This is a genomic window from Shewanella sp. 10N.286.51.B2, assembly GCF_041469265.1.
Taxonomy (GTDB): domain Bacteria; phylum Pseudomonadota; class Gammaproteobacteria; order Enterobacterales; family Shewanellaceae; genus Shewanella.
In genome coordinates this window covers 1-57671 of sequence record NZ_JBFRKH010000034.1, presented here as the reverse complement: position 1 = coordinate 57671, position 57671 = coordinate 1, and the positions used below count along the sequence as shown (strand labels likewise).

Sequence of the window (57671 nt, the reverse complement as noted above, 5' to 3'; positions counted from 1 at the left end):
TCGTTATTGGCTGATATCGGCCTAGGTAATGCCATGAGCATTGTGGTTGCCCAGCGCTTAATGGGTCACAAGCTCACCACTAAGAATGAAGATAGCGAAACCGAAGAGCACTTGATGCCAATTCGCGGCGCTGAAGGCATGTTGGTGACCTTCGCAAATTGCTGTCGTCCAATTCCAGGTGATGCTGTCATCGCCCATGTAAGCCCAGGCAAAGGCCTTGTGGTACACATGGAAAATTGCTCAAATATCCGTGGTTATCAAAGCGAGCCAGACAAATATATCCCAGTACATTGGGATAACGTTGAAGGTGAAAGCTATCAAGCCAATCTGCGAGTTGAAATTGTCAATCATCAAGGCGCACTGGCAAAAATCACCAGTATTATTGCTGCCGCCGGCTCAAATATTCATAACTTGAGCACTGAAGAGCGTGATGGCAGAGTCTATCTCATTAACCTGCGGATCTCAGTCGACGACCGTGTTCATTTGGCCAATGTTATGCGCCGCATTAGGGTATTACCTGAAGTCCTGCGCACCTCACGTAACCGCTAATAAATCAATCACGACTTCTGCACTGCAGAAGTCTTGCGCACCTGCCACAAACGTTAGTAATATTGATCCCCTAAATCCCTAAGTTAGATAACAGCTTAGGGATGACATCATTCATTTACTTGATCGCAGAGGGCGTCATGGCAGAAAAAATCATCATCGCAACCGATAAAGCTCCAACAGCAATTGGCACCTATTCTCAAGCTGTAAAAGTAGGTAGCACTGTTTACCTTTCAGGCCAAATCCCACTCGTACCAAGCACCATGGAAATGGTTAGCGATGATTTCTCTGAGCAGGTTGTACAGGTTTTCGAAAACTTAACCGCAGTATGTGATGCCGCTGGCGGCACTATGGCTGATATCGTTAAACTGAATATCTTTTTAACCGACTTATCTCACTTCGCTACCGTTAATGAAATCATGGCGCGCTACTTTACTCAACCTTATCCAGCACGTGCTGCAATCGGGGTAAAACAGCTGCCAAAAGGCTCATTAGTGGAAATGGATGGAATAATGGAGATCTAGCTCACAAACCGAGTTTTATCCTGAAGGGTGCCATTGGCACCCTTTTTTATTAGAGCTATTACTCAAGAGGTATTTAACTTTCAGTGAAACATGCTAGTTTATAAGTAGAAATTATCTCGTTAAGTTGTTCTCGCGTTTGCGAATAGGCTGATAAATAGCCATACTGAGATGATTGCATTAGCAAACTACAAATAAATGCATCCTACATTAAAAACAAAAAGAACATGGAATTGTCGATGGAAAATCTAATAAAAACGCCAGTAGAAATGTTATCTCATTGGGCTGAAACCCAAGGGGATGCCGTATATTTACGACAACCAATTAACGGCCAGTTTGTTGACTTCACATGGGGAGAAGTTCAGCAAAAGGTACAACAAATTGCAGGCGCATTACGCCACTTAGGTCTAGTACCGGGTGACAAAGTTGCTCTGCTTTCTAAAAACTGTGCCGAGTGGTTTATTACCGATCTTGCCCTTATGCACGGCGGCTACATCAGTGTGCCAATCTATCCCACTGCTAACGCTGAAATGATCCGCTATGTATTAGAACACAGTGGCGCTAAAGCTATCTTCACCGGAAAACTTGATTTTTGGGCCGATCAAGAAGCCGGTGTCGGCGGTGAAATCCTCCGTTTAGCTTTACCTTATGACACCATGCCAGCGCAATATCATTGGGAAAAACTGCTTGAGTTAGGGCAACCATTAGTGGATGCGCCTACGCCTAGTAGCGATCAAATGATGACGCTCATTTACACCTCGGGCTCTACTGGTAAACCAAAAGGCGCAATGCAAACCTTCGGCAGTTACGGCTGGACTTGTGAAGCGGTTGTGCGCGATTTAAAAACCAATACCACAGACAGATTATTATCCTACTTGCCTTTAGCGCACATTACTGAGCGGGTAGCGATTCAAGGATCGTCTTTTTACTCCGGCTCGTCGGTGGCGTTTGTCGAAAGTTTAGATTCTTTTGTGGCTGATGTGCAGCGATGCCGCCCGACGGTCTTTTTCTCGGTGCCGCGTTTATGGACCCTGTTTCAGCTCAATATTGTCAATAAAATTGGCCAAAGCAAGCTGGATTTATTGCTTAAAATCCCACTGGTTAGCGGCTTAGTTAAACGTAAAATCCAAAAAGGTTTAGGCTTAGAGCATTGCCGTTTATTAGGTTCAGGATCAGCCCCCATCCCACCATCTCAATTAGAGTGGTACAACAAAATCGGCATGAATATTTCAGAAGCCTGGGGCATGACCGAAAACTGTGCTTACTCAATTATTAACTTCCCATTTAATGCCTCAAAAATTGGTAGCGTGGGTCGCCCTGTTGAAGGCTGCCAAGTTCGCCGCACCGATGAAGGTGAGTTAATGGTTAAGAGCCCAGGTTTGATGACAGGTTATTACAAGCAAGAAGAAGCCACAGCAGCATGCTTTGATGCTGATGGATTTTTCCATACGGGTGACTTATGTGAAATCGATGAAGATGGCTACATTTCTATCACTGGCCGCGTTAAAGATAACTTTAAAACCTCTAAAGGTAAGTATGTGGCGCCGGTGCCTATTGAGCGTAAAATAGCCCAAGATCCGCACATTGAGCTACTTTGTGTCATTGGCTCAGGCTTACCGCACCCGATCACCTTAGTGCAATTATCTGAAGGCTCAGCCTTGCAAGCCCGCGAAGAAGTGCGCGCGTCACTGAAAGCGACCCTAGATGGAGTTAACCCGCACCTTGAGTCCCATGAAGTTGTGGATGCCATTGTCGTAGTGACAGAGCCTTGGACCATTGAAAATGATGCCCTAACCCCTACACTTAAAATTAAGCGTCATGTGTTAGAAAAGCAGTTCAGTGCCAAAGTTGACGGTATTCGCGGCGCTAAAGTGTGCTGGGAAGACGAGATTTAGCACCACAGTAATTCGCTTCAATATATTGGCCGCCTAAGCTTTAACAAGCCGGCGGCTTTTTTATCAATGACATTTGTCACCTCAAACTGGTGACGTTTGTGTCTGCCCTGTGCAAGCCCTTTGTTAGATACTAACTCCGTAGCAACACACCTTAAATGCAATAAACGGAGTTAATCATGACATCACTAATCTTAAAATCTCTTATCTCAAAATCAACCGTCATGGCGGTAACACTGACGTTAGTCAGTAGTGCTAGCAATGCCGATATCGGCGCTATCGATATGGCAGCCAACACAATGGATCTACAACAGCTAAAGGTTCTCAGCGAACAATCTGTGGATTATGAACACGCCTATGCACAATATCGCATCGCCATTACAGCCAATATTAGCGGTCTGCGCGGAGTGGCTAAAAAAGCCCTCAATGATGCACAGTCGACACTTGAAACTGTATTGAGCCGTGAAGACGATGCTGAGTCAATGGCGCTACTGGCTTCTGTTTACGGTATGCAAATCGCCAATGACTCAAGCAAAGGACAATCTCTGGGAATGAAGGTAAGTGCTTTACTGGCTCAAGCAGAACAACTCAGCCCTGAAAATCCCCGTATTGCGTTAGTCAGAGCAATGAGCGCCTTTTATACTCCCGCTCAATATGGCGGCGGTATGGATAAGGCTGAGCAATATGCCACTGATGCGATTCGTTTTTATGAACAGCCATGTGTTGATATCTGCTGGGGGCATACTGAAGCGTACACCTGGCGCGGAATCGCTAAGCAAGAATTAGGTCGTCAAAAAGAAGCAATTAATGATTGGCAACACGCTGTAGAAATTGATCCTAATTACGCTTGGGCAAATTTTTTACTTAAACAACAAGCGCGTTAATCCGATGCTGCTGAAGCTAGCTACTGCAGACATACACATTATGACTCGGTTGCAGTATGCTAACTTCGCAAGGAGGCTTCATGTCTAATATCAATACAAAACACTCGGTCAATAGTAGCAACACTCGCGTTCACCCAGAAAAAGCCTATCGACAAAAAACAGCTTGGGTATATCTGCTCAATCTGATTTTTTACTTTATTCCACTTTGGTTTATGCGGGATGATTGGGCTCGGGTCGGTGTCAGCTTGTTACTCATATTTCCCTTCTTATATGGGTACTTTTGGGCTTACAAAAGCTCAGCCGCTCAAGGGAAATATCCTATTGCTTTAATGCTCATCACTGCGAGCATTGCCACCATATTTACCAGCGGCTCCATTTCATTTTTCAGTTTTGCCGGTTTTTTTATTGGTTTTTTCTATTCACTGCGCACCGCCATTATTAGCTTTATTCTTATCAGTACTTGGCTGTGGCTACTCAATTACATCGTGGGCTATGAAGCTTATTATTTTCCGCTATACGGTATGTTAATCACCTTTGTGGGGGGGCTATTTGGCGTGGTTGAGCATAACAATGAACGCATCAGGCGCCAACAAAGACAATCAAATGATGAAATCGCTAACTTAGCAACGGCACTGGAGCGTGAACGTATTGCGCGCGATTTACATGACATCATGGGGCACAATTTATCTTCCATTGCACTGAAAGCACAACTCGCCGAAAAACTGGTTGAAGCAGGCGAGCTTGCTGTTGCAAAACAGCATTTACAGGAACTTGCTGATATCGCCAGAAACAGCTTAACTGAAATTCGCCAAACGGTTTCTAATTACAAACATAAAGGCTTACAAGATACGGTCAATCAACTATGCAGTTTATTAAGACAAAAAGAAATTGAAGTACATCTCGAGGGTAAATTACCACCATTAACACCTTTGCAAGAAACTCAACTAGGGCTAATGTTGACAGAATTAGTTAATAATATGCTCAAACATAGCCAAGCCAGTCAATGTGTATGGTGCTTTAACACCTTAGATAAGCAGCTTATTGTTAGCCTAAGTGACAATGCTAACACCAAAGTTATTAAAGAAGGTAATGGCTTAAAAGGCATTAGAGAGCGAGTGAACTTATTGGGCGGCAAGTTTAGTTATCATATTAACGATGGCTACCGTTTTAGCATCAGTTTGCCCCTTGAAGCAGAGCAAGTCAGTGAACCTAAAGTTGACAACGACACGGAACAGCCTTAATGAAGATTTTATTAGCAGAAGATCAAGCCATGGTGCGCGGGGCATTATCTGCCCTACTTACCCTTGCCAAAGATGAACTCGGTGAAGTCGATATCACAGAAGCAGAAGATGGTAACCAAGCCATGGCAATGCTTAAAGAGCAGCATTTTGATTTGCTGCTCAGTGATATTGAAATGCCCGGTCACAGCGGCGTTGAGCTGGCTCAGTGGCTCGCAGCATATCAAGCCGAGGCTGCAACAATGCAACCTAAAACTAAAATCATCATCTTAACCACTTTTGGCCGCGTAGGTTACATCAAAAGAGCACTCAGTTGTGGCGTCGAGGGATTTTTGCTAAAAGATGCGCCATCAGAAAGTCTAGTCAACGCTATTAAACAGGTGATGGCAGGTAAAAAAATTATCGATCCAGAGCTGGCGATCAGCGCCATTGGTGATATTGACCCACTCAATGATAAAGAAAGAAAAGCGCTACGATTAGCCAGTGATGGCTTATCAACCAGTGATATCGCCGCCCAGTTATTTATCGCCGAAGGTACTGTGCGGAATTACCTTTCTGAAGCGATCTCCAAGCTCAATGCCACCAATCGCATAGATGCGGCGCGAATAGCTAAACAAAAAGGCTGGTTATAGAGGCAGTTAAGCCTGATATCTGGATTAATATTGCCTTGTATTAAAACTCTGCTAAGATAAGCCATAACATCTGTATATATTTACAGTACTATCATTGCTAACAAGCATCAGGGCGATAAAGTTGACTGTATAACTCTTTGGATAACTGTCAAAGTTAACCGCCAAAGTGAATGACTCTTTTTACTGAGCAAGTTTACAATATCAACAAAGTCTAAGTGGTGAAGTCTGTGGTCAACTTAATAGATAAAGGCATTGTAGATTTGCAATCATTGGATCAGGTTCCGATAACCGACTTAAAAGGCGTCGCTAAAAAAGCCGCTGAAAAGCTGGCAAAGCTTGGTATTAAAACAGTGCAAGATGTACTGTTTCATTTGCCGCTGCGCTACGAAGACCGTACTCAAATCTATCCCATCAATGCCTTATACCCTGCAATGTATGCCACCGTTGAAGCCGAAATACTCTCGACTCAAATAGTGCCAGGACGCAGACGTATGCTGACCTGCAATATTGCTGACGAGAGTGGTTACCTCACACTGCGTTTTTTTAACTTCTCTGTTGCCCAGCGTAACGCCATGCAAAACGGCGCAATCATTCGTGCCTATGGTGAAATCAAGCGCGGTAATCGCCATATTGAGATAATCCACCCAGAATACAAAATCATTAAAGCTGGCGAAAACCCAGCCCTGAGTGATTCACTGACCCCTATTTATCCTTCGACTGAAGGATTAAAACAAGCCAGTTGGATTAAGCTCACCGAGCAGGCACTAACTATGCTCAATCAAGGTGGCTTAACAGAGTTACTACCACCAGCCCTGCAACCCAACAATATGAGCATTGGTCAGGCATTATCCTTAATCCATCGACCGCCCAATAACATCGCCCAAGCCGATTTAGAGCAAGGCATGCACCCCGCTCAGCAGCGCTTAGTCCAAGAAGAGTTACTGGCCCATAACTTAAGTATGCTGCAATTACGTCAGCGCAATAACCTTGATAAAGCGGTGACTTTACCCGCCACCGGCCAGCTATTAAATCCATTTTTAAAAGCCTTACCTTTTAAGCCAACAGGGGCCCAGCAACGAGTCGTAGCTGATATCGGTATTGATATTGAAAAGCCCACACCTATGATGCGCTTAGTGCAAGGGGATGTGGGCTCGGGTAAAACCTTAGTGGCCGCCTTAGCAGCCCTGCAAGCCATTGAAAATGGTTATCAGGTGGCGATGATGGCACCGACGGAATTATTAGCAGAGCAACACGCAGTCAACTTTGCCGCCTGGTTTGAACCATTAGGGCTAAAAGTGGGCTGGTTAGCAGGCAAGTTAAAAGGCAAAGCCAGAACACAATCATTGGCTGATATCGCCGATGGCAGCGCCAACATGGTAATTGGCACCCATGCTATTTTCCAAGAGCAGGTCAGTTTTAATAAGCTCGCGTTAATCATTATTGATGAACAACACCGTTTTGGGGTCCATCAACGCTTAGGATTACGCGAAAAAGGCGTCAGCCAAGGCTTTCATCCGCATCAATTAATAATGACAGCTACGCCAATTCCGCGCACGTTAGCGATGACGGCTTATGCTGATTTAGAAACCTCTATCATTGATGAGTTACCGCCAGGAAGAACCCCTGTTACCACGGTTGCCATTAGCGATAATCGCCGCGAACAAATCATCGAGCGGGTAAAACAAGCCGCGCTAAATGATAATCGGCAGATTTATTGGGTTTGTACTCTCATTGAAGAATCTGAAGTTCTTGAGTGCCAAGCCGCTGAAGATACCGCTGCAGAATTAAGCCAATTACTACCCGAATTAAAGGTTGGCTTAGTGCACGGACGTATGAAAAGTGCAGAAAAACAGCAAATAATGGCCCAATTTAAGGCGGGTGAACTACATTTATTAGTGGCAACAACGGTTATTGAAGTGGGAGTCGATGTGCCTAATGCCAGTTTAATGATTATTGAAAACCCTGAGCGGTTAGGCTTGGCGCAATTGCATCAGTTACGTGGCCGAGTAGGCCGAGGCTCTATTGCCAGCCACTGCGTGTTATTGTACAAAGCACCGTTATCACAAACTGCCACCAAACGTTTAGGAGTACTAAGGGCCAGTAACGATGGCTTTGTTATTGCCCAAAAAGACTTAGAAATAAGAGGCCCAGGTGAAGTACTCGGTACCCGCCAAACCGGCTTGGCAGAAATGAAAATCGCTGATTTAGTCAGGGATCAATATCTGATTGAAAACACACAAAAATTAGCGGCCCATGTTATGCAACAAGTGCCACAAAATGTAGACAGCATTGTTCAACGTTGGTTAGGGGATCGCCAGCAATACGTACAAGCATAAATTATTGTTAACCTTGGCTATTATTACTAGACAAGTGTTGAGATTATTGCAGAATGAAAATAAGGTTTAAGCCTTATATGCCACCAAATGAAAATGTAACAAATTCAATGATATTGGTTCCCTTTCGACGTTTAAAGCTAAGGAATAGACATGCAAGTCAATCAAAATGATAGAGCCACACCGCACTCAAGTCGCGCCAGTGGTAGTAACGCGGGTGTGATTGGTATCACCATTGCGGTTTTACTGGCTGGTGCAGGCTATTTCTACTTCTCGGCCGATAAAGCGCCTGAAGTCGAAGCGCCAATACCTGTGCAACTACCAGAGCCTGTGCCTGAACAACCTATTGAGCAAGAGCCTATTGAAGAAGTGATAGTGGAAGTTATTGAACCCACTATTATTGAAGCTCCAGAGCCTGAAGTAGTAGAGCCCTTACCTACACTGATTGAAAGTGATGACTTTGTCGCCCAGAAAACGGTTGAGATGGCTGATGGGATGAAAATCGAGCCACTACTTGTTAAAAAAGACATTGCCCGCCAGTTTGTGGTATTTGTCGATAATATGGCCCAAGGTGAAGTGATCCGTAAAGCCAGCCCACTGAAAGGCCCTAAAGATAAATTCACCGTCAGTGAAATCACTAACAAAACCTATTTAAACCCTGACAGTTACCATCGTTATGACCTGTACGCCAACATGGTGTCAGATATGAATGACGAGCAGTTAATCAACACTTATAAAGAACTCATGCCAATATTTGACGAAGCTTTTGCAGAGCTAGGTTATAGCGATATGTCATTTGACGAGCGCATGCAGCAAGCCTTTGAGATGATCTTATCAGCGCCGATTATTGAAGACCCGATTGAATTAAGCTCTATCAGCGTTAACTATCAATTTGTCGATCCAAAGCTTGAAGCGCTACCCAACGTGCAAAAGTTTATGGTGCGTATGGGACCTGAAAATAGCCGTAAAATTAAAACGGCAATTAGAAAACTTCAGCAGCAAATGGCCAACTGATAGAACCGTTATCATTGGGGTTATGATTTGCAATGGCAGGTTCCAATATGCGCAATCTAAATCAATGGCATAAAAAATAGCGACATGAGTGTCGCTATTTTTTTAGATAAAGTATTCAATGCTAATTCAGCTTCACGGCACTGTCTACCCGAATTGATTAGTTAACCCATTAACAATTCAGCATTAACTGCAATAAATTAAATTAGTTAGACTTAATCGCGACTACAACAGATAGTGACATATTAATACTTAAATCATCTTCTGATCTAACACCACAGTATCTTGAGCAAAGCTTAAATCAAGTTAACTTAGCAATGCTAAAATACAGCCCAGTAAAGCTGGCACAAAGCTTATCTTTACAATGCAGCTGTACCTCAAGTTTCACTTTTACCTTACCGCCATCAGCAAGGCTTGCTAATGAAACATCTGGCCAAATAACACTAGCAGTGGGGGCTTCAGTAATGGGCGCGCTATAGCGGATGTGTGCATCTGCTAATACGATATCACCACTAAAACCTTGCAACTTTTGCTGTAACCACATCATCCCCCAGCCCGTTAGGGTAGCCAGGGTATAAATACTGCCAGCAAACATGGTTTGATGCAGGTTAATATTGGGCTCGAGCGGCGCGGTAACTGTGAGTGTTTGCTGCTGAAAACTCAGCGGCTGCACTTGCATAAACTCACTCAAAGGAATGGTTTGATACCAAGTGTTTTGCAGTTCAATAAGTTGCTCTTTAGCCGCCATAATGTGCTCCTTTAAACCTGTAAATTAAAGGTCACAGGACCATCATTAACTAACTCTACCTTCATGTTTGCGCCGAAAGAGCCTGTAGCAGTTGTCACCCCTTGTTCACGACAAAAAGCCACGAAAGCTTCATATAGCTCATTGGCTTGATCTGGAGTCGCAGCGCTGGAGAAGCTTGGACGCAGCCCTCGGCCAGTATCAGCGGCTAAGGTAAACTGTGACACTACCAGTAACTCACCACCAGCTTGTTGCAGATTTAAATTCATCTTGCCGTTTTCATCACTAAACACACGATAGCCGATGACTTTTTTGGCCAGCTTTTGCATTTTCTCAATGTCATCGTCACGTTCCACCCCAAGCAGCACTAATAAACCTTTATTGATACTACCGGTGACTTCTTGCCCCAGCTCAGAGTCGATGGTGACACTGGCACGTGTCACCCTTTGGATTAAGCCAATCAATGTTACTTCCTAATACTTACGTGAAGAATTGTGCGATTACTTGCGGATTTACCTACACCAACAATAACCTTAGCCAGCGATATCTTGTTTCATCACTGGGATCGGTTTAATTAAATGCTCAGATCCTTTGGGTAATGATTTACCCACTTGATTAAGGCCTTCATCAGTCCACAACATAAAGCGGCGTAATTCTTCCAGTTCAATGGAATCAACAAATGTCGCAGCGCCTTGTACTTGGATCACCGCCCCATTGTCGCGAATGACGAACTTAGCAAAATTAAGCTTTTGGTTTAGTGAGCCAATTAACAACAATAGCTCTTTACTGCCATGTAATTGCGGATGCACCGCAAACAATCGATTGGTAAGAATACGATCGACCCCTTGCTCACTCATGCTAGGCTGCAGCACAAACTGAGTTTCCCCAAATTGCACCGCCACACTATTAGGGCTGAGTTTAGTGGCTAAGTAACTGGCGTTTAGCAACGTTTTATATAATTCTTCAGCGGCTTGCTCATCGCTCATATTAGCCATGTTGATCATCTTAGGAGCAGCAGAAACTACAGTATCTTCTGTGGTATTTTCGGTGGCGGCGCAAGCAGATAACCCTATTACGCACGCTGCAAGTATCAATTTTTTCATTTTCGTTCCTTGTTAAGTTATCTTTGCTAGCGATAAAGTATCGCAAGTTAACACTCATGTCAGGCTCAAGTGCTAAGCCCAGTCGGTGTATTTATAATGCTTGTGTTACTTCTCATTATCTTCTGAAGTAGAAAAAATCCCGGTATCGAGGTACTCAGGCATCGCGGCCGTTATTTCTGCGCCTAATAAAACAATTATCCACGACACATAAATCCACACAAACAAAATCGGGATGGTGGCTAGCGCGCCATAAATGGCTTCATAACTGGGAAACTGCGTCACATAAAAGGCAAAACCTTTTTTACCCGCTTCAAATAGCATCGCCGCTACCACAGCACCTAATAAGGCATGTAAAAAATGCACTTTTTTATTGGGCACCACCATATACAACAGTAAAATCGAGGCCACAGAAAACAACATCGGCAAACGCTCAACCAGCCAAGTCATTAAGCCTGATATTTCGCTATTATCAAATACCGTTAATGACACCACATAAGAGGTTGCCACTAAGCTGGCACCAATCAATACTGGCCCTAATGTCAGTACCATCCAATACATAGAAAAAGACACCATATAAGAGCGGCTTTCAGTGGTACGCCAAATATTATTAAGGGCTTTATCGATAGCAGAAATTAGCAACAAGGCCACCACCACTAACGCAATCACCCCGACAAAGGTGCCCTTTGAGGCATTTTCAACAAATTCATTGATATAAACCTGTACGGTATCGCCAGCGGCAGGCAAAAAGTTGTCGTAAATAAAGCTCTCAATTTTACCGCGAATACCTTTAAATACTGGAAACGCCGACAACATCGACATGGTCACCGCCACCATTGGCACTAGTGATAATAGTGTCACATAGGCTAAGTGACCGGCTTTGACATTGATTTGATCTTCTACCAAGCGCTGCTTAAGGTGAAGTATAAATTGCCAAATGCTAATAAAAACTCGTTGGATATAGGCTACATCTATCTTATTTGTCACAATATTCTCTTGATTATTTTATTTTCAATTCTGCGTTTTAATTCGTACAATGTTATAACACGATAGTTACACTCCAAGGGAGCGATTTAATGTCTCAACAAGGTTCTGCTGGTAATGTGATTGCCGCCATCGCCAGTTTCTTTTTCCCAGGTTTAGGTCAACTGGTTCAAGGTCGTATTATAGCTGCAATTCTATTTTTCTGTCTTACAGCAGTATGTTACTTCTTCTGGGTATTAATCATCCCAGCCATTATTGGTGCCATACTTCACCTTTGGAGCATTATTGATGCTGCCACATTTACCGCCGACTAATTCGATAATACGATAAGAGAGTAAACAATGAAGAAATGGATATCCTTGGCATTACTGAGTAGCAGCTTACTACTTAGCGGTTGTCAAAGCGCTTATTATGGCGCCATGGAAAAGGTCGGCTACCACAAGCGTGACATCATGGTTGATCGCGTCCAGGAAGCAAAAGAGTCCCAAGAAGAAGCCCAAGAGCAATTTAGTTCTGCGTTAGAAGAAATGCAGGCGTTACTTGCCTTTGATGGTGGCGATCTTGAAGATGCTTATAACAAAGCTAAAGATGAATATGATTCAGCGCAGTCAGCCGCTGATGAAGTGGGCGATCGCATCGATAAAGTTGAAGATGTAGCTGAAGCTCTATTTGAAGAGTGGCAAGCTGAAATTCAAGAAATCAGCAAAGCGAGCCTACGCCGTAATAGCACCTCTAAATTGAATGAAACCCAGCGCTCTTACGATTCATTGGTCAAAGGCATGCGCCGCGCCGAAGCAAAAATGCCTCCGATCCTGACGGCTATGAAAGACAATATGTTGTATTTAAAGCATAACCTTAATGCGCAGGCCATTGGCGCCATTAAAGGTGAGTTTGAAAGCCTGCAATCAGATATTACTAGCTTGATCAGCGAAATGAACAAATCGATTGCTGAATCGAATAAGTTTATTGAAGCCATGGAAAAGGGTTAACATCTTAAAAATAAAGTGAGCAGCTTTTAAGTCCTGACTTAAAAGCTGCTTTTCTCTTTAGTTGCCAATTTATCCAGTTCAGAACAAGTCTTAACGCCATCTCGGCAAGCAATCAATGTCACCTCAATATGTGTAAGCATCTGCTTTTGATCAAGTATAAAACCCTGCGAGGCAGCCAAGTGTGATAATACTTGATAAGCCTCAGTCTCTACTGAGCCAAACTGGAATGTATCGCCATTACTGAGTGATGCAATTGCAGTCATTGATAACTGATTATTGTTACTATCTTTTAGCTTTCGAGCTGAAAAATGTAACCTTTGCTCATCATCAAAGCCGCTAACGAGTGACGTTAACGTCGATTTATCGGCAAATTCAAATGTTATTTCAGGGGATAAATTAGCAATGGGGGTATTATATTCAACCCCTTGGATATAGGCTTCAAACCACATCTTTTTGAACTGGTAATAAGTTATCTTACGCTTCCAATCTGCATTAATTTGCACTATTCGGTCTTTATCATTAACTAATGACCATGCTGTTGCGGCAATGTCTGGAGCAACCTTTATTTGTAGCGGCTCAAAAAAGTCCTGCTGATATAAATACTCTGCATAAGTAATAAACTGTTCGCGCTCGAGATTTTGTGGCGCTAAGGGAATAATGGTAGAGCGGTCTTCAAACTGGCAAATGCCTTGGGTGGCAGAGCGATTATAGTCACTACACACTTCAACCATTAATTTAATTACTTCAAATTTACGTAGCTCAAATTGGCTAAAGTTAACCACATTCATAAACGCGTGCTGGCGATTGGCTAACGCTGATAATGCTGCAGCTTGATATTTTTTATCTGAATTACAGTCATTACATTGAAGGTTTATGCTGCCAACTTTATTATTCGCAAAGACATTAGCAGTGACCAACATCAGCATTATTAACAGTACTAATTGGCTTAAAAATCCATTTCTCAAACTATTCCATCCCTATATAAAATTATACGTAACAAGCTAATAATAATCTAAAAGTAGCAATCGCGCCTGATGGCGCTGCAGTGAAATCAATACCCTAGCGATTAATACAGGTCAATGTAGTCATTTTTAGGCACAGCGAAAATCAGCGTATGATTATAATAAGCAATCAGATTGCCGCATGGGTTCTAATTTTGTTCAACGTTAAGGGGGAGTATCCCCAATTAAAGCTCCGACTTACATCCCCCTTAAACTCAGTTCAGTTAATTCAATTTATATAATGCCTACCATTAATCCGTTGAATAATTTGAGTGGCCGTTAAATCATGTACCACATTGATGACAGTCGATGCTGCATCGGTAATGGCGCCTAATACCACCAAAATAGGGATCACTTCGACGGGTAAGCCTAAGGTTGTCACAATAAAGATTTCCCCTAAAAATGCCCCGCCAGGCACGCCGCCAATGACAAATGCTGACAGCACCGAAATCAAAATGGTTAACATAAACACATCCGCGCTAAAGTCGAGCCCAAGTAATGAATAGATAAATACGATTTTAAGCGCGGTTATCATCGCTGCGCCGCCTTTATTTAAATTCACCAATAGCGGCAAGCTGATTTCAGCTATTTGCTCATTTAAACCCATTTTACTTGCTGTGCGAATATTAACTGGCAAGGTGGCCAAAGAGGAACTAGTACCTAGGGCGGTTACTGCAGGAGCTAACATATGCTGCCAAAAATTATTTACTCCTTTCCCTCCACCTCCAATCCATGCATATAGCGTTGAGCCTAAAGTTAAATACAAAAAGGTTGCCACTAAAAATAGCGCAATAGCTCGGGCAAATGTGCCCATTAACTCAGCATCTTGACTGGCCATAGTTGCGGCAAAATAAGCCCCTAAGCCAATTGGTGCTAAGTACATTAAGATGGCTATGATTTTCATGATCACGGTATTAAAGCTATCCAATAATGCCGAAACTTTGAGGCCGTCTTCACCTGATTGACCAATCGCTATTCCGGTGATCAGCGACATAATGATCAGCGCTAAAATATTCGATTTAGACATTAAGCCCACAAAATCATTGGTGGTTAATAAGCTCACAAAATCCATACTGCCAGTGGTTTCAACGGTATCGGCTAAATCAAGTGTCACTCCTTGGGCAGGGTCAAATGCTAGCGCCAACAAGGTAATGCCTACAGCGGGGATCATCGCCATGACAATGGACACGCCCATGATGGTGGCAAGTATGGAGCCAAGCTTTTTTAAATCGGTCATTTTGGCAATGGATGACATCACGCTAACGGCCACCAAAGGCACAATAATCATAAACAACAAGTTGAGAAATATTTGCCCTATGGGTTTAAGTTTAATGGCAAACTCAGGGGCAACTAAGCCCAACATGCCGCCCAGCATCAGGGCTGTGAGTAAAATAATCGATGAGCGATACGCGCGAAGGGCATTCCACATGGTGAGGTTCCAATAATTAAGATCTAGTGAGCATATGCTGATTTTTAATCATAGCCGAAAAGCCGTTACTATGAAGGCCGGGCTTACTGCAGCGCATTGATGACGAGTAACTTATCTGCTGTAAACTTGACTCTGAACTAATGCGCCCAAGCAAAGCCCGCGACTGCGGGCTTTGGCTAAATTGCGATAAACAGCTATCTTCCTCTGCTTCGCCCTTCTCTGGTCATTCCTGACTGACGCGCTTGTCGAGAACGATTCAGACTTTGATGATCTATGCTACTCGAGCGAGTTCGATTAATTGAGTGACTAATATTACTCGACTGATTACGGCTCGGTTGGCTGTGGCTAGTTTGATTTCGACTCGGTTGAATCGAGGTTGATGGCCGCGTACTTGTAACAGGACGAGTATTATTGGCGGGACGGGTATTACTCGCCGGACGAGTAGTGCTAGATGGCCGTGTCGAAGGAAAACTACTACTATTGCCCTTTGACGGTTTATTTACATTGCTAGGTTTAGACCCTTGAGCTTTTGATGGCACATTATTCCACTTACCATCGCTACGATTTTCCCACTTGCCTTTATTATCACGGGCAACATTACCGTGCTTATCGGCAAACACATCATTAGTGCGCTTTTTATTTACCTTCGCTTTATTAAAATGCTTATTGGCTACACTTGGGCTGGCTAAGCGTTTACGATTCGCCTCGCGATGGTAAAGGTTATTGGGTCTAGCGCGATTATTAGCTAATTTGTTCGAACGCATATGATTATGCATTTTAGTGCGATTACCGACACTGATACTGTTACCAATATTGATACGACCGGTATTGATCACCACTGGTCGTCTATAGCCACCGCCATAATAGCCACCACAGCATGGGCGACGATAACCATAACCGCCTCCCCATACCACACCAGCATTGAAAAAGCCGTTGCTCCAGCTCACGCCAACATTCCAACCTGTCCACGGATTATAACCAACATGTAATCCCCAGGTCGGTGGGCGAGGATAATAATAACGGCCTCGATACGGTGGGTAATACCAGCCGGTACCGTAAATTGGCACCCCATAATAAGGGTATGACCACATATAACCCGGCGTATAACCTACGTAAACCACTTCAGGGGTTGAATCATAAACCTGCACGTAAGTGGTGTTATAAACCGGCGAACTTGCGGGTATCTTGGCAATTTCTTCATCAGGAATATTATCAGCAACAATCCACGGGCCTTTGGCAGTTTTTGAGGTAAACCACACCCCATTATCAACAGCGTAATAAGCTTGATTTATCAACAATACTTGTGTGGCGGTATTAACAGCATAGGAGACTGATGTTCCTGTTACCGCTTCAAATTTAGGCTCGCCATCGTATTCAACCTCCAGTGTGGCTTCATCACGCTTAATCGCTGCAGTTTGCGGGATTTGCGCATCTAGCACTGCTTGATTGGCTTCATCAGTGCCTGCAACTGAGACACGTAAGCCACCAATATCAGATTCGGGAGGGATATCGTTAAAGCTTTCAGGCAGTTTGTCAGCCCTAACAAACTGCCAAGGTCCGGCCTGCTTTTTAGATTTAAACCAACGCCCAGATAAAAGCACATACATATCGCCAGAGGAGGTCTCTCTTACCCATGGGGTTTCGGTATTGGTGACATAAAGTAACTTACCATCAATCAGGCTTTGCCAATTGGGTGAGCCATCAGTGGCCACTAACTCAGTCGGTTCATTAGTGGTAATAATCTGCGGCGCATTGACGGTGCTTTTAGCGGCTTCATCCTCGGTATTCACCATGCTGACCAAATCTTCAGGAGGATACAATGTGACTTGCCATGGCCCCATAGGATCATCTGCCACATACCAAAAGGTACCACTGCTTAAATACAGCTTGTTCGTTTGCGTATTACGGGCAACGGCAAAAGGGGTATTTAACACTCGCTCATAGGGACTATTTTCAATTTCACTAAATTGTGGCTCACCATCATAGGACAGCAACACGCTCAAGTTATTACTGAAGACGATTTCTGGCGCATCGTTGTTAATATTATCTAAGCTGCGTTTTACCTGCTCAGCATTTTCAAGGCTGGCTGATAAGCGCTCCATGGAAATTTCGAAGCTAGTTGTCGCTAGCGCTTCTGAGACTGTATCGGTGAACGTTTGCTGGTCTTCGGCAGTGGATGATGGCCAGCGCACTTCGGTCACTTCAATATTACGCACCAAAGCAACATCGTCATCAGTATCGATTCTAGCGCTAAACCAAAAAGCGCCAAATACAGGGTCGTCTTGACCTTCCACTTCAAATGACATCGCAGCGCGGCTCATCAAGATATTACCATCTAACGATTCTGGCTGCGGCTGATAAACCACTAAGGTGCCGAGTTTCGTTTCAACATCTTGCGGCCATTCAATTGCTACTGCCGAAAAGGGTAATAGCAACAATGCTATCCATACAGTTAGCACTTGCAGCCAGAGACGTTTGATATTGGTTATCATCATGAGTCCTTATTTTGCAATCATTTACTATTAATCATGCGCGACTAATAATTAAAAGCGTGTATTTAAGTATATGTAGTAAAATCCATTTATTGCCAATTTGGTCATGATTAACAAGTTAGCATCTATTTGTTCATTTAATATACCGACAAACACATTGAATTTGTAAAATAGATTGTAGAAAAATCAAACAGCCACTTTGCTAAATATCCATCCACCCTGCCGTTTTATGAATATGCAAAGATCAAAAAAGCCCTTACTGGAAACCAGTAAGGGCTTTTTACTAACTGTTATTTACTACTATAAAAGCGGTCTATAAAGACGTCTTATAGTGAGTAGTAAAGTTCAAATTCAACTGGGTGAGTAGTACGTGCAACACGCTCTGCTTCACCTTGCTTGATAGCAATATATGAATCGATAAAGTCATTAGTGAATACTTCACCTTTAACTAAGAACTCACGGTCCGCATCTAAGCTTGCAAGTGCATCTTCTAGTGAAGTCGCAACTTGTGGGATCTCAGCCGCTTCTTCTGCTGGTAAGTCGTATAAATCTTTATCCATAGCTTCACCTGGGTGAATCTTGTTTTGGATACCGTCTAGACCTGCCATTAATAGCGCAGCAAAACCTAAATATGGGTTTGCATGTGGATCAGGGAAACGTGTTTCAATACGACGACCTTTAGGGCTTGGTACCACTGGGATACGGATAGAAGCACTACGGTTACGTGCAGAGTATGCAAGCATGACAGGCGCTTCGAAATGTGGCACAAGACGCTTGTAAGAGTTTGTGCTTGGGTTAGTAAATGCATTCAACGCTTTAGCATGCTTGATGATGCCACCAATGTAGTAAAGAGCAGTTTCACTTAAACCAGCGTACTTGTCGCCTGCGAATAAGTTAACGCCATCTTTAGCTAAAGATTGGTGAACGTGCATACCACTACCGTTATCGCCCATTACTGGCTTAGGCATAAATGTCGCTGTTTTACCGTATGCGTGTGCCATGTTATGCACAACATACTTAAGGATCTGAACTTCATCAGCTTTAGCAGTTAGCGTGTTAAAGCGTGTCGCGATTTCGTTTTGACCGGCTGTAGCAACTTCATGGTGATGCGCTTCAACAACTTGACCCATTTCTTCAAGTACTAAACACATAGCACTACGTAAGTCTTGTGATGAATCAACTGGTGCTACTGGGAAGTAACCACCTTTAACGAATGGACGGTGACCAGTGTTACCATCTTCATAGCCAGTACCTGAGTTCCATGCCGCTTCTTTTGCATCAACTTTAGCAAAACAACCTGACATGTCAGCACCAAACTTAACATCGTCAAATAAGAAGAACTCTGGCTCTGGACCAATTAATACTGTGTCAGCAATACCAGTAGACGTTAAGTATTCTTCAGCTTTTTTAGCAATAGAACGTGGGTCACGGTTGTAACCTGTCATTGTGCCTGGCTCTAAGATGTCACAACGGATTAGTGCAGTTGTTTCTTCTGTGAAAGGGTCAAGAACAAACGTGCTCGCATCTGGCATAAGTACCATGTCAGATTCGTTAATGCCTTTCCAACCCGTAATAGACGAACCATCGAACATTTTGCCGTCTTCAAAAAAATCTTCATCAACCTGATGAGATGGGATAGAAACGTGTTGTTCTTTACCTCTGGTATCGGTAAAGCGTAAATCAACAAACTTAACTTCCAATTCTTTAAGTTGCGTTAAAACAGATTCAGCTGACATTCTTAAGCCTCCGGTAGAGTAAGGGTATTCCCTTTTATAATTCAAGTTCACCACTATACTACGACATTAAAGACGCGTATGTGTCGAAATATCACATAATTGACAATCTTAAAGCTATTACCATGCCAACTGAATAAGTATATGATTTTTATATATTTGACTTAATAGCCAATTATCGAAAACACAATTTTGCATCATTTTAGTGCAAGCGCACGCACTATTATGGTTCAACTTCTATTTTGGTGCGCGGCTAAAAACACTGCGCTGATTGTTTGTCACATTTCTGAATCGTTACTATTATATGATGCTATAAATGCCAAAATTGATGGTTATTTTTTAGCTAATCACAAAGTGTACAAAAATAATCCTATCCGCAAAGCGTCTCGTGGAGTAGAATGGCACGCTTTTTTATGGTGGCTAAACTTAATGCCGCTATAAACTCCTATTTATTTGTTTGATGGTATAGAGGTTTTATCCGTGTTAGAGAATTTACGTAACATCGCCATTATTGCTCACGTCGACCATGGCAAAACGACCTTGGTAGACAAGCTTTTGGCACAGTCAGGCACCCTTGAAAGTCGAGGCGAAGCCGCAGAACGTGTAATGGATTCTAACGATCTTGAAAAAGAACGTGGTATCACCATTTTGGCTAAAAATACCGCCATCAAATGGAACGACTACCGTATTAATATCGTAGACACTCCTGGTCACGCCGATTTCGGTGGTGAAGTTGAACGTGTTCTATCTATGGTAGATTCAGTATTACTTTTAGTTGATGCAGTTGATGGCCCAATGCCACAAACTCGCTTCGTAACTAAAAAAGCGTTTGCTCAAGGCCTTAAGCCAATTGTTGTAATCAACAAGATTGACCGTCCAGGCGCTCGTCCTGATTGGGTTATTGACCAAGTATTCGATTTATTCGACAACTTAGGTGCAACTGACGAACAGTTAGATTTCCCTATCGTTTATGCTTCTGCATTAAATGGTTTCGCGACCCTTGATCCAGACGAAACTAGCGAAGACATGACACCTTTATTCCAAGCAATTGTTGAAAAGGTTTCTTTCCCTGATGCTGATGCTGAAGGTGAATGTCAAATGCAAATTTCTCAAATCGATTACAACTCATACGTAGGTGTTATCGGTATTGGTCGTGTTAAACGTGGTAGCGTTAAGCCTAACCAACAAGTAACTATTGTTGGTGCAGACGGTAAGACACGTAACGGTAAAGTTGGCCAAGTATTAGGTTACATGGGTCTTGACCGTCACGAAGTTGCTGAAGCTAACGCTGGCGACATCGTTGCAATTACCGGTCTTGGTGAGCTAAAAATTTCTGACACTATTTGTGCTCCAGGCGCTGTTGAAGCCTTGCCTGCTCTTTCTGTTGACGAACCAACGCTAACCATGACTTTCCAAGTAAACACTTCTCCGTTTGCTGGTAAAGAAGGTAAGTATGTTACTTCACGTAATATCCTTGAGCGTTTAGAGCAAGAGCTAATTCATAACGTTGCATTACGTGTTGAAGAAACTGAATCTCCAGATCGTTTCCGTGTTTCAGGCCGTGGTGAATTACACTTAGGTATCCTAATTGAAAACATGCGTCGTGAAGGTTACGAGCTAGCGGTATCACGTCCAGAAGTAATCGTTAAAGAAATTGACGGTGAAATGTGCGAGCCATTTGAAACCTTAACCGTTGATGTTGAAGAAGAACATCAAGGTGCTGTAATTGAAAAATTAGGTACACGTAAAGGTGACATGAAAGACATGCAGCTAGACGGTAAAGGTCGTGTACGTATCGACTTTATCATTCCTAGCCGTGGCTTAATCGGTTTCCAAACTGAATTCATGACAGCGACTTCTGGTACTGGTCTTATCTACCATTCATTCGACCATTACGGTCCAGTGAAAGGCGGTGACATTGGTCAACGTGCTCGTGGTGTATTGATTTCAAACGCTACTGGTAAAGCACTGACTTTCGCATTGTTCGGTTTACAAGAACGTGGTCGTCTATTCATCGGCCATGCTGCTGAAGTATATGAAGGTCAAGTTGTTGGTTTACACGCTCGTGCAAACGATTTAACAGTTAACTGTTTGAAAGGTAAGCAACTTACAAACATGCGTGCATCAGGTACTGATGAAGCACAAGTGTTAACTCCGCATATCGAAATGACCCTTGAGCAAGCGCTTGAGTTCATCGATGATGACGAATTAGTAGAAGTAACTCCTGAGAACATCCGTGTTCGTAAGCGTTACTTAACTGAAAACGAGCGTAAGCGTCATAACCGTAGCGCTAAGTAATCGTTTTGATTAGTTAACGATTTCAAATTTTGAGAACCAAAAAACCCGCTTATGGCGGGTTTTTTATTGGCTAAATATACTTAGCCGCAAAACAGCACATGACTTAATTTCACTTTTAACTCACTTAAATCGACTATATATTTTCTCTCAATAATTAATCAACAGAGAATAATATGACCGTCATTAATCACGTTAACGTAGCCAAGCAAGCCAATGTTTATTTTGAAGGTAAAGTCATCAGTCGTACCATTCATTTTAATGACGGAAGCCAGCAGACTCTCGGAGTAGTGTTGCCGGGCGAATACAGCTTTGACACTGCTGTCGCTGAAATCATGAATGTGACTTCAGGTTCATTTGAGGTGCTATTACCCAACAAGAGTGAATGGCAAACCGTTCCAGCAGGTCAACTGTTTACACTTGATGCGAAAGTCACCTTTAAAATTCGTACCCATGAAATTAGCGAATATTGCTGCGAGTACAAGTAATTAGCCTATGTTAATCAGCAGTTAATACTGATCTTTAATTCAAAAGAGGCTAATATTATAAAGTTTAAAGCTGAAGGTGAAGGAACCCCAAATGCGTTTAACCTTATTAATAACTCTTATTTTATGCAGTGTTATCTTTTCTATCAGTCATGCCACCGTGTATCGCTGGGTTGATGAACAAGGAAATGTACATTACAGCGACCAACCACGAGAAAATGCTGAACAAGTAGAATTGAGTGAAAATACCCAAAACAGTGTTGCTGCGCCCACCGTCATAGAAACAGACAGCAGCCCAAAAGAAGCTAAACCAGTAGAGTATCGGGTACGTATTGTTAATCCGACCCAAGAAGAAACCATTCGCAATAACAATGGCAACTTTACTGTGGTTGCCAGTGCTGCACCAGAATTACCCAGTGGCTTTTTAATGGCGCTGTATATCGACGACTTACTTTATGGTCAGCCGCAATCAAGCAGTATTTTTAATGTTACCGAAGTGAATCGCGGTGAACATAATCTCGTGGTTAAAGTTTTGACCCAAAACGGCAAAGTCCTTGCATCAAGTTCTCCAAGAAAGATATTTCTACACCAAGCATCTGTTTTCTCAATCGCAAAGCCTCGACCTTTGCCAAGTAAAAAGTGATATATATCAAAAAGATAAATATTATGAATTTGAGATTGTTTTAACAAGTTGCCAGTGTAGAACAAGTTGCGCATCGCACCATATTGGTGCAACATAGTAGTGCAACTCTACTTTGCAGGACACTTGATGGACATGAACAATCTGCTGAATCATTTGGTTACCGCTGTATTCGTTATCGATAACGAATTACGGCCGCGTTATGCCAATGCTGCAGCTGAACAACTTCTTGGTATTGGCAGCAATAAATTACTAGAGCAGCGTTTACCTGAGCTATATCAGTTCATGGGCGTTGAAGCCGAGCTCCTCCAAGACTCAGTTAACGCAAATCAAGGGATCACCGTCAACACTGCGGCGTTAATTACTCTTGATGGCGTACACCACATCATCGATATCACCCTGATACCGATGGAAAGTGAAGACAACATCAGCCTGCTAGAACTACGTCAAGTTGATCAACAACATCGTATTCATCAACAACTTAATTTAGATGCTCAGCAACAGGCGGCACAATTTTTAGTGCGTAACCTCGCCCATGAAATTAAAAACCCATTAGGTGGCTTAAGAGGCGCGGCGCAACTATTATCTCGGGAACTAGAAGACCCAAGCCTTAAAGAATTTACCGATCTGATTATTGAGCAAGCCGATAGACTACGAAATTTAGTTGATAAACTATTGGGCCCTCAGCGCCCGACTCAACATGAAACCCACAATATTCATCAAATAGTTCAAAAAGTGCTGCGCTTAGTCGAGCTAACCCTACCAAGCAATATCCGCTTGGAGCGAGATTATGACCCTTCAATCCCCGATATGGACATGGATGCTGATCAATTACAGCAAGCGGTGCTCAATGTGGTGCAAAATGCCGCGCAAGCATTAGATCCTAATGGCGGAGAAATACTCATCCGCACTCGCACCCAGCATCAAGTCACCATAGGCACTAAGCGTTTTAAGCTGGTACTGGCATTGTCGATTATCGATAACGGCCCAGGGATCCCTGCAGACCTATTAGATACCTTGTTTTATCCCATGGTCACCGGCCGTGAGGAGGGCTCAGGATTAGGATTATCCATCGCCCATAATATTGCACGATTACATGGAGGTCGGATTGATTGTATATCGGCACCAGGACAAACAGAATTTACGATTATTTTGCCATTACAATAATTTGCCAATGATGGCTCAAGAGGAAGTGATATGAACATAAGCGAACAAGTTTGGATCCTTGATGACGACAGCTCGATTCGCTGGGTTTTAGAAAGAGCCTTAGCGGGAGCTAAACTGACAACGGCAAGTTTTGCCGCTGCAGAGTCGTTATGGCAAGCCTTAGAAATATCTCAGCCTATTGTCATCGTATCTGATATCCGTATGCCGGGTACCGATGGCTTAACCTTGCTTGATCGCTTGCAAATGCACTATCCGCATATTCCGGTGATCATCATGACGGCTCATTCGGATCTGGATAGTGCCGTCAGTGCCTATCAAGCAGGGGCATTTGAATATTTGCCAAAGCCTTTTGATATTGATGAAGCCATTGCGCTGGTAGAGCGCGCACTGACCCATGCAACAGAGCAAGTACCGCCGCCTGTAGCTGAGCCAGAAAAGCTTAAAACACCAGAAATTATTGGTGAAGCGCCTTCAATGCAGGAGGTGTTTCGCGCTATTGGCCGTTTATCTCGCTCATCAATTAGTGTGCTTATTAACGGTCAGTCTGGTACCGGTAAAGAGTTAGTTGCTGGGGCGCTGCATAAACATAGCCCCCGTAAAGAAAACCCTTTTATTGCCCTTAACATGGCAGCAATCCCCAAAGATTTGATTGAATCTGAATTATTTGGTCATGAAAAAGGTGCCTTCACCGGTGCCGCTAATGTGCGCCAAGGGCGCTTTGAGCAAGCCAATGGCGGCACACTATTCTTAGATGAAATTGGTGATATGCCATTAGATGTGCAAACCCGTCTATTGCGGGTATTGGCTGATGGGCAATTTTATCGGGTTGGTGGTCACTTTGCCGTGCAAGTTGATGTACGTATTATTGCCGCAACCCACCAAGACTTAGAATTATTGGTGCAAAAAGGCGATTTCCGTGAAGATTTATTTCATCGTCTCAATGTTATAAGAGTACATTTACCACCGCTTTCTCAGCGCCGTGAGGATATTACTCAGTTAGCAAGCCATTTCCTTGCCACTGCCGCCAAAGAAATCGGCGTTGAGCCTAAAATCCTCACTAAAGAAACCGCTAAAAAACTTGAGCAACTGCCGTGGCCGGGTAATGTGCGTCAGCTTGAAAATACCTGCCGCTGGTTAACAGTGATGGCATCGGGGCAAGAAATCCTGCCTCAGGATTTACCGCCTGAGCTGCTAAAAGATCCCATCAGTGCCAGCGAGCGTGTTAATGGTGTTTCTGATTGGCAAATGGCGCTGACCCAATGGATTGATGAAAAGCTCTCTGCCGGTGAAAGTGATTTATTAACTGAAGTGCAACCTGCCTTTGAGCGAATTTTACTTGAAACCGCACTAAAGCATACTCAAGGCCATAAACAAGAAGCCGCTAAACGTTTAGGCTGGGGGCGTAATACCCTCACCCGCAAGCTAAAAGAGCTTGAAATGGATTAAAGTCCTGCTTATTTCAGCCTAAAAGGAGTCCTATTTCGATAATGAAATGACTCCTTTTTTATGACTATATTGATTTAGTTTTGTAGTTTAAGCACTATTAACTCAGAGTATAAGCATTATTCAGAGCTTCGAATATGGAGCGAGTAACAACCCTCAATTACCACAAACACATGAGCTGTAAAGCCGCGAAGTATATCGCTCAACATAACTGCAAGGACTGAAAATGGCCGCAAAAAGCATTATTGTCATGGGCGTATGTGCCAGCGGAAAAAGTAGCATTGCTGCGCGCTTAGCTGCTGTTATCAAGGCTAAGTTTATTGACGGTGACGATCTACATCCTAAAGCCAATATCATCAAAATGGCCAAGGGCGAAGCGCTCAATGATACCGACCGCGCCCCTTGGCTTGAGCGCATAAGGGATGCTGCATTTAGCATTGAACAAAAAAACGAAACTGCAGTGATTGTCTGTTCAGCATTAAAACAAAGCTATCGCGAGCAAATACGCGAGGGCAATAATCATGTGGTATTTCTGTATCTTGAAGGCAGTTACCAACTAATTTTAAAAAGAATTCAAGCCCGTCATGGCCATTTTATGAAAGCTGACATGCTTGATAGCCAGTTTGCCACCTTAGAAGATCCAAGCAATGAGCCTGACGTGATCACTGTCAATATTGATAATTCTATTGAAGCCATTGTCCAGCAAGCTTTAAAAGCTTTAACCGAGTTAGAATCAAGTTAATTTCGACCGCAACATTATCAAAACCGAACTCATCACTTGGCTGCAGATGTAAAAAAGCCTTAACTGCATATAACAGTTAAGGCTTTTTATTTGGCTAATATTGCCCTTGATAGCAACAGTATTATTAACTGCGGTATCAACTGCAATTGATGTCATCAGCCATTAAATCGGGTCTTGGTGAATAATCACTTCGGCATCTTCAAACTCTGCCCGTAAGCGATCTTCAGTGCCATCAGTAATTTCGTGGGCTTCAAGTAATAACAGTTGCCCATTTAATTCAATATGAAATTGAATGAAGGTGGTTTTACCGGCCTGACGCGTCCGTAAATCATGAATACCATTCACCCGCGGATCCGCGGTGGCAATGGCAACAATCTGCGCCCGAGTCTCTTCATCCAGCTCCCTGTCTAATAACGACTGAACCGAGCGATACGCTAAATCAAATGCTTGATGACCAATGTATAAGGCAATCAATACTGCAAACAAGCCATCAGCCCACCACCAGCCATATTGTGCTAATACCAATGCCAGCAATACTGCACCGTTTAAAAATAAATCTGATTTATAATGCAATGAATCCGCTTCGACTATGGTGCTGTTGGTCTTGGCTAAGGCTTTTTTCTGCAGTATCACCAAGGCAAAAGTCATGACTAAGGCAATAATGGAGACAATGACCCCAAGGCCTGCATGGGCCACTTCTACCGGATTAATTAACCGTTCGCCACCATAAAACATCAACAAAAATGCTGAGCCTAAGATGAAAGCAGATTGGGCAAGTGATGCAAGAGGTTCGGCTTTACCATGACCATATCGATGGTCGTCATCAGCGGGTAAAATGGCATAGCGAATAGCGATGAAATTCACTATGGATGCTAAGGCATCAGCAAAGGAGTCAGTAAGGGAAGCTAACATACTCGCCGACCCTGAATAGAGCCAAGCGAGTAGTTTTATCACGATCAGGATTAATGCTGTTGCCACCGCGGCTCGGCTGGCAAGTTTTACCCAAAAATCGTATTCAGATTCTGCAGTCATAATAGAGAAAACACTAGTAATTAAGCCATTTAGTTAATCTCTATTATAGCGGAGTCTTGGTTTATTTAACGAGAACCTTTACCTTTTACCTTGGTAAAGCGTGATTCAAATTTCTGTTGCTGCTCTTCTGTCAAAATTTGATAGATTTCATTTTGCATTTTGAAGAAATTCATCATTTGTTGTGTTTGCTTCGCCTGCTTAGCAGCAATGATTTGCTCAGCTTGAGACTCATTAAAGTTGGCATCAGTAATTAACGCTAACATGTCTGCTTTATGTGCACTGCGCTCTTGTGCTGAAGGACGCTCGCCTTTTTCAGCTTTGTACTTAGCCATAATCGCTTTAACGTCAGTCTTTTGCGCTTCGGTAAGATCTAAAGAACGTAGCATTTTACGTACGCCTTTATGCATGCTTTTACCGTGATGTTTGCCGCCGTGAGCACGTTCACCTTTTTGGGTTTGCTCAGTTTTAACTGAGGTATCTGCAGGCTCTGCGGCATAAAGTTGACCAGCTAATAATGCTGATGATGCTACTAGAGCTAAAACGCTGCTTTTCATCTTTAATCGTGTTTTCATAATCTCACCTTTTATCTCAAGTTATTGAACCCGCTAAGACCGACGGTTAACCATTTAATCCATCAAATGTAACCAATCAAAAACTCACCTTAGGCTCAAAATCGTTTGTGTTGTCAGCATGAAAATGAACATCGCACTGATAACGGGATCTGGGGTCACCTACATACTGTTTCGTAGGAATGAAACAAGTTTAGCGAATGCAATGTCAATGAGGGTGTTGGCTCAGTAAAAAAATGTAAAGACCATTTTTTAATCAACACACATCTTGTTATTCAATAAAATTGCCCATAATCACGACCTCGATGCAGAGAATGGGAGCAAGCTCACGTATTAAAGGTTTGATCATTTTCATAATGAACAAAGTTACACTTGTAACATCAAAGTTAGCGCTAAGTAGTTAACATTATGAGACATTAGCTTTATAGCGAGTGCGACTTATCAGAGATAATTTAAGCGCATGTGACAAAAGACTGCAGCTAAGAGTGAATGACTGATGTTATGAGTGACTAAATGCGGTAAATGATTGAATTGAGGTTATGGATGAACAAAGTTGTCAGCAATATCATTTTTATTAGTAGTTTATTATTTTCTGTCTGTGGTTTTGCACAAAGTAACGTGACACCCAGTCCTCACGAACCCAATGCCAGTATTTGGGTTAATCAAACCCAAGCCGGCCCCGAGATTAACTTACACTTTTTTTGGTCTGCGACCTGCCCACATTGTAAGGAGGCTCACCCTTTTATAGATGCCTTAGCAGAGCGCTATAGCTGGATTCATTTACAAGATTACCTTATCAGCGAGCCTGGCAGTGTCGACAAACTCATGGCCGTGGGCGAATTAACCGGGGTTGAACCCAAGTCAGTGCCTTATTTCGCCGTCTGTGGCGAAGCCATTACTGGCTACAACAGCCATGATGTCACCGGACGCTATATTCTGCAGCGCCTAGAGGCTTGTTATCAACGAAATGCAGGCAGCTTGCCAAGCAAAGACTTAATGGCTGATTTCTATACCGAAAAAACCACTGCTAGTAGCCCGCTTTTTGAAACCTGTGCTGATGATTCAGATCCAAATAACCCCAGCACTTGTGGGATGAACTTTAGTACGACTACTAGCGAACAAGCAAAGCTCGATTCAACGCCACATATCCAGCCCGTTGATATTCCGTTAATTGGTGCAGTACAACCAGAGCAAATGTCACTTCCTGTGTTGACCTTAGTCCTCGCCGGCGTCGATGCCTTTAACCCTTGTGCCTTCTTCGTATTGCTATTTTTGCTTAGCATTATGGTGAATGCCGGTAGTCGTGGCCGCATGTTATTAGTGGGCGGTATCTTTGTGTTTTTCTCGGGCTTTATTTACTTTATCTTTATGAGCGCGTGGCTAAACTTATTCCAGTTACTTGGCGGTGGTGATGGCGGCTGGATAATTACTAGCGCAGGAGTTATCGCACTGGTGGCGGCAGTAGTGAATATTAAAGATTTCTTTTTTGGTAAAGGCGATGTCAGTTTGTCTATGTCAGTTGAAAACCGCGGCAGCTTAATCAAACGCATGGGCAAATTATCTAAAGCTAGCTCTTTACCAAGCTTAATATTGGGTTCGGCATTACTGGCGATTATGGCCAATGCTTACGAGCTACTCTGCACCGCGGGTTTCCCGATGATTTACACTTCAGTGTTATCAATCTCAGGGGTAGATACCGTGCAGCGCTATTTATACCTCATCGCTTATAACCTTATCTATATCATTCCATTAGCGACGATTGTCATTGTTTTTGCTGCCACATTAGGTAAACGTAAGCTCACTGAAAAAGAAGGTGAAGTACTTAAGTTAATGTCTGGGATCATGATGCTAGGCTTAGGCAGCATGTTGGTCCTTAACCCTATGGCACTGCAAAACGTGGTGTTCTCTGTTGGGTTAATTGCCGGCTCAATTTTACTTACCTATATTGTGGTAAAAATTAAGCGCTATAAGCAAAAAGCCGTCTAATTTTTTATCTGGTAACATTATCAATGCGAGTGCTATTAAGTGGCACTCGCTATTGGCTATTTTGATTAGACTGACCAGCTTAGTTTATTGCTTGTTCCAGCCCATTTATAGCTATCACTAAACAATAACCACAGCTTAGTTGGCCAATATGTAAAAGAGTGCAATGTTGCTAAACTTGGCTATTCATTCGTTATATAGTGAATGCTTATTATTGAGCGAGGATCCCATGAGTCGAATTTTATTAGTCGATGATGACGCAGGTTTATCAGAGTTATTAGCCCAGCTTTTAGAGCTAGAAGGCTTTGAATTAACTCAAGCATTTGATGGTCAGCAAGGGCTAGACTTTGCGCAGAATCAAGATTTTGATTTAATCTTATTAGACGTCATGCTGCCAAAACTCAATGGTTTTGAAGTGCTGCGCGCCCTGCGCACCCAAAAGCAAACTCCAGTGCTGATGCTTACCGCCAGAGGCGATGAAATTGACCGAGTAGTAGGGTTAGAAATTGGCGCTGATGACTACCTGCCAAAACCGTTTAACGATCGTGAATTAGTGGCCCGTATACGCGCTATTTTACGCCGTTCTAGCCTCACTCAAGCAGATGCAGGCGCCCAAGATACCATTAGCTTTGGTGATTTAAGCTTAGATCAAGCCAGACAAGAGCTGTACTGTAATGATCAGCTTATTATTCTTACCGGCACTGAATTCTCATTGCTTCATAGCTTGATCACTCAAGCAGGCGATTTGGTCACTAAAGAGCAGCTCAGTGAAACCGTTTTGGGTAAAAAACTGATGCCATTTGACCGCAGTTTAGACATGCATTTATCCAATCTGCGCAAAAAATTACCTGAACGTCACGATGGTCGCCCTCGAGTAAAAACCATCCGTGGTAAAGGCTATATCTGGATCCCATAATGATTAAGCTATCTTCGTTAAATCGTTTATTTGTCAAATTACTGCTGGGCTTTTGGCTTGGCAGCTCTTTAATTATTGGCTTTGTGGCTGTACTGCCTTTATTGCAGCAAAACCACGACAAACAGCCAATGACAGCCAAGCAGCAACAGCTACTTAAACGCACAGCTAAACCATTTATTGAAGATCCTAAATTACTCGAAGATCACAAAGCTTTAAAACGCTTGCATCGCCATCGCAGTCCAAATGGCAAAATGATTAAGTTCTATATCACCAATGACCAAGACCTTGTGATTAATAGCAGGCAAGTCCCTAGAACCTTTAGAGAGTTCTTGCTGATTAGTGAAGAGTTTAACGCGCCAATGAGCCATCAGTTCCGTGATGAATTGATTTTTGGACCTTACACTTTTACTGCTGGGGAACAAGAATATCGCATCTACAGTCGCGTACCAGATAACCACCCTAGACCTTGGTTCTTTTTCTTTAATGACCATAAATTATTAACCACTATTATCGCCATGATCTTATCTGGCATATTATGTGGCTTTTTAGCATGGTATTTAGGCAAACCACTTCGCTCACTCAAGCATAGCTCTAACGCTCTTGCTAGCGGCGATTTAAGCGCTCGAGTCGATGACAGTATTGCCGCCAGAGGCGATGAAATGGGCGAGTTAGCACAAGCATTCAATACCATGGCGCAATCCATTGAAACCATGATGCATAACCAGCAGCGCCTAATGGGTGATATCTCCCATGAACTGCGTACCCCCTTGACGCGCTTACAACTCTCTTTAGCGCTGGCTCGCAAAAAACAACAAAGCAGCGTCGAGATTGAGCGCATTGGCTATGAAGCTGAGCAGCTAGAAGCTTTGATTGCAGAATTGCTGACCTTATCGCGAGTGACCATCAGTAATACTGAAAATAAAGTCCACTTAGAACTTGCCGAGTCTCTCAGTCAAATTCTTGATGATGCTGAATTTGAAGCCGAGCAACAACAGAAAAGATTACTCATTGATATACCAGAAAACATTAGCCTAGATCACTACCCCAAAGCGCTTTCTCGGGCGATTGAAAATGTACTGCGTAATGGCATTCGCTATGCCAATAGTGACATTTCAATCACTGCAATAAAGCAACACCAACAGGTCGTCATTACCATTAAAGACGATGGTCCTGGTATTGAAGACGTTGAGTTAGAGAAAATATTTAAGCCTTTTTATCGCCCTGATAGTTCAAGAGACAGAGAATCAGGTGGTTGGGGCTTAGGTCTGGCGATTACCCAAGCCGCCATCAAGCTCAATAAAGGCGAGATACATGCCAGCAATATTGCCCCCCATGGGCTCAAGGTGGTGATTAGCCTGCCTGAGCGGATCTGCCGTTCGAATTGAACATTGTGAATTGATTACCACCAGCAGCTGGTTTTGCGTATAATTCCCAGCTCAATCAATGAAGGTAGCTATCCATGTTCCATATTGCGCTTTATGAACCAGAAATTGCCCCTAATACCGGTAACATTATCCGTCTTTGTGCCAATAATGGCGCTAAGCTACATTTAATAGAGCCATTAGGTTTTGATTTAGAAGAGAAAAAACTTCGACGCGCCGGCTTAGATTACTCAGACTTAACCAATATCACCCGTCATAAAGATTTTGCAGCCTTCCTTGACGTCATGGCAGGTAAACGTATTATGGCCTGCACCACCAAAGGTAGTCGTCCTCATACTGAGCTGTCGTTCGCTGCTGATGATGTATTGTTATTTGGGCCCGAAACCCGTGGCTTACCTATGGATGTCATTGAGTCGATTCCCACTGAGCAGCGCTTACGTATTCCGATGACGGCTAACAGTCGCAGCTTGAACCTGTCTAACTCAGTGGCGATTATTAGCTATGAGGCTTGGCGTCAATTGGACTTTGCTGGCGCCAGCTAGGTTTTAGGTTTTAGGTTTTAACCACGGTAAGTTTCAAACATCAATCTGGCTTAAGTGGTTCAGACTAAGTGGTTCATCCCAATCACATAATGCAGCCAACAAAAAGCCTCGCAATAATGCGAGGCTTGTTTATTTAACCTGTTCCGCGCTGAGATAGCTTATTGGCCAAAGCCCACATCGGTAATATTAACCTTAGTAACCTCACCATACTCTTTGGCAATATCGGCAATCTGAGCCGCGTTACCAACAAGCACATACTGCAAATTGTCTTTTGGAAAGTAACGGTTAATGAGACGCTGGGTTTCGGCTAATGTCAGCCCATCGACCTTGGCTTGAAACTCATTAATAAATGCATCATCAAAGTTATAGATATACATATCAGCCAGTAACTCGCCCAGTTGGCCACCGGTTTCAAACTTAGGAGGGTACTGACCTTTGACATAAGCTTTGGCTGAATCTAGGGTTTGTTGATCAATGCCTTGCTCCCATAAACGGCCATAGGTTTTTAAAGCTAAATCCATGGCTTCTTTGGTGGTGCTGGTTTTAGTAAAGGTGCTGATAGAGAACACCCCTGCAGCAGAATAGGCACTAAAGCCAGAACGCGCCCCATAAGTGAGCCCGGCGTTAACCCGTAACTCATCATTAAGCCATGAGGTAAAACGGCCCCCTAAAATGGTATTGACTACCGTTAGCCCCACATAATCAGGGTTATCGCGCTTAATCCCCAAACCGCCAATAACAAAAGTGGTTTCAATGGCATCGGGTTTATCAACTAATAACACCTTACTGGCAGTTAATGGCGCTAGCCCTTGTGTTAAATCAGGCTGCACCGCAGTGTCAGTGTTTTTCCAGCCGCCAAATGCCGTTGACAGCTTGGCTTTCATGGTTGCGATATCAAAGTCACCCACCACATTAATGGCGGTATTTTTTGGCTGAAAATAACTTTGATGAAAGGCCCGTAGCTGAGTGACATTAATATCAGCTAATGACTTACTGTTGCCTGATATCGGATTGGCGTAAGGATGCTCACCAAATATCAACTTATTGTAGTAACGACCGATTACCGCCCGTGGGCTTTCTTTCGCTTGTGACAAGCCAACAATTTCGCGCTGTCTGAGTTTTTCAAATTCACTATGGTCAAAGTCAGGGCTTATGAGCACTGGCTGGATAATATCGAGCATGGTATCAAGATCTTTACTCATAAAATCCGCTTCCAGCATCATGCTTTCACGCCCTGACGCTGTAGATAAGCTTGCACCGAGAAAGTCCACCATCTGCTCAATTTCAGCTTTGCTTTTAACACCGGCGCCCAGTAATAAACTTTTCATTGTCATATACGACACCCCAGATGTGGTGTCGTTTACCGCCCCTGCGCGCACAACGGCATTAAAGTTAATTATCGGTACTTCTTGTTGCACCATCAAATTAACCAATAAGCCATTTTTAAGGGTAATGGATTGATATTGCGGCATACTGAAACTGCCAGTATCGAGGGGCTTGCTTGACTCAGTCGTGGCTTTGCAGCCCGCCAACCCCACACCACAAGCAAGCGCTATGGCTGATACCGTTAAGGCGCTGGTCTTTTTAAGCTTTATCAATGACATCATTAGTCAGCTCCCTCTGTGGCGGCTAACACACCCACGGTGCGATTGGCCTTACGTAAATAGGTTTGCGCAACACGCTGAATATCAGCAACGGTTACCTTATTGTAGGCTGCAGGCGCACTAAATAGTTTGTCATAACTGCCAAAATACAGCTCATAACGACCTAAAGTATTAGCGCGGCCATTGATGGTTTGCATGGTGCGATAAAAATCCATTAGCTTGATGTTTTTCACTTTTTCAAGCTCTTGCTCGCTAACGCCTTCAAGGGCAATACGGTTTATCTCGGCAATCATTGAGGCTTCTAATTGCAATGCATCAATCCCTGCATTGGCGACCCCAAGAAAGTAAAACAGATTAGGGTCAAATGACATCGGCAAATATGACATCACATCGGAGGCCAGTTGCTTATCCACCAAGCCTTGATAAAGCCGTGAGCTATTACCTTCACTGAAAATAGTGCTGAGTATATCTAGCGCATAATAATCGGCATGTTTCGTGGATGGCACATGATACGCCAGCAGCACATTAGGGGTAGTGACAGAGGCTTTTTCAACAAATACTCGGCGCTCACCTTTTTGCAGCGGCTCTACAGTGCGAACGGCTAATGGCGCGGGCTGGGCGGCAATGACGCCAAAATATTGCTTCGCTAGACGCTTCACCTCCGCGGTTTTAACATCACCTGCGATCACCACCACAGCATTGTTGGGCGCATAGTAAGTCTTATGGTATTGCTGTAAATCCGCTAGCGACCAGGCGGCAATATCTGACTCATGGCCAATCACAGGCCAGCTATAAGGGTGAGCTCTAAACGCTGCACCTTTTACTTCTTGTTGCAAGGTGCGCCAGTTGGAGTTTTCAAGCCCTGTGGTGCGCTCTGATTGCACCACACCACGCTCGCTTTCTACCATCTGCGAATTAATATCTAAGTTAGCGATGCGATCAGCTTCGAGATCAAAAATGGTTTCTAACGCATTGGCAGGAAACCAATTGGTGTATACCGTGGTGTCTTCAGTGGTATAAGCATTATTAGCGCCACCCGCGGCTTCCATGGTGCGGTCAAACATTTTAGGGCCATACTTTTTTGAGCCGTTAAACATCATGTGCTCGAAAAAATGCGAGATCCCAGTAATGCCCGGTGCCTCATTACGAGAACCCACTTTCCAAAACAAATACATGTTGGCATTGGGTATGCTGCTATCTTCTAGCACCATAATTTTCATGCCATTATCCAGAGTAAAGCTATTGATATCCTCGACTGTGGTGGCCATCGCCGCGGTACTCACCCAGCAACTGAGTAATACCCATAACGCGCTGATGTTGCGATTCATAATGGTTTCCTTGTAAGTCATTGCAATGAACAACAGGCCTGCTACAACCCGTTGTTAGTATTTTTATCGCTTAATTCACCGCGCCTAGCGCAGTTAATGCCAGCTGAGTCATGGTTTCAACGCCCACTTTTAAGGCTTTTTCATCAACAAAAAATGCTGGCGAATGATTACTGGCGACAGTGGCAGGATCTGTGCCTGCTGGCGTCACCCCTAAAAAGTAAAACAGCCCCGGCGTTTCAAGCGCATAGTAGGAGAAGTCCTCAGCGCCGGTGATAAGCCCTGGCTCAATGAGATTATCATCGCCCACAACCTCACGAATAACCGGACGCATTTTTGCGACTAACTCAGGGTTATTAACCGTAACTGGATAACCTGCATCAATCTCTGTGGTGGCAGTGGCGCCGAGGGTTTGAGCAGAAAGCGTCGCGATTTCAGCTAGTTTTACTTTAATGTCGGCGCGCATATCTTGATCAAAGGTTCGGATAGTACCAATCAACTCAACTTCATCAGGAATGATGTTCGAGCGTATACCGCCATTAATGGCGCCAAAACTCACCACTGCCGGTGCTTTAGTCACATCAACGCGGCGACTAATAATGGTTTGTACGCTATTAATTATTTGCGCAGAAGCCACAATCGGGTCAACCCCGCCCCAAGGACGAGAACCATGGGTTTGGCGACCCTTTACCGTAATAGTAAATGAATCTTCTGAAGCCATCGCAGGGCCTGCTCGCAAACCAATCATCCCTGTGGGCATACTTGAGGTTACGTGCATACCAAACACTTGATCAGGTTTGCGGCTAGCAAATAAGCCTTCTTTAAGCATTAACTCTGCGCCGCCTTCTTCACCCGCTGGCGCGCCTTCTTCTGCGGGCTGAAAGATAAACATCACATCGCCAGCGAGGCTGTCTTTAGACTTGACCAGATTCTCTGCCACGCCCATTAACATCGCCACATGAGTGTCATGACCACAGGCATGCATCACGCCGACTTTTTGGCCACGATAAGTATCAGTGGCTTTGGAGGCAAAAGGTAAATCAACCTCTTCTGTGACTGGCAACGCATCCATATCTGCGCGAATGCCGATTAGCGGCCCAGACTTTGCGCCTTTTAATATCGCCACTACACCAGTGTGCGCAATGCCGGTTTGTACTTCTAAGCCTAAAGACTCAAGGTGTTTGGCAATCACTTTACTGGTTCTAAACTCGCGGTTAGACAGTTCAGGGTGCTGATGTAAGTCACGGCGCCACTCCAACACCTTAGCTTCAACATCGCTTGCAAGTTGTGCTGCGTTAGGGGTTTGAGCCATTATCGAACCAGAAAAAGTGCCAGAGGCAACCGCAAGGCAAGCAGCAAGTATCGTTAAGCGCATAAATCATCCATGTTTTTATCATTTTTGTAGTATTTCAATCTACAGCGTATCCCTTGAATTGTTAAATATTTTGTTATCCAAAGCACATTTGAAATTGTGTCGATTTATGTAGAGTGGCTCAATAAACACTATGGTTGATGACATTGTGTTGATAATCTATGGCCACTATTAAATTTAAATCGAGAGTCCAAGCCCATGAAAATCACCTTTGAGCAATTAACCGCAGCCGGTGCTAGTAACTCATTGGAGATTGAACAGTGGTTAATTGAAGATCGCCAATCCTGGGGAGTATTCAGCGCCCACAGTGATATTGGCGCCATGCTCGGTGACTTATTAGCAGATGTACCTGTGGGCGTTGGCTCTGACACATCAAATACATCAAGCATTGAGGTCACCGCAGGTTCGATACATAAAACCTCAGGCCGAGTTGCTCAGGTCTCACTCGCTGAGCAACAAAGGTTATTAGCACTTGAACTCGCCAATGATGACAGTGACTTTTTAGATTATGCCGATAAAGGCACTACGGTCGCGGGATTAATTTTTGCCCATTGCCATAAGCAAACATTAACCGACAAACTGCTTGAGGAGCTTGATTTAGTTCAGCTGCAACAGCGCGGGTTTCGTGAACTTTCAACGGGCGAAACCCGTCGCGTGATGCTAGCCATTGCCCTTGCTAGCGAGCCGGATTTTTTAGTGTTAGATAATCCCTATTCAGGGCTCGACATTAGCCATCGTCAAAGCTTAACGGCTTATCTAAGTCAGCTTGATATTCAAATGATGGTGATATTTTCTCGCGAGGAAGATATGCCCACATGGATAGATCAGATTGCTATATTCAGCCACAGCAAACTTGATAGCATCATGGATAAAGCCAGCTGGGAGCAACACCCTGTTATAAGCCAAATTACCGCCCAATCTAAAGTCCAAAGCGAGCAGATGCTGGCTATCATGCAGCGCCACCGCCATCAAAGCCCATTTGATAACCCCATCTTTGAACTTAAAAATGGCAAGGTGGCTTACAGTGATAAAACCATTTTTACTGAGGTTAATTGGCGCATTGATAAAGGCCAACACTGGCAGGTAAAAGGGCCCAATGGCTGTGGTAAAAGTACCTTGTTAGGGCTTATTTTTGGCGACCACCCACAATGCTACAGCAATGATATTCATATCTTTGGTAAGCAACGTGGCACTGGAGAAAGTATTTGGGAAATAAAGCAGCATATCGGCATGGTGTCATCGGCATTACACTTGCAGTATCGCGTCGGTTGCAGCGCTAAAGATGTGATTTTATCCGGCTTTTATGACTCTATCGGCCTGTACCAAAAAGCCACCCAAGCCCAGCAAGATATCGCCCAAGATTGGCTCAGCATTTTGCATATGTCCCACTATGCCAAAGTCTCGTTTAAGCAACTGGATTACAGCCAACAGCGACTATTGTTAATTGCCAGAGCATTAGTGAAACAGCCGACATTATTGATTTTAGATGAACCCTATCAAGGGTTAGATTATCTGGGTATTCGCTTAGTCAAAAATACCCTAGAACTGATCGCCAGAGAAAACCTCAGTCAGCTGCTATATGTGTCCCATTACCATGAGGACAGTTTAGACAGTATTAATAACTATCTGGAATTTGTTGCCGATGCAAAAACCGGTGGCTATAAAGCGCTAATCAGCTAGTTAATAGTGCTGCATTGCCAAAGCGCTTACTTTTCTTCGATTTTACGCTCTTTAGCTGCAGCTTCTTTAGCCTCACGCAAATATTTATCCGCCCGAGATTCTCGCTGTTGAAACTGCGCTTGAGATTTCTCTAACTGCTGTTGTTGCCACTCACCAGGCTCTTGGCGTTCAATAATTTCTTGCTCACGACTGCTGGTGTCGCTGGCTGCTTGGCGGGCTTTTTCAAGCTGACTTTGCTCCGTCTTTTTCGAGTCGATTCGACCTTGCTCAGCTTGTTGCGACAAGGTCAGTCGCGGCTTATCAGATGCCTGAGCAGCCACGGCAATAACGCCTAGCAAACTTGAAAGCAGTAATAGCTTGCTCATTAGCCTTAATAGACTGTTTGAATATAAGTTTAGCGACATACTATTAACCTTCCTGGTTGTTTTTAGACTCAATATAACGGGCTCGCACCTCAGCAGGCATGGCATTGAGCTTATGTTGCACCATGGCATCAAAGGCACTAAATAGCGGGCTGATATCAAGTTCGCTATCGATTGCTTGTAAAGTATAAGCGGTGGCTTCCAGTGTTGATAAACTGTCGCTACGTTTGGCCTTGCGAATAAGATATTGTGAAACCCCTTCAAATTCAATATGCAATGCCGGAAGCTCCAATAACCACGGATTAAGCTGCAACATTTTGAATGCTTTGCGCCAGGTGCCATCAATTAATAAAATGCAGCAATCTGCTGGTACTGACGAGTCCGCAGCATTTTGACTATTTTCACAGGGATACACCAGATACACAGGTTTATTGGCCGCAGCCAGCTGTTGTCGCAATGGCGCAAAGTCATCAGCGCTCTCACCCACCACCACTTGAGTTTGCGGCAGGGTTAAACTCAGCAATTTAACAGTATTTTTTGCATGCTCAACTTCAGAGGGGTGCTGCAGCACAATCACCTCAGTTTTAGCCTCCATCTTAGTCACGCTATCACAGATACAAGCAGACTGTGGGTAGCCACAACTTTTACAGATAATTCTAATAACCCACTCCTTGAACATATCAATACAATTAAAGGCCATTTTATACCAATTACAATAAATAAGAATGCTGTGTAATTAAGAGCCTGTAACTGAATTTTATAATCTAAATAAATTAAAACGCCGCAAACTAATTTGCGGCGTTGACTGATTTATTGACTTAGCACCCTTTAAATCATAACACCATGATTTAAATAAGACTTACCTATAATTTAAGGATGAACTTGCTCAACATGTAAATGATTCAAGCGTTTTGATGACATAATAATGAGTAGCACCAGTGACAAGCCGCCCATTAATATCGCTACCGCATAAGGTGCGGTGATATCGGTCATTTGAATTAACGCCGCCAATACTGATGCGCCGCTCATTTGAATACAACCTAACATAGCTGCTGCCGTACCGGCGCGCTCACCAAAGGCTGATAATGCCATTGAAGTTGCTGGGCCGAGTAATATCGCAAAACCAATACATAGCAGCATCATAGGTAGCATAAAGCTAAAGCCTGCAGCTAAACCGGTTTCAGGTCCTACAAGTTGCATCACCACCTCAAGGACTGCCGCGATGAGCATCAAGGTTAATGCCACCACCACACCTGGGCGATTACCAATGCGCTTAACTAACACTGGCGCAGCAAAACAAGCCGCGATATTGACTGCCGCATTGAGGCCAAATAAGCCACTAAATGCCAACTCACTGACCCCTAGATGGCCAATTAACCACATAGGCGAATATGATACGTAGGTGATGATAGATGCCATTGCTGCCATACAGGTTGCAGCATAAAACATGAAGTGTGGGTCGCTTAATACTGGCTTGTAACGTCCCCAGCGATAAAGCTTACCGCTAGTGTCTGTGCTTGCTGGGCGAGTTTCAGGGAATTTAAAAATAACGATAGCCAATACGATGATGGCGTACAGCGCCATAAAGATAAAGGTTGAACGCCAGCCAAACTGCAGGGCTAATAAGCCGCCCAATGTTGGTGCCAGTGCCGGAATAACGCAAATAGCGCCATTTAAATAACTGTACATTTTGACGCTTTCTTGACTGGTATAGCAGTCTCGAACCGCACTGAATACCACAATCGAAGTAGAACAAGCTGCCAAGCCTTGCAGAACACGTGCAAGTTGCAATACTTCAAACTCCACCGCCATCGCGCCAATTAGGCTGCTCACGCCATATAACACAATACCGAATAAGGCGATTGGCTTACGGCCAAAGCGATCGGCTAATGGGCCAATTAGGATTTGTCCCAGCCCCATGGCAAACAAAAACAACACTAATGTTGACTGAATTTGGCTACCACTTACCCCATACTCTAGCGCCATGGTTGGCATGGATGGTAAATATATATCGATGGCTAATGGGCTCAGTAGCACCATAAACATCAGTATTGGTAGCAGGTTACGTCTCATTGAATTGGTCTCTTACATTTCATGGTAATGATTAATTGGGCGGCATTTTAGACTACTCATGGTATGAATAGAAATGGTATTATTTCCTAAGTAAATTTCCCTTGAGGAATATCACATGAATATTGATAATCTCGCTAAAATAGACTTAAACCTGCTGGTCATTCTACAAGTCTTACTTGAAGAACAATCGGTCACTCGCGCCGCAAACCGCCTGCATTTAAGTCAGTCAGCGTTAAGCAAAAGCCTTAACCGACTACGGGCAACCTTAGACGACCCGCTATTTCAGCGTACAGCTCATGGGTTAAAGCCCACTGCCCATGCGGTAAATCTTGCCCAACAATTACCTCAACTTCTGCAAAGTTTGCATCAAATAGTGCAGCCACCAAGCTTTATTGCTGCCAGTAGCCACCAGCATTTTTCATTTGCCATGGTCGAAAGCGCCTACGAAACCTTGCTACCGTATTTTATCGGCACCATTTTAAGAGAAGCACCCAATGTAAAGTTAGACTCTTATGTGTGGACTGAAAAGTCGATGCAAGACTTACAGTTGGGGCAAATCGATTTTGGCATTGCAGGTCGTGATACTCATCCTCAAGCTGATTTGAAAATAGAGCAACTGCCTGATGGGATTAAATATCAGACCTTATTTAAAGATAGGCAAGTGTGCTTAATCCGCCAAGATCATCCGCTAATGGCACAAATTAAAGCCGGTCACTGGAATAGAGAGCTGTACCTGCAAATGGCTCATGTGCAGGTGCGCTGTGAAGGCAATGATTGGTGGGCGCTGGATTACCATCTTGCAGAGAAAAACTTACATCGGCGTATTAGCTCTACCGTGCCAGATTTTTATGGCGCTGCCAGTATTTGCGCCCACAGTGACTTAATTTTTACTTTGCCATCGAGCTTTGCAAGGCATGCTGCACTACTTTATCCACTGGTTGAAATTCCGCTACCATTTGAGTTTATGCCCATGGCCTATGTACTACTGTGGCATGAACGCAACAGCCAAGCGCCGGGTCACCTTTGGTTAAGAAATATCATTTGTGGCAGTGTAGAAGAAGCGATAAAACAAACGGCTGTCACGCAGGTTTAATCGCCCAATACTGCAATATAAGCCAGCCCATTTTTCATAACACAATCACTGACGATAAAATTTGGCTCAAATTGCTGCCCAGATTGCCGCAAAAATGCACAAACATTAACCATGATTAACGTGACCTAGGCGCTGGGATCATCGATAGTCATGCTTCAAGTATTAAATTCATCGTCATCCAGTGCTATTTTGATGACGATGTTCAAAGGTTATTTTAGGAGTAACAATGAACTTTAACCAAATGTTTAATCAAACAAATTTAAAACAGCGCCTAGGGAATTTTCACCCACTATTATCATTGCTATTAGTGATCGGGATTTCGTTGACCTCGTTAGTGTTATTACCGTTTTTACTGATGTTTGCTCTAGTCAGCTTCATCGGATTGAACTTATTAGGGCGTAAATACCTAGCCCCTAGAATGCAGCCTATTTTCAGCCAGCAGTCTCAAGCAAATGAGTTTTATCGTAGCAATCCCAACATGCAGCGAGAATCATCTATCTACAAATCAGAGATGTTCCGAAAAGCCAAACCCAGCAGCACGGGTCGCACTTTCGAGCACAATCCTGATTAACAAGCTGCTTAGCGTTTAGCTATACCAATGAAAACACCGCCAGCTGGCGGTGTTTTGGTATCTGGGATGTATGAAACGATTAAGCCAAAATATGCTGCGCATATTGCAATGACTTTAACTCTTGTTCACTGGGCTTAAGCCCAATCACATTATCAATTTGAATTTGCAGCGACAACCAAATGGGGTCAATAATTTCAGCTTGTTGTTCATTCGCATGCTGTTTTGCCAGCTTTAACAAGGATGCCGATTCCACCACATCAATGCGGCCTAACATGCCATCGGCCAAAGCGACACTCAGTTCAATCATAGCAGGGACACTGCGGCCATAATTGATCACATCACGTAAGTAGCGCTCGGCTAAACAGCCATCGCTACCCAAACCAGCATCGTCATTTAACATGTGCTGCGCGCGGGCAAACATGGCATCAAGCTGACCTTGCTCAGCCGCTTCTGCCAACCAATGCTCACTGGTATTAGCATCAGCCTCACAGCCTTCACCATTATGGAGCATTAAGGCTAAATGGTATTGCGCATGGGGATAACCTGTCTGGGCGGCTTTACTAATCCACTCAAATGCATCGGTTAACTGTTGCTGCTGATAATACAGTACCCCCAAATTCGACATCGCTTCTGCATTTTCTGCCACGGCGGCCTGTTCAAGCCAATTCGCGGCTAATGCCATATCCTGCGGAAACTGCTTAGAGCCCACTAAATAGAAATAACCCAATAAGGCTTTAGCTTCAATCACACCTGCTTGTGCTGCTTGCTCAATGGCTTGCTCGCCTTTTAGCGCGTCTTTATGACCACTGTAACCATGCAGTAGCGCCACACCGTGTTCAAATAAACCTTGATGATGCGCCGTTGCCGCAAGCTCAAACCAGTAAGCCGCCTGTTTAAAGGTGCTGATTGACTCGGCCTGTTCAAGTTCAGGTTGCTGCAGCGACTGCTCCTGCTCTTGCTGCATTAATGCTTTTGACTTGAGCGACATCCCCACCAGATATTGCGCTTGGGGATCATTATGCATGACAGCTTGATAACACAACTCTCGCCCAGCAAAAGAATCAAAAGCTTCAAATTTATATGCTGGCGCAGCTTTTTGGTGGACTTTCGGATATAGCAGCTCAATTAACCCTAAGCTATTTTTAATGGTTTTTTCAGCGAGCGTAACCAATTGCTCTTGGGTTAGATGGTATTTCTCAGGATGAGCGCCACGATTACCGTCACTACGAAGTTTATGTAGCGCGCGCGTCGTAGGCACATCAATCAAGCGCATGCGATTTAACTGCTCGATGCGATCATATAAATTGGGGCTAGTGAATTTTAGCGACTGCTTAGCCGCGATTAACGCAGTAACTTGATGGGTAAAACTTCTGACAAACACCAAAGCCTGGGTGGGAATATCTCGCACATAGCTCTTGGCTTTAGTGTAATCTTCAACAATGTCAGGAGAGAAGCTGCCTATCAGCTCAATATCATTTAACACTTCGGGCAACTCCTCAAGGCTATCAACTCACTTAATTAGATTTCGGTATGATCGCTGTTGGTATCATCTTCGCTAACATCAGTGCTGCGATTAACCATATACAATCTGAATAAAGCCACGTTTACAAACAGGCCTAAGAATGCGAATACAGTGTCGATGATCACCTGTAGTGGAAAACCGCCAAATTCAGCGAGAGATAATACCGTACCGCCCACTAATGACAATGGAATATACATCATCAAAATAGCCATTGTTTTCAGCACAATAGGAGATGAAAACTTAAAGCTGTTCTTAATGGCTTCTAGTGGCGTTAGGCGCTCTACAATCACCATAAAGTTTACGTAAGCTAAACGGGCAAATAAATAGAAGCTTATCGCCAAACCTACAACCCAAAACGGCCCAAACACAGCAAACAGCATTACCGGCGCTAAAATAGCTAAACCAGAAAACACCCCAGCTAATAATAGCGGCGGCACGAAAGTGAAGCTGTTTTTCAATATCATCCCTGGGGTCACTTCATGACCACGAGATCGCACCTCTAGGTACAAGGTTAGCGCCGAAATCAACAGTGAAAAAATCAGCAATAACGCCATCATCGCAGCGCCATGCATTGCACCAAATTGTGGTACTTCTACTTCTGCTTGGGCTGCCAGTTCACTGCCTAACCATAATTGGATCACGACTTGGAGTAGCAGCAACGGTACTGTTAATGATGCTAATTGTACAATGTGGTTACGAAAGAAATTATATGCTTCAGTCAAAATTGCAGACAATGACATGGGGGTTCCAATAATCAAAAAAAGATAAATATACTGCTAAGGATACCGAAAAAAGCAGTTTTTTGCACAATTGATATCGTCATTAGACTGAAGTTCCCTAAATCAATTGTCACAATTTTGTTAATAGCGTTACAATGTTAACCAAAGTATCCAATTATTATTACCTACAGGACGGCCACAATGAAAATGACTCCCGCAGTAAGCCTTTTATTAACCGCATTTGCAGTCACCACACCCGCTCAAGCTGGATGGTTAGATAACATTTTTGGTAGTGATGAAGAAAAAGTTGAAACCGTCGCCGCTACTGAAGCGGTTGCTGATGCACAATCAACTGATTTAGTTGGTAATGTCATGTCACAGCTGGGGTTAAACCAGCAGCAAGCTGAAGGTGGTTTAGGGGCATTGCTAAGCTTAGCGCAATCTAACTTGGGCGATTCAGACTTTAGCCAAATTTCAGATAGCATTCCCGGTACTGATGCGCTATTGGCAGCAGTGCCAGCACTATCTTCAGATTCAGGTATGACAGGGTTATTGTCTCAAGCTGGTGATATTGGTAAGTCACTTGAAGGCGCGAGCATGGTATATGACACCTTTGAAGCACTTGGAATTAAAAAAGAATACGTGGCGCCTATGGTCGATATTGCCAAGTCTTATCTAGAAAGCAACGGCTCTGAAGGCACAGTTGATATGTTGATGAAAGGCCTTGGTTCAATCATGTAACATTTGCGGTATCGTTAATGGATTAATTTTAATTAATGCCGAGCCATTCGCTCGGCATTATTGTCTCTGTTAAGCTAAAGTCATCACATAGGCTGACACAGCTGCATACATCGTTTTGTTTATTGGAGGCAATATGATTGCTAAATTAAAACAGTTCTTACAATCCCATACCCAAGCGACCACCCCAGAAGATCAAGCGCGTCAGCTTAATCTCGCTGCTGCCAGTTTATTACTTGAAGTCATGTACGCAGATGAAACCCTTGATGAGCAAGAGGTGGCCATGTTGCCAGCTATGCTCACTAAGAATCTCGGTTTGACTCTGCAAGCCGCTGATGAGCTCATCGCTGAAGCCAAATTGATTCAAGGCAATGCCACCTCATTGTACGAGTTTACCGCTGAAATAAACGCCCAATGCTCCATCGCCCAAAAACAGAAACTGTTACTGGGGATGTGGAAGCTTGCCTACTCCGACGGCAAACTGTGCCGCAATGAAGATCAAATCATTCGCCGCACCGCAGATTTGCTGCATTTAAAGCACAGTGAAGTTATTCAAATGCGTAATATCGCCATGGAGCAACGTTAAGGGCTCTTTGAGGGCCTAACTCGCGTCGAGGTAGCCTCACAAAATTAAGCTCTTATAGCTAATCACTTATTAGCGCCTTACGAGTTAAATGATTTTTCTGCCAATAGATGAAGGGCGCAACGGTCAGCACTAAGATGCACGAATACCACATATTCTCAGCGAGTGCGTAGCCCACTCCAATACAAAATACACAGCCCGCCACCACCAAAGGTAAGTAAGCTTTACTGAGTAACTTTGCCGCTGACAACATGGTTAATAAATAGATAATCACAAACACCCCATTACTCCAGGCAATCAGATCTTCAAGTTTCTGCTCAGTGATAAATGTCAGTACAATAACCATCACCATAGTCACTAAAATGGTCACCAATGCCCGCAAAGGTACGCCGTATGAGTTCAATTTTTCAAAATACTTGGGCAATATTCCTTGCTGGCTAAAACTCCAAAGTAGCCGCGCTGCACTGGCACAATATACATTTACCGTTGCCAAGCCACTTGCTATGCCTAATACACCGATAACTTGCGCCCCAATGGCAGGCACACCCAAACCGCTCAATAGCTGATTAAAAGCATGCACCATTGCAAGGCCCTCAGCTTCAGCTGGCACAATTAATAACAACAAGGTGCATACCAGATAAATAATCCCCACCAACACAGTGCCTAACATCATTGCTGGTAACATATCTTTTTTCGGGTCGCGAAAGTCATTGGCTAAATGGGTCATGGCTTCTATGCCTAAAAAGCTCCAAAAACCGATGCCCATGGCTAACATCACGCTCGCCGCTTCTGGTTTAGCGACTGCAGAGAGCGAGGTTAATTGCCCAAGGTTGGCGCCGCTGCTGCCAAATAGCACAGTCACTACAGCCACAATGGCCAGTGTTAGCCCAAACTGTAATTTGGCAGACACTTGAATGCCGCGATAATTAAGCAGCAATAACACAGCAACAATGGCGATTTCGGCGGCCAATTGCCCCCAACCTGTTATAGCAACCAGCGCATCCATAAATTGAAAGGTCATTAAAATGGCTGCGGGGGCGCCAATGGGGATCACTAATAAAAAAATCAGCCCTATGGTGCGCCCTGCTGTGATACCAAAGGCTTTTTCAATAAAATAAGCTGGCCCTGCGGCATGGGGGAAGCGACTTGCCAGCAAGCCAAATACCACTGCCACCGGCAATATGGCGACTGTGAGTATAATCCACGCCAGTAAAGCGCCACTCCCAGCCACCTCTATGGTCATCTGTGGCAATATAAATACCCCAGTGCCCAGCAAAGTGGTGGCCATCAGTCCTGCGCCTTGCCAGCGCCCTATGCTTGCTGTAATTTGATTCATTGTCTTTATCTATAGTGATATTTAGTAAGAGTATAAGCTGATAGCGCTTGTCAAACTGCAGCATATCACCTGCAAGATCACCGAACAAACCGACAAAATGACGGCATTTAGCTCAATAACCAACATAATGAGGGTTAGCCTTGGACAAGTTCGATCAATTAATCATTAACGCATTACGCCTTAATGCCCGCCAAAGCATTTCAAATATTGCTGAGCAAGTGAGTTTATCTCGCAGCGCAGTCACTGAACGCATCAAAAAGCTAGAACAAACCGGCGTGATCCGTGGTTATCAAGTGCTATTGAGCGAGTCACAAAAAGAAGGCGTTTCAGCGTATTTCGAAATCCAGCATGAACGCGCTAATTGCGCTGATGTAGTCCATGTTTTTCACGCGATTCCTGAAGTGATCACGTGCCAAGGCATTACCGGCGAAATGGATTTATTAGTGTATGTGAATGCCCCATCAATGAAGCGCTTACATCAAATTCGGGAATACATTGATGCCCAAGCCGATATCGTTAAAATCAAAACCCACGTGGTGATGAGTGAATGGATTAATAACCAGCCCAGTAATTAGGCTATTAGGTTAAATCAAAGTCGCTAGCTTGAATTGTAGCAATTTATCTGTTCCCCTTTACTGGCGCTATTTTTAGCTTATCAAGCTAGCTTTTTATAATTTTCCAACCGAAATCTTAGATATAGCAGCTTGATAGCGTTACACTTCTTAGTAACTGGTTTTCTATTAGGTTTATCAACATGCAATCACAGCCGACATCTGACATCAATTTACTTTGGGGCGCACTCATTTTAGAAGAGTTAGCCAGACTGGGTGTTAAACATGTTTGTATGGCGCCAGGCTCTCGCTCAACCCCATTAACCTTAGCCGCAGCGGCGCAGTCAAGCTTGCAATCTCACCTTCATTTTGACGAACGTGGGCTGGGTTTCATGGCGCTGGGCTTAGCTAAAGCCAGTCACAGCCCGGTGGCCATCATCACCACTTCTGGCACTGCGGTGGCGAATCTGTATCCCGCCATTATTGAAGCTTGGCTTACTCAGGTGCCGCTGATTATTTTAACTGGCGACAGGCCGCCTGAACTCATTGGCTGCGGCGCTAACCAAGCCATTAATCAGCCCGCCATTTTTGCTGATTACGCTAAGCAAGTGAATTTACCGACGCCGGATCTTGCCATCAGCCCTAATACCTTGCTCACCACCATTGATGAAGCAGTGGCAAATTTAACCCAGCCAGTACATGTCAATTGCATGTACCGAGAGCCTCTGTATCCCACAGAGCTTCAAAGCCTAGGGCAATTAGCCCAATCAATGAGTGATTATGTAACGCCAATTACGCCATGGTTAAACCACTCTCACCCTTACACGGATTACGGCCAGTTAGCTCAAACCAATCTGCCTAGCCAAGACACTATGATGCGTTTTGCACACGGCAAAGGGATCATTGTGGCGGGAACCTTATCCCCCCAAGAAAACCCAAAGCAAATTATTGAATTATCTCAAAAACTGGGTTGGCCAATAGTCGCCGACGCGCAATCACAACTGAGGCAGCACCCCAGTGTTATTGGCCATATCGATCAACTGCTGCTAAATCCTAAAGCCAGTAAATTTATTGAACAAGCTGACCGCATTTTGGTGTTTGGTGGCCGCTTTATCTCTAAGCGTTTAATCAGCTTTATTGCTAATCATCAATGGCATAGCTATTGGCAGGTATTAGCAAACCAGCAACGACTGGATCCAAACCATCAATCAAAACGAATTTGGCAAGCCAGTATCACTGCCATGTGCAATAACAATTGGCCTCGCTCCTCTGCAGCTAATTGGGCGTTAAGCTTAGTTGAGCACAATCAAAACATTGAAGCATTACTAACGCAGCATATTGATCAAAGTAGTTTTGGTGAGCCGCAAGTGGTTCGGCATATCGCTCAGCAGCAAAGCGCATCACATCAATGGTTTATTGGTAATAGCTTGCCAATACGCTTATACGATATGTATGCACCAATCATTTGCGAGCTACCCGATATTTATACTAACCGCGGCGCATCGGGTATTGATGGCTTAATCGCTACCACAACTGGGGTGGCATTAGCCAATAATCAGCCTACCACCTTGCTTATTGGGGATATTTCCAGTTTGCACGACTTAAACTCACTGGCGATGACCAAACACGTTAACAGCCCGTTTGTGATTGTGATTTTAAACAATGACGGCGGTAATATCTTTAACCTGCTGCCGGTACCCAATGATGCCGTTCGAGAGCAATATTACCGCTTAAGCCATGGCTTAGAATTTGGCTACGCAGCAGCCATGTTTGGTCTGGCCTATAATCAAGTGGATAGTTTAACGAGTTTTAATGAAGCCTACGCCGATGCGATGGGATATGCAGGCACCTCAGTCATTGAAGTGAATGTCAGCCCAACTCAGGCCAGCGATCAGATTAAACTCATCGGACAATGGGTGAGGCAGCACTAATGCCAATAATTAATCGTTTTGGCGACACCAATTTACCAGCACTGGTATTATTGCATGGTTTTTTGGGGTCAAAAGAAGACTGGCAAGCAAGCTTACAGATTTTAAGTCAGCACTTTCACTGTATCTGTATCGACTTACCAGGCCATGGTGACAATCAGCTAGAATTGCCAACCCCAGGCTTTGAAACGGCGGCGCAGTCTATTGTCGATAAAGTCATCCAGCTCGGTTATAGCCAATTTCATTTGTTAGGTTATTCATTAGGTGGCCGTATTGCACTGCACATTGCCAAGCTTTACCCCAAAGCAGTATTAAGTTTATTGCTGGAGTCAGCGCACTTAGGCTTAACCAGCAGCCGCGACAAACAAGCACGCCTAAAGCACGATCAAAAGTGGGCCGATAAGCTCGCCGTCGAACCTATTAGAGACTTTCTCGAGCAATGGTATCAACAGCCAGTATTTGCTAATTTAACCACGGACGCTAGAAAAAACCTGATTGCGATTCGCAGTAAAAACAATCCCCAAGCGCTGCTGCACTGTTTTAAAAGTACCTCGCTAGGGTTACAACAAAATGGCGAAAAAGTGCTGAAGCAATTACACTGCCCCGCCTACCTGTTAGTGGGAGAACAAGACAGTAAGTTCAGTCAACTTGCCCAGCAGTGGCAGCAAAAACTGCAACTTAACACAGTCACCATTGCTCATTGCGGTCACAATATCCATAAAGCGCAACCTAAGATGTTTGCCGCTAGGATCATCCAACTTTTAACCCCTTAAGGACATCATTCATGGCAACCGCTAACAGTAATAATAACCAGGTTTTAATGAATGCCCCACGAATTAGTCAGCTTGAGTTATATCGTTATCAAATTAACTTGGCGCCCCATTTACCCGTAGCTAAACAACGTATTGATATCCGCCACGGCTTAGTCATTGCAGCAAGTCTAACTAGCGGCCAACAAAGCTTTGTTGAAATAGCGCCACTGTCTGGCACTGACATTGAAGGCGTGGCGCTCAGCGGTTTTAGTCATGAATCACTTGACGCAGTTATCGAACAACTCACCACCCTATTACCACGCTTAATAGGCAGTAGCCTTACTCAAATTAATGAGATATTGGCATCTGCTGAGCTTTATCCATCCGCTGCATTTGGCTTAAGTTTATTAGCCCTTAAGCTTGATGGCGGGTTTGATCATCCCCAATATGATTATGCTCAATCAATGCAAAGTAAAATTGGCCTTTTCTATTATCAACCAGACTCAGATCTCAATAAGTTACGAGCAAAACTGGCCCAATTAGATAAACGCAGCTACTCAGTTAAAGTGAAAGTCGCCCAAGCCAGTATCGAGCAGGAAATAAAATATATTCATCAAATACTTGAGCTTAATCCAAAGCTTAAACTCCGTTTAGATGCCAACCAAGGCTTTACACCTGAGCAAGCCATTGAGTTTCTAGCGTGTTTGCCTAAAGCGGCCATTGAATATATTGAAGAGCCATGTAAAACCCCAGCAGAAAACCAACAGGTTTACCAAGCCCTTAAAATTCCTTTTGCTTTAGATGAAAGCTTAAACGACAGCAAGTATCAATTTGACATGCTTGAAGGTCTAACCGCGCTGGTAATTAAACCCACCATCATAGGCGGCATTAATCAATTAACAGGGTTAATTACCAAGGCCAATAGCCATGGCGTGCGCTGCATTTTAAGCTCAAGTTTAGAGGCAAACCTTGGGATTAATGACTTGGCTAAATTAAGCTATATGCTGACTCCAGATGAAACCCCAGGACTCGATACCCTATCAAGCTTTAGTGAACCGCTTATTGATGAACAAGGGCAACTGAATAAAGCGGTTTGTGTGCTACTGCAGCGCGAAACGATTTCTGAAGCGACGATCAATCAAGACGCTGATCTCACCCAAGCTGCAGCTCTCAATCAAGCATCGATCCTTATTGCCGATAGCGAGCATTAATATGAATAACATGATATCGCCGCTGCACCAAACTGCTATTGAACATCCAAATGCAGTGGCAATCATCTTACCGAATAGCGCCGCTGAGCTCACAGCGGGTTTCAATAAAACCGCCAGTGCATCAACTGCGAGTAACGATACCCAAACCGCCATTAGCTATGCTCAGTTAAGTCAGCTGGTATTAGCATTGGCGCAGCAACTTAGCGGCCAAGGGGTTGCAAAAAATCATCGACTGGCCTGCATTAGTCGTAATAATCTGGAAATGATTTGCCTGTATTGGGCCTGTATTGATTTAGGGGCATTATTTTTTCCGATATCACCCCGTTTTCCTGCTGCGCAAATAAGCCAACTATGCCTGCGTTTTAACATCAATTACTATTGGTCTGAGGCTGATTTAACACCGCAATTAGCATCAGTATTAGCCACACAGGCACAGCCGCAACCTATCACAACTGAGGTGACATTTAAGCTTAACCTAAATACCAGTAAGCCACTCAGGCCCTTCGCTATCGACGCTAGCCAGCCAGTGAATGTTATTCTGACCTCTGGATCAAGTGGCACCCCAAAAGGAGTGGTTCATAGCCTTAGTAATCATATTGCTAGCGCCACAGGCTCAGCTGAAAATATCAACCTAGATAAAGGGGATAGCTGGTTATTATCATTACCGCTATTTCATATTGGCGGCCTCGCCATTGTTAATCGCTGCGCCATCGCCGCTGCCACCATAGTACTCAGTACCGAGCAGCCTCTTGTTAAGCAATTAGCCCAAACGCCATTAAGCCACTTATCGTTAGTATCTGCCCAGCTAAGCCAGATTTTAGACACTGATGCGACAGTACTTAAACATGTAAAAGCATTATTGCTCGGTGGCGGCGCGATCGATCTGCTACTGGTTAAACAGCTAGCTCAGTTACACATCAGCGCTTTTTGCAGTTACGGCATGTCAGAGATGAGCTCACAAATCACTACCGCGGCCATTAATAGCGCTAATCATTTAGGTACAGCGCTGCCACAGCGGCAATTAAAGCTAGTTGATGGGGTAATTTGGGTCAAAGGCCCATGTTTATTTTTAGGCTATTTACAAGCAAGCCCTGATCACACCCTAAGCGCTTCACAGCAGCGAGCAGAGCCCATACTTGAGCGTCCTGTTGATGAGAACGGTTGGTTTTGCACTAATGACCAAGGCCAATTTGATGACCAAGGTCAGTTACATTTACTGGGCCGCGTAGACAATATGTTTATCTGTGGTGGTGAAAATATTCACCCAGAAGAAATTGAAGCCGCCTTAAGGGCTCACCCTGATATCGCTCAGGCCATTGTGTTTGGCCAATATGATGCTAAATTTAGCTTGCTACCAGCAGCAATTATTCAATTTAAAGCTCCCCAAGCCCAGCTAACAACCGAGGTTATTGGCAGCATTGAAGCACTGCTATTAAAGTTTATCGCTCGCTTTAAGCGCCCGCGTCACTATTACCCTTGGCCCGATAATATTGAGTCCGCCAGTTTAAAAATACCTCGCAAACAGATCATTGCTGCGGTTAAGAGCCAATATAACCTCGACTCACTTTAGGCTGTTTTATCACGGCTTTCAGCTAATAACAGCTTTAGTTGAAAGCTAATTTTTAGCCACAAAAAAACCTGCCGTAGCAGGTTTTAGTTTTTAGCGAGATTGAAGTGAATCAACCCGAGGCTAAGTTAGATTTCCATACAAGATTTAAGCTTGGTCATGGCATTCTTTTCAAGCTGTCTAATGCGCTCTGCAGACACTTGGTAAGTAGCGGCTAATTCTTGTAGTGTTGTCTTGTCATCATCTAACCAACGCGCTCTTAAAATATGTTGGCTACGTTCATCAAGGGTTTTAATTGCCGAGAATAAACGCGCTTGAGAGTCTGACTCCCAATTTTGATTTTCAACTTCAAGTGCAACATCGGAAGAATGATCTTCTAAATAATGAACTGGGGCAAAATCCACACCGCTGTCATCATCATTGTCGCTGGCTAAATCAAATGCAGGATCTTGAGCCGCCATACGCGACTCCATCTCAGTGACGTCTTTTTTAGACACCCCAAGGTTTTCGGCAACCATGCCGACTTCTTCATCACTAAACCAGCCTAAACGCTTTTTGGTTTTACGAATGTTGAAGAATAATTTACGTTGCGCTTTGGTGGTGGCAACTTTCACAATACGCCAGTTTTTAAGCACGTATTCATGAATTTCAGCTTTAATCCAATGCACAGCAAAAGACACCAAGCGCACACCAACACCAGGATCAAAACGTTTTACCGCTTTCATCAAACCAATGTTGCCTTCTTGAATAAGGTCCGCCTGTGGCAAACCATATCCTGAATAACCTTTAGCCACATGCACTACAAAGCGCAGGTGCGACATAATCAGTTTTTTTGCCGCTTGTAGATCGCCAGTTTCTTGCAAACGCTTGGCTAACTCATGCTCTTCTTCGGCCCCAAGCATTTCGATGCCTGTGACTGACTGCATATAAGCTTCTAAGCTGCTACTACCTCTAGGGACAGTAAGTGACATAGATTGCGATTGAAAGGCCATTGGCGCTCCTACATTAACAACATTAAAACGGTCTATTGCTCATTATACAGCTAGCTGGCGGCAATAGCTTGTGAACTATCTATGATATGGCGACATATGTCAACATGGCGACCAGATTAGTTGGTGCACATTTTTTGTGCTAATTGATACTCGACTGAAAACACATCGATTACAAGTTAATAAAAATTCATCAAAGCCGCGATCAACTTAGCTATTACGCGATCAATTTAGCTATTAAATGATACCAACCAAGCCCTAAGAAGGTTCAATGGCACGTAAATGCTGCCTTACCGATAAGTATGAACCTAGCCAGCCTAAAAACGAGGCAAGTAGCACTAACTTAATTAGCTCAGAGAAACTCAAGGCTTGAATTTGCAACTGGCTACCATAAAGACCTAACAACTCAGCTAAAGCAGAATCAAGATACCAGACTAATAAATTGATAATAACCCAAGCTAACACGCCGCCAATCACCCCATACCAAATACCGGTATAAAGAAACGGCCGTTGAATAAAAGACTCTGTGGCGCCGACCAGTTTCATGACTTCAATTTCAGTACGGCGATTCATAATGGCTAAGCGAATAGTATTGCCAATCACTAACACCACTGCTAATACCAGTAACGCAGCAATGGCGAGTACCGTGCGCTCAATTAACCTGACCATGGCTTGCAGGCGCTCAAGCCATTCAATATCTAAACGGCCAAAGCTCACTTCAGGCTCACGCTCAAGCTTTACTAATAGTTGTCTTGCTCCTTCAGGGCTCGAGTGACGCGCCAAAGGTGTTACCACCACCACGGCTGGCAACGGGTTACTATCAAGGTAAGATAATGCTTCGCCAAAGCCTGATAAGCGCTGAAACTCTTCTAGCGCTTGCTCGCGGTTTATATAGTCAACCGCATCAACTTCAGCGTATACATTAATACGGCGGATTAAATTTTGAATCGATTGCTCACTGCGGCCTTCGTTAATAAATAACGATATTTCAGCAGCATTATTCCATGACTGGGTGATGTTCTCGGCATTTTTAACCAGTACTTGCAAAGCTGCAGGTAAGCTTAAGCTCACCCCAAGTACCGCCATGGTCATCACAGAGGACACCGGGTTGCGCCACAGCTCGCCCACACTCGCCATTGCTTGCTGAATGTGGCGCACAAAAAACATCACTACTCGACCCGTAAAAGGCAGCTTACTGGCGGTAATTTTAACTTTTCTGGTCATTATACTTGCCCTTCTGTGGTCGCAGAATAGAGCTCGTCATTGCCAAGCATTTTGCCCTGACGCAGGGTTAAGGTGCGGTATTTCATCCGGGCAATCAAGCCTAAGTCATGGGTGGCAATCAGCACGCTAGTGCCAGAATCATGGAAGGTTTCGAATAATCTTAAGATATCCATCGATAACTTAGGATCTAAGTTACCTGTGGGTTCATCGGCCAGTAATAAAGGCGGTTTGTTGACAATGGCGCGGGCAATACCAACACGTTGTTGCTCACCGCCAGATAGCATGATGGGTAAATGACGCTCTTTGCCATACAGCCCCACCATGTCGAGTGCGCCAGCAACTCTTTTGCGGATCTCGCCGTGGGAGAAGCCTTCAATCACTAATGGCAGCGCAATATTATCAAATACGCTTTTATCCATTAATAAGTGGTGGTTTTGAAAAATCATGCCGATATTGCGACGTAAATACGGCACATGCTTTTTCCCTAACTTGGCAATATCATGACCATTAATCGATACTTTACCGGCACTGGCTCGCTCAATCACAGTGATCAATTTGAGCAAGGTACTTTTACCTGCGCCAGAATGTCCGGTTAAAAAGGCCATTTCCCCTTGTTGGAGGTGAAAATTAACTTCTGAGAGTGCTTTTTGGCCACCCGGATAAATCTTACTGACTTGCTCAAACTGGATCATAAATGACTATTCTGCCTTTTCCTGACTAAATAATGCTTCGATGAAATCGCTGGAATTAAAAGTACGTAAGTCATCAATTTGCTCACCAACACCTATGTGTCGGATCGGAATATTAAACTTATCAGCAATGGCGAAAATAACCCCACCTTTTGCAGTACCATCTAATTTACTAATGGTGATCCCCGTTACCCCAACGGCTTCTTGGAATAACTGCGCCTGGCTAATGGCATTTTGCCCGGTACTTGCATCTAGCGTTAGCATCACCTCGTGAGGCGCATTAGGGTCTAATTTTTTCATGACGCGAACAACTTTTTTCAGCTCTTCCATCAAATGACTCTTATTTTGTAAACGCCCTGCCGTATCGGCAATCAGTACGTCAACATTACGCGCTTTGGCAGCTTGTAATGCATCAAATAATACCGAGGCACTGTCTGCGCCGGTATGTTGGGCAATCACTGGGATGTCATTACGTTGTCCCCAAACCTGTAATTGCTCAACGGCTGCTGCACGGAAGGTATCACCAGCCGCTAACATGACAGATTTGCCTTGTTTTTGATACTGTTTTGCTAATTTACCAATGGTGGTAGTTTTACCCACGCCATTGACGCCGACCATTAAAATAACAAATGGGCCGTCTGCATTTTCAGGCACTAAAGGGACTGCCACTGGATCGAGAATAGTTTGTAATTCGTCTCGTAATAAATCATATAGCGCTTCGGCATCTTTAAGTTGCTTACGTGATGCTTGTGAGGTCAAATTATCAATCAGGCGAGTGGTGGTTTCGACGCCCACATCGGCAATCAATAATTGCTCTTCGAGTTCTTCGAATAAGTCATCGTCAATTTTTTTACCGCGGAAGATCCCCATAAAGCCGCTACCAATGTTTTCACTGGTTCGCAGTAATCCACGCTTTAAGCGGGCAAATAAGCCCTCTTTTACCGGTTTAGCCTGAGGCTCATCCACTTGCTCTTGCTCAACGTCTGCCGCTTCGGCTTCTGCTGCCAATCGAGCTTGTTCTTGGTCAGCAAGACGCTGCTGCTCTGCTGCACGTTC

53 protein-coding genes (1 of these 53 running past the window's edge) are annotated in these 57671 nt (G+C 43.9%); 30 read left to right on the top strand and 23 right to left on the bottom strand.

Annotated elements, in window-relative coordinates:
• From spoT to AB4140_RS09355, 8 genes are all read left to right on the top strand, one after another.
• Window positions 1-549: the 3' end of a bifunctional GTP diphosphokinase/guanosine-3',5'-bis pyrophosphate 3'-pyrophosphohydrolase gene (spoT, locus tag AB4140_RS09390; protein WP_303412455.1), read on the top strand. 1566 nt of this gene lie to the left of the window's left edge; the window shows 549 of its 2115 coding nt (coding positions 1567-2115); its start codon lies beyond the left edge, outside the window; its stop codon occupies window positions 547-549.
• Between the two features lie 137 nt (window positions 550-686).
• Window positions 687-1070, top strand: a complete 384-nt coding sequence (locus AB4140_RS09385) for a RidA family protein (RefSeq protein ID WP_076538417.1) — start codon at window positions 687-689, stop codon at window positions 1068-1070.
• Between the two features lie 236 nt (window positions 1071-1306).
• Window positions 1307-2962 carry an AMP-binding protein gene (locus AB4140_RS09380; protein ID WP_076538083.1) on the top strand — a complete coding sequence of 552 codons (1656 nt, stop codon included), beginning with the start codon at window positions 1307-1309 and terminating at the stop codon, window positions 2960-2962.
• Window positions 2963-3138: 176 nt separating this feature from the next.
• Complete coding sequence (locus tag AB4140_RS09375; protein ID WP_102439857.1) at window positions 3139-3843, top strand: hypothetical protein; 705 nt, start codon at window positions 3139-3141, stop codon at window positions 3841-3843.
• 80 nt (window positions 3844-3923) lie between these two features.
• Window positions 3924-5084 (top strand): sensor histidine kinase, encoded by a 1161-nt coding sequence (locus AB4140_RS09370; protein ID WP_372000705.1) that lies wholly within the window; start codon window positions 3924-3926, stop codon window positions 5082-5084.
• On the top strand, window positions 5084-5713 hold the full coding sequence (locus AB4140_RS09365) for a DNA-binding response regulator (RefSeq protein ID WP_102439859.1): 630 nt from the start codon (window positions 5084-5086) through the stop codon (window positions 5711-5713). The genes AB4140_RS09370 and AB4140_RS09365 overlap by 1 nt, the downstream gene beginning before the upstream one ends.
• Before the next feature lie 260 nt (window positions 5714-5973).
• Window positions 5974-8049, top strand: a complete 2076-nt coding sequence (gene recG / locus AB4140_RS09360; protein ID WP_372000724.1) for an ATP-dependent DNA helicase RecG — start codon at window positions 5974-5976, stop codon at window positions 8047-8049.
• Window positions 8050-8199: 150 nt separating this feature from the next.
• On the top strand, window positions 8200-9060 hold the full coding sequence (locus AB4140_RS09355; protein ID WP_102520350.1) for a DUF3014 domain-containing protein: 861 nt from the start codon (window positions 8200-8202) through the stop codon (window positions 9058-9060).
• 298 nt (window positions 9061-9358) lie between these two features.
• Here AB4140_RS09355 and AB4140_RS09350 read toward each other — a convergent pair whose 3' ends face one another.
• The 4 genes from AB4140_RS09350 to AB4140_RS09335 all read right to left on the bottom strand — a co-directional run bounded on the left by AB4140_RS09350 (window position 9359) and on the right by AB4140_RS09335 (window position 11889).
• On the bottom strand, window positions 9359-9805 hold the full coding sequence (locus tag AB4140_RS09350; RefSeq protein WP_372000703.1) for a thioesterase domain-containing protein: 447 nt from the start codon (window positions 9803-9805) through the stop codon (window positions 9359-9361).
• An 11-nt stretch (window positions 9806-9816) separates the two neighbouring features.
• Window positions 9817-10266, bottom strand: coding sequence for a D-aminoacyl-tRNA deacylase (gene dtd, locus AB4140_RS09345; RefSeq protein ID WP_102439862.1), 450 nt, complete (start codon window positions 10264-10266; stop codon window positions 9817-9819).
• Window positions 10267-10335: 69 nt separating this feature from the next.
• Window positions 10336-10905, bottom strand: coding sequence for a hypothetical protein (locus tag AB4140_RS09340; RefSeq protein WP_102439863.1), 570 nt, complete (start codon window positions 10903-10905; stop codon window positions 10336-10338).
• Window positions 10906-11010: 105 nt separating this feature from the next.
• Entirely contained in the window at window positions 11011-11889 is an 879-nt protein-coding gene (locus AB4140_RS09335; RefSeq protein WP_102439864.1) for a virulence factor BrkB family protein, read from the bottom strand.
• 89 nt (window positions 11890-11978) lie between these two features.
• On the opposite strand from AB4140_RS09335, the gene AB4140_RS09330 reads away from it, so the two are divergent.
• Window positions 11979-12200, top strand: a complete 222-nt coding sequence (locus AB4140_RS09330; RefSeq protein WP_076538103.1) for a hypothetical protein — start codon at window positions 11979-11981, stop codon at window positions 12198-12200.
• A 27-nt stretch (window positions 12201-12227) separates the two neighbouring features.
• A complete protein-coding gene (locus tag AB4140_RS09325) occupies window positions 12228-12875 on the top strand; it encodes a DUF2959 domain-containing protein (protein WP_102439865.1) in 648 nt (215 codons plus the stop codon).
• 38 nt (window positions 12876-12913) lie between these two features.
• On the opposite strand, the gene AB4140_RS09320 is transcribed toward AB4140_RS09325, so the two are convergent.
• The 4 genes from AB4140_RS09320 to glnA all read right to left on the bottom strand — a co-directional run bounded on the left by AB4140_RS09320 (window position 12914) and on the right by glnA (window position 19533).
• Window positions 12914-13840 (bottom strand): hypothetical protein, encoded by a 927-nt coding sequence (locus AB4140_RS09320; RefSeq protein ID WP_133126585.1) that lies wholly within the window; start codon window positions 13838-13840, stop codon window positions 12914-12916.
• Between the two features lie 265 nt (window positions 13841-14105).
• Window positions 14106-15305: a dicarboxylate/amino acid:cation symporter gene (locus tag AB4140_RS09315; RefSeq protein WP_102476581.1), complete on the bottom strand. Its 1200-nt coding sequence runs from the start codon at window positions 15303-15305 to the stop codon at window positions 14106-14108.
• Between the two features lie 194 nt (window positions 15306-15499).
• Window positions 15500-17800, bottom strand: a complete 2301-nt coding sequence (locus AB4140_RS09310; protein WP_372000700.1) for a carbohydrate-binding family V/XII — start codon at window positions 17798-17800, stop codon at window positions 15500-15502.
• Between the two features lie 323 nt (window positions 17801-18123).
• Entirely contained in the window at window positions 18124-19533 is a 1410-nt protein-coding gene (glnA, locus tag AB4140_RS09305) for a glutamate--ammonia ligase (RefSeq protein WP_076538111.1), read from the bottom strand.
• Between the two features lie 477 nt (window positions 19534-20010).
• Here glnA and typA point away from each other — a divergent pair, with 477 nt between their 5' ends.
• The 6 genes from typA to AB4140_RS09275 all read left to right on the top strand — a co-directional run bounded on the left by typA (window position 20011) and on the right by AB4140_RS09275 (window position 26302).
• Complete coding sequence (gene typA / locus AB4140_RS09300; protein ID WP_076538117.1) at window positions 20011-21828, top strand: translational GTPase TypA; 1818 nt, start codon at window positions 20011-20013, stop codon at window positions 21826-21828.
• 173 nt (window positions 21829-22001) lie between these two features.
• A complete protein-coding gene (locus AB4140_RS09295; protein ID WP_102440175.1) occupies window positions 22002-22313 on the top strand; it encodes a pyrimidine/purine nucleoside phosphorylase in 312 nt (103 codons plus the stop codon).
• Between the two features lie 91 nt (window positions 22314-22404).
• A complete protein-coding gene (locus AB4140_RS09290; protein WP_102440174.1) occupies window positions 22405-22953 on the top strand; it encodes a DUF4124 domain-containing protein in 549 nt (182 codons plus the stop codon).
• A gap of 126 nt (window positions 22954-23079) precedes the next feature.
• The gene (gene glnL / locus AB4140_RS09285) at window positions 23080-24117 is read left to right on the top strand and encodes a nitrogen regulation protein NR(II) (RefSeq protein ID WP_102440173.1); all 1038 of its coding nucleotides are present in this window, start codon (window positions 23080-23082) and stop codon (window positions 24115-24117) included.
• A gap of 30 nt (window positions 24118-24147) precedes the next feature.
• A complete protein-coding gene (gene glnG / locus AB4140_RS09280) occupies window positions 24148-25563 on the top strand; it encodes a nitrogen regulation protein NR(I) (protein WP_372000697.1) in 1416 nt (471 codons plus the stop codon).
• Window positions 25564-25786: 223 nt separating this feature from the next.
• Entirely contained in the window at window positions 25787-26302 is a 516-nt protein-coding gene (locus AB4140_RS09275) for a gluconokinase (RefSeq protein ID WP_303412399.1), read from the top strand.
• A 162-nt stretch (window positions 26303-26464) separates the two neighbouring features.
• Here the strand turns inward: AB4140_RS09275 and AB4140_RS09270 are convergent, their stop codons facing one another.
• Together AB4140_RS09270 and AB4140_RS09265 are read right to left on the bottom strand one after the other, a co-directional pair.
• On the bottom strand, window positions 26465-27334 hold the full coding sequence (locus AB4140_RS09270; RefSeq protein WP_102440170.1) for a cation diffusion facilitator family transporter: 870 nt from the start codon (window positions 27332-27334) through the stop codon (window positions 26465-26467).
• 65 nt (window positions 27335-27399) lie between these two features.
• Complete coding sequence (locus AB4140_RS09265; protein ID WP_102531192.1) at window positions 27400-27906, bottom strand: Spy/CpxP family protein refolding chaperone; 507 nt, start codon at window positions 27904-27906, stop codon at window positions 27400-27402.
• A gap of 540 nt (window positions 27907-28446) precedes the next feature.
• Between AB4140_RS09265 and AB4140_RS09260 the strand changes: the two genes are divergently transcribed.
• From AB4140_RS09260 to trmL, 4 genes are all read left to right on the top strand, one after another.
• Window positions 28447-29889 carry a cytochrome C biosynthesis protein gene (locus tag AB4140_RS09260; RefSeq protein WP_372000694.1) on the top strand — a complete coding sequence of 481 codons (1443 nt, stop codon included), beginning with the start codon at window positions 28447-28449 and terminating at the stop codon, window positions 29887-29889.
• 226 nt (window positions 29890-30115) lie between these two features.
• The gene (locus AB4140_RS09255; protein WP_102440184.1) at window positions 30116-30802 is read left to right on the top strand and encodes a response regulator; all 687 of its coding nucleotides are present in this window, start codon (window positions 30116-30118) and stop codon (window positions 30800-30802) included.
• Window positions 30802-32187 carry an ATP-binding protein gene (locus AB4140_RS09250; protein ID WP_102440167.1) on the top strand — a complete coding sequence of 462 codons (1386 nt, stop codon included), beginning with the start codon at window positions 30802-30804 and terminating at the stop codon, window positions 32185-32187. The genes AB4140_RS09255 and AB4140_RS09250 overlap by 1 nt, the downstream gene beginning before the upstream one ends.
• A gap of 74 nt (window positions 32188-32261) precedes the next feature.
• Window positions 32262-32726, top strand: a complete 465-nt coding sequence (gene trmL, locus AB4140_RS09245) for a tRNA (uridine(34)/cytosine(34)/5-carboxymethylaminomethyluridine(34)-2'-O)-methyltransferase TrmL (protein ID WP_102476589.1) — start codon at window positions 32262-32264, stop codon at window positions 32724-32726.
• Between the two features lie 158 nt (window positions 32727-32884).
• Here the strand turns inward: trmL and AB4140_RS09240 are convergent, their stop codons facing one another.
• The 3 genes from AB4140_RS09240 to AB4140_RS09230 form a co-directional block, all read right to left on the bottom strand.
• The gene (locus AB4140_RS09240; protein WP_372000692.1) at window positions 32885-34333 is read right to left on the bottom strand and encodes a M16 family metallopeptidase; all 1449 of its coding nucleotides are present in this window, start codon (window positions 34331-34333) and stop codon (window positions 32885-32887) included.
• Window positions 34333-35658: a M16 family metallopeptidase gene (locus AB4140_RS09235; RefSeq protein WP_372000690.1), complete on the bottom strand. Its 1326-nt coding sequence runs from the start codon at window positions 35656-35658 to the stop codon at window positions 34333-34335. The genes AB4140_RS09240 and AB4140_RS09235 overlap by 1 nt, the downstream gene beginning before the upstream one ends.
• Before the next feature lie 70 nt (window positions 35659-35728).
• A complete protein-coding gene (locus AB4140_RS09230; RefSeq protein ID WP_102440163.1) occupies window positions 35729-37030 on the bottom strand; it encodes an amidohydrolase in 1302 nt (433 codons plus the stop codon).
• Window positions 37031-37225: 195 nt separating this feature from the next.
• Between AB4140_RS09230 and AB4140_RS09225 the strand changes: the two genes are divergently transcribed.
• Complete coding sequence (locus tag AB4140_RS09225) at window positions 37226-38707, top strand: ATP-binding cassette domain-containing protein (RefSeq protein ID WP_303412390.1); 1482 nt, start codon at window positions 37226-37228, stop codon at window positions 38705-38707.
• A gap of 26 nt (window positions 38708-38733) precedes the next feature.
• Here the strand turns inward: AB4140_RS09225 and AB4140_RS09220 are convergent, their stop codons facing one another.
• The 3 genes from AB4140_RS09220 to AB4140_RS09210 all read right to left on the bottom strand — a co-directional run bounded on the left by AB4140_RS09220 (window position 38734) and on the right by AB4140_RS09210 (window position 41142).
• The gene (locus AB4140_RS09220) at window positions 38734-39111 is read right to left on the bottom strand and encodes a hypothetical protein (protein ID WP_241901066.1); all 378 of its coding nucleotides are present in this window, start codon (window positions 39109-39111) and stop codon (window positions 38734-38736) included.
• Window positions 39112-39115: 4 nt separating this feature from the next.
• The gene (locus tag AB4140_RS09215) at window positions 39116-39769 is read right to left on the bottom strand and encodes a tRNA-uridine aminocarboxypropyltransferase (protein ID WP_372000688.1); all 654 of its coding nucleotides are present in this window, start codon (window positions 39767-39769) and stop codon (window positions 39116-39118) included.
• Between the two features lie 170 nt (window positions 39770-39939).
• A complete protein-coding gene (locus AB4140_RS09210; RefSeq protein WP_102440159.1) occupies window positions 39940-41142 on the bottom strand; it encodes a multidrug effflux MFS transporter in 1203 nt (400 codons plus the stop codon).
• A gap of 115 nt (window positions 41143-41257) precedes the next feature.
• On the opposite strand from AB4140_RS09210, the gene AB4140_RS09205 reads away from it, so the two are divergent.
• Window positions 41258-42235, top strand: coding sequence for a LysR family transcriptional regulator (locus AB4140_RS09205; RefSeq protein WP_102440158.1), 978 nt, complete (start codon window positions 41258-41260; stop codon window positions 42233-42235).
• A 226-nt stretch (window positions 42236-42461) separates the two neighbouring features.
• The gene (locus AB4140_RS09200; RefSeq protein WP_372000686.1) at window positions 42462-42806 is read left to right on the top strand and encodes a hypothetical protein; all 345 of its coding nucleotides are present in this window, start codon (window positions 42462-42464) and stop codon (window positions 42804-42806) included.
• A gap of 79 nt (window positions 42807-42885) precedes the next feature.
• Here the strand turns inward: AB4140_RS09200 and AB4140_RS09195 are convergent, their stop codons facing one another.
• Together AB4140_RS09195 and AB4140_RS09190 are read right to left on the bottom strand one after the other, a co-directional pair.
• On the bottom strand, window positions 42886-44289 hold the full coding sequence (locus tag AB4140_RS09195) for a tetratricopeptide repeat protein (protein WP_102440156.1): 1404 nt from the start codon (window positions 44287-44289) through the stop codon (window positions 42886-42888).
• Window positions 44290-44324: 35 nt separating this feature from the next.
• Window positions 44325-45068, bottom strand: a complete 744-nt coding sequence (locus AB4140_RS09190) for a hypothetical protein (RefSeq protein ID WP_102440155.1) — start codon at window positions 45066-45068, stop codon at window positions 44325-44327.
• Between the two features lie 180 nt (window positions 45069-45248).
• Between AB4140_RS09190 and AB4140_RS09185 the strand changes: the two genes are divergently transcribed.
• Together AB4140_RS09185 and AB4140_RS09180 are read left to right on the top strand one after the other, a co-directional pair.
• Window positions 45249-45788 (top strand): DUF2780 domain-containing protein, encoded by a 540-nt coding sequence (locus AB4140_RS09185; protein ID WP_102440154.1) that lies wholly within the window; start codon window positions 45249-45251, stop codon window positions 45786-45788.
• A 133-nt stretch (window positions 45789-45921) separates the two neighbouring features.
• Window positions 45922-46371, top strand: a complete 450-nt coding sequence (locus AB4140_RS09180; protein WP_102440153.1) for a TerB family tellurite resistance protein — start codon at window positions 45922-45924, stop codon at window positions 46369-46371.
• A gap of 58 nt (window positions 46372-46429) precedes the next feature.
• Here AB4140_RS09180 and yjeH read toward each other — a convergent pair whose 3' ends face one another.
• Entirely contained in the window at window positions 46430-47704 is a 1275-nt protein-coding gene (yjeH, locus tag AB4140_RS09175) for an L-methionine/branched-chain amino acid transporter (RefSeq protein WP_102440152.1), read from the bottom strand.
• Between the two features lie 140 nt (window positions 47705-47844).
• Between yjeH and AB4140_RS09170 the strand changes: the two genes are divergently transcribed.
• From AB4140_RS09170 to menE, 5 genes are all read left to right on the top strand, one after another.
• Window positions 47845-48279 (top strand): Lrp/AsnC family transcriptional regulator, encoded by a 435-nt coding sequence (locus AB4140_RS09170; RefSeq protein WP_102440151.1) that lies wholly within the window; start codon window positions 47845-47847, stop codon window positions 48277-48279.
• Window positions 48280-48458: 179 nt separating this feature from the next.
• Entirely contained in the window at window positions 48459-50186 is a 1728-nt protein-coding gene (menD, locus tag AB4140_RS09165) for a 2-succinyl-5-enolpyruvyl-6-hydroxy-3-cyclohexene-1-carboxylic-acid synthase (RefSeq protein ID WP_372000682.1), read from the top strand.
• Entirely contained in the window at window positions 50186-50956 is a 771-nt protein-coding gene (gene menH / locus AB4140_RS09160) for a 2-succinyl-6-hydroxy-2,4-cyclohexadiene-1-carboxylate synthase (protein ID WP_102440149.1), read from the top strand. Before menD ends, menH begins: the two co-directional genes overlap by 1 nt.
• 11 nt (window positions 50957-50967) lie before the next feature.
• Window positions 50968-52146 (top strand): o-succinylbenzoate synthase, encoded by a 1179-nt coding sequence (gene menC / locus AB4140_RS09155; protein ID WP_241901067.1) that lies wholly within the window; start codon window positions 50968-50970, stop codon window positions 52144-52146.
• A 1-nt stretch (window position 52147) separates the two neighbouring features.
• Window positions 52148-53716, top strand: coding sequence for an o-succinylbenzoate--CoA ligase (gene menE, locus AB4140_RS09150; RefSeq protein WP_102531319.1), 1569 nt, complete (start codon window positions 52148-52150; stop codon window positions 53714-53716).
• A 125-nt stretch (window positions 53717-53841) separates the two neighbouring features.
• On the opposite strand, the gene rpoH is transcribed toward menE, so the two are convergent.
• From rpoH to ftsY, 4 genes are all read right to left on the bottom strand, one after another.
• On the bottom strand, window positions 53842-54705 hold the full coding sequence (gene rpoH / locus AB4140_RS09145) for an RNA polymerase sigma factor RpoH (RefSeq protein ID WP_102440147.1): 864 nt from the start codon (window positions 54703-54705) through the stop codon (window positions 53842-53844).
• A 255-nt stretch (window positions 54706-54960) separates the two neighbouring features.
• On the bottom strand, window positions 54961-55926 hold the full coding sequence (ftsX, locus tag AB4140_RS09140; protein ID WP_102440146.1) for a permease-like cell division protein FtsX: 966 nt from the start codon (window positions 55924-55926) through the stop codon (window positions 54961-54963).
• A complete protein-coding gene (ftsE, locus tag AB4140_RS09135) occupies window positions 55926-56618 on the bottom strand; it encodes a cell division ATP-binding protein FtsE (protein ID WP_076538182.1) in 693 nt (230 codons plus the stop codon). The genes ftsX and ftsE overlap by 1 nt, the downstream gene beginning before the upstream one ends.
• A 6-nt stretch (window positions 56619-56624) precedes the next feature.
• Window positions 56625-57671 (bottom strand): signal recognition particle-docking protein FtsY (gene ftsY, locus AB4140_RS09130; protein ID WP_372000678.1); only part of this gene is annotated, 1047 nt, incomplete at its 5' end.

What these genes read in the sequence shown, in the direction of transcription:
- AB4140_RS09350 (WP_372000703.1), bottom strand. Translation starts at nt 9,805, where the DNA reads ATGGCGGCTAAAGAGCAACTTATTGAACTGCAAAACACTTGGTATCAA.
- AB4140_RS09315 (WP_102476581.1), bottom strand. Translation starts at nt 15,305, where the DNA reads ATGTGGAATGCCCTTCGCGCGTATCGCTCATCGATTATTTTACTCACA.
- glnA (WP_076538111.1), bottom strand. Translation starts at nt 19,533, where the DNA reads ATGTCAGCTGAATCTGTTTTAACGCAACTTAAAGAATTGGAAGTTAAG.
- AB4140_RS09230 (WP_102440163.1), bottom strand. Translation starts at nt 37,030, where the DNA reads ATGCGCTTAACGATACTTGCTGCTTGCCTTGCGGTTGCCTCTGGCACT.
- AB4140_RS09215 (WP_372000688.1), bottom strand. Translation starts at nt 39,769, where the DNA reads ATGGCCTTTAATTGTATTGATATGTTCAAGGAGTGGGTTATTAGAATT.
- glnG (WP_372000697.1), top strand. Translation starts at nt 24,148, where the DNA reads ATGAACATAAGCGAACAAGTTTGGATCCTTGATGACGACAGCTCGATT.
- AB4140_RS09330 (WP_076538103.1), top strand. Translation starts at nt 11,979, where the DNA reads ATGTCTCAACAAGGTTCTGCTGGTAATGTGATTGCCGCCATCGCCAGT.
- AB4140_RS09240 (WP_372000692.1), bottom strand. Translation starts at nt 34,333, where the DNA reads ATGATGTCATTGATAAAGCTTAAAAAGACCAGCGCCTTAACGGTATCA.
- menE (WP_102531319.1), top strand. Translation starts at nt 52,148, where the DNA reads ATGAATAACATGATATCGCCGCTGCACCAAACTGCTATTGAACATCCA.
- AB4140_RS09265 (WP_102531192.1), bottom strand. Translation starts at nt 27,906, where the DNA reads ATGAAAACACGATTAAAGATGAAAAGCAGCGTTTTAGCTCTAGTAGCA.
- menH (WP_102440149.1), top strand. Translation starts at nt 50,186, where the DNA reads ATGCCAATAATTAATCGTTTTGGCGACACCAATTTACCAGCACTGGTA.
- AB4140_RS09365 (WP_102439859.1), top strand. Translation starts at nt 5,084, where the DNA reads ATGAAGATTTTATTAGCAGAAGATCAAGCCATGGTGCGCGGGGCATTA.
- ftsE (WP_076538182.1), bottom strand. Translation starts at nt 56,618, where the DNA reads ATGATCCAGTTTGAGCAAGTCAGTAAGATTTATCCGGGTGGCCAAAAA.
- AB4140_RS09220 (WP_241901066.1), bottom strand. Translation starts at nt 39,111, where the DNA reads ATGTCGCTAAACTTATATTCAAACAGTCTATTAAGGCTAATGAGCAAG.
- AB4140_RS09290 (WP_102440174.1), top strand. Translation starts at nt 22,405, where the DNA reads ATGCGTTTAACCTTATTAATAACTCTTATTTTATGCAGTGTTATCTTT.
- AB4140_RS09380 (WP_076538083.1), top strand. Translation starts at nt 1,307, where the DNA reads ATGGAAAATCTAATAAAAACGCCAGTAGAAATGTTATCTCATTGGGCT.
- AB4140_RS09340 (WP_102439863.1), bottom strand. Translation starts at nt 10,905, where the DNA reads ATGAAAAAATTGATACTTGCAGCGTGCGTAATAGGGTTATCTGCTTGC.
- AB4140_RS09250 (WP_102440167.1), top strand. Translation starts at nt 30,802, where the DNA reads ATGATTAAGCTATCTTCGTTAAATCGTTTATTTGTCAAATTACTGCTG.
- AB4140_RS09180 (WP_102440153.1), top strand. Translation starts at nt 45,922, where the DNA reads ATGATTGCTAAATTAAAACAGTTCTTACAATCCCATACCCAAGCGACC.
- AB4140_RS09200 (WP_372000686.1), top strand. Translation starts at nt 42,462, where the DNA reads ATGAACTTTAACCAAATGTTTAATCAAACAAATTTAAAACAGCGCCTA.
- menD (WP_372000682.1), top strand. Translation starts at nt 48,459, where the DNA reads ATGCAATCACAGCCGACATCTGACATCAATTTACTTTGGGGCGCACTC.
- AB4140_RS09385 (WP_076538417.1), top strand. Translation starts at nt 687, where the DNA reads ATGGCAGAAAAAATCATCATCGCAACCGATAAAGCTCCAACAGCAATT.
- glnL (WP_102440173.1), top strand. Translation starts at nt 23,080, where the DNA reads ATGGACATGAACAATCTGCTGAATCATTTGGTTACCGCTGTATTCGTT.
- AB4140_RS09235 (WP_372000690.1), bottom strand. Translation starts at nt 35,658, where the DNA reads ATGAATCGCAACATCAGCGCGTTATGGGTATTACTCAGTTGCTGGGTG.
- ftsX (WP_102440146.1), bottom strand. Translation starts at nt 55,926, where the DNA reads ATGACCAGAAAAGTTAAAATTACCGCCAGTAAGCTGCCTTTTACGGGT.
- AB4140_RS09225 (WP_303412390.1), top strand. Translation starts at nt 37,226, where the DNA reads ATGAAAATCACCTTTGAGCAATTAACCGCAGCCGGTGCTAGTAACTCA.
- AB4140_RS09310 (WP_372000700.1), bottom strand. Translation starts at nt 17,800, where the DNA reads ATGATGATAACCAATATCAAACGTCTCTGGCTGCAAGTGCTAACTGTA.
- yjeH (WP_102440152.1), bottom strand. Translation starts at nt 47,704, where the DNA reads ATGAATCAAATTACAGCAAGCATAGGGCGCTGGCAAGGCGCAGGACTG.
- AB4140_RS09370 (WP_372000705.1), top strand. Translation starts at nt 3,924, where the DNA reads ATGTCTAATATCAATACAAAACACTCGGTCAATAGTAGCAACACTCGC.
- AB4140_RS09210 (WP_102440159.1), bottom strand. Translation starts at nt 41,142, where the DNA reads ATGAGACGTAACCTGCTACCAATACTGATGTTTATGGTGCTACTGAGC.
- rpoH (WP_102440147.1), bottom strand. Translation starts at nt 54,705, where the DNA reads ATGGCCTTTCAATCGCAATCTATGTCACTTACTGTCCCTAGAGGTAGT.
- AB4140_RS09185 (WP_102440154.1), top strand. Translation starts at nt 45,249, where the DNA reads ATGAAAATGACTCCCGCAGTAAGCCTTTTATTAACCGCATTTGCAGTC.
- AB4140_RS09295 (WP_102440175.1), top strand. Translation starts at nt 22,002, where the DNA reads ATGACCGTCATTAATCACGTTAACGTAGCCAAGCAAGCCAATGTTTAT.
- AB4140_RS09190 (WP_102440155.1), bottom strand. Translation starts at nt 45,068, where the DNA reads ATGTCATTGTCTGCAATTTTGACTGAAGCATATAATTTCTTTCGTAAC.
- AB4140_RS09355 (WP_102520350.1), top strand. Translation starts at nt 8,200, where the DNA reads ATGCAAGTCAATCAAAATGATAGAGCCACACCGCACTCAAGTCGCGCC.
- AB4140_RS09255 (WP_102440184.1), top strand. Translation starts at nt 30,116, where the DNA reads ATGAGTCGAATTTTATTAGTCGATGATGACGCAGGTTTATCAGAGTTA.
- menC (WP_241901067.1), top strand. Translation starts at nt 50,968, where the DNA reads ATGGCAACCGCTAACAGTAATAATAACCAGGTTTTAATGAATGCCCCA.
- AB4140_RS09275 (WP_303412399.1), top strand. Translation starts at nt 25,787, where the DNA reads ATGGCCGCAAAAAGCATTATTGTCATGGGCGTATGTGCCAGCGGAAAA.
- AB4140_RS09205 (WP_102440158.1), top strand. Translation starts at nt 41,258, where the DNA reads ATGAATATTGATAATCTCGCTAAAATAGACTTAAACCTGCTGGTCATT.
- AB4140_RS09375 (WP_102439857.1), top strand. Translation starts at nt 3,139, where the DNA reads ATGACATCACTAATCTTAAAATCTCTTATCTCAAAATCAACCGTCATG.
- AB4140_RS09270 (WP_102440170.1), bottom strand. Translation starts at nt 27,334, where the DNA reads ATGACTGCAGAATCTGAATACGATTTTTGGGTAAAACTTGCCAGCCGA.
- trmL (WP_102476589.1), top strand. Translation starts at nt 32,262, where the DNA reads ATGTTCCATATTGCGCTTTATGAACCAGAAATTGCCCCTAATACCGGT.
- AB4140_RS09260 (WP_372000694.1), top strand. Translation starts at nt 28,447, where the DNA reads ATGAACAAAGTTGTCAGCAATATCATTTTTATTAGTAGTTTATTATTT.
- AB4140_RS09325 (WP_102439865.1), top strand. Translation starts at nt 12,228, where the DNA reads ATGAAGAAATGGATATCCTTGGCATTACTGAGTAGCAGCTTACTACTT.